45 protein-coding genes and 1 tRNA gene (2 of these 46 running past the window's edge) are annotated in these 57,671 nt (G+C 62.7%); 18 read left to right on the forward strand and 28 right to left on the reverse strand.

The features are described 5' to 3' along the window. From BLU15_RS07985 to BLU15_RS07995, 3 genes are all read right to left on the reverse strand, one after another. Positions 1-685, reverse strand: the 5' portion of a protein-coding gene (locus BLU15_RS07985; protein ID WP_090294930.1) for a M48 family metallopeptidase. The gene continues 371 nt to the left of window position 1, outside the view; the window shows 685 of its 1,056 coding nt (coding positions 1-685); it begins with the start codon at positions 683-685; the stop codon falls past the left edge of the window. Then, entirely contained in the window at positions 675-1,766 is a 1,092-nt protein-coding gene (locus BLU15_RS07990) for a YjgN family protein (RefSeq protein ID WP_090294932.1), read from the reverse strand. Before BLU15_RS07990 ends, BLU15_RS07985 begins: the two co-directional genes overlap by 11 nt. 233 nt (positions 1,767-1,999) lie before the next feature. Then, the gene (locus BLU15_RS07995; RefSeq protein WP_034800841.1) at positions 2,000-3,496 is read right to left on the reverse strand and encodes a CoA-acylating methylmalonate-semialdehyde dehydrogenase; all 1,497 of its coding nucleotides are present in this window, start codon (positions 3,494-3,496) and stop codon (positions 2,000-2,002) included. A 128-nt stretch (positions 3,497-3,624) separates the two neighbouring features. Here BLU15_RS07995 and BLU15_RS08000 point away from each other — a divergent pair, with 128 nt between their 5' ends. Then, on the forward strand, positions 3,625-4,506 hold the full coding sequence (locus tag BLU15_RS08000; protein WP_034800840.1) for a LysR family transcriptional regulator: 882 nt from the start codon (positions 3,625-3,627) through the stop codon (positions 4,504-4,506). A 31-nt stretch (positions 4,507-4,537) separates the two neighbouring features. Here BLU15_RS08000 and BLU15_RS08005 read toward each other — a convergent pair whose 3' ends face one another. Continuing rightward, positions 4,538-6,301 (reverse strand): adenylate/guanylate cyclase domain-containing protein, encoded by a 1,764-nt coding sequence (locus tag BLU15_RS08005; protein WP_060584011.1) that lies wholly within the window; start codon positions 6,299-6,301, stop codon positions 4,538-4,540. Positions 6,302-6,549: 248 nt separating this feature from the next. Here BLU15_RS08005 and BLU15_RS08010 point away from each other — a divergent pair, with 248 nt between their 5' ends. Next, positions 6,550-6,750, forward strand: a complete 201-nt coding sequence (locus tag BLU15_RS08010; protein ID WP_060516485.1) for a hypothetical protein — start codon at positions 6,550-6,552, stop codon at positions 6,748-6,750. A gap of 49 nt (positions 6,751-6,799) precedes the next feature. Here BLU15_RS08010 and BLU15_RS08015 read toward each other — a convergent pair. Further along, a tRNA-His gene (locus BLU15_RS08015) sits at positions 6,800-6,876 on the reverse strand. Between the two features lie 189 nt (positions 6,877-7,065). Continuing rightward, complete coding sequence (locus tag BLU15_RS08020; RefSeq protein WP_034800834.1) at positions 7,066-7,515, reverse strand: phasin; 450 nt, start codon at positions 7,513-7,515, stop codon at positions 7,066-7,068. 230 nt (positions 7,516-7,745) lie between these two features. Here BLU15_RS08020 and BLU15_RS08025 point away from each other — a divergent pair, with 230 nt between their 5' ends. Beyond that, positions 7,746-11,444 (forward strand): ATP-binding protein, encoded by a 3,699-nt coding sequence (locus BLU15_RS08025; RefSeq protein ID WP_090294933.1) that lies wholly within the window; start codon positions 7,746-7,748, stop codon positions 11,442-11,444. A 92-nt stretch (positions 11,445-11,536) separates the two neighbouring features. Further along, positions 11,537-13,219, forward strand: coding sequence for an ABC transporter permease (locus tag BLU15_RS08030; protein ID WP_090295126.1), 1,683 nt, complete (start codon positions 11,537-11,539; stop codon positions 13,217-13,219). Positions 13,220-13,506: 287 nt separating this feature from the next. On the opposite strand, the gene BLU15_RS08035 is transcribed toward BLU15_RS08030, so the two are convergent. After that, entirely contained in the window at positions 13,507-15,459 is a 1,953-nt protein-coding gene (locus tag BLU15_RS08035; protein ID WP_090294935.1) for an acetoacetate--CoA ligase, read from the reverse strand. Positions 15,460-15,645: 186 nt separating this feature from the next. Here BLU15_RS08035 and BLU15_RS08040 point away from each other — a divergent pair, with 186 nt between their 5' ends. Beyond that, positions 15,646-17,463 carry an AsmA family protein gene (locus tag BLU15_RS08040; protein ID WP_090294936.1) on the forward strand — a complete coding sequence of 606 codons (1,818 nt, stop codon included), beginning with the start codon at positions 15,646-15,648 and terminating at the stop codon, positions 17,461-17,463. Positions 17,464-17,541: 78 nt separating this feature from the next. Here BLU15_RS08040 and BLU15_RS08045 read toward each other — a convergent pair whose 3' ends face one another. The 4 genes from BLU15_RS08045 to BLU15_RS08060 all read right to left on the reverse strand — a co-directional run bounded on the left by BLU15_RS08045 (position 17,542) and on the right by BLU15_RS08060 (position 21,621). Further along, positions 17,542-18,360 carry an ABC transporter permease subunit gene (locus BLU15_RS08045; RefSeq protein WP_090294938.1) on the reverse strand — a complete coding sequence of 273 codons (819 nt, stop codon included), beginning with the start codon at positions 18,358-18,360 and terminating at the stop codon, positions 17,542-17,544. Between the two features lie 3 nt (positions 18,361-18,363). Continuing rightward, entirely contained in the window at positions 18,364-19,275 is a 912-nt protein-coding gene (locus BLU15_RS08050; RefSeq protein ID WP_034800826.1) for an ABC transporter permease subunit, read from the reverse strand. A gap of 4 nt (positions 19,276-19,279) precedes the next feature. Then, on the reverse strand, positions 19,280-20,422 hold the full coding sequence (locus tag BLU15_RS08055) for an ABC transporter ATP-binding protein (protein ID WP_176960278.1): 1,143 nt from the start codon (positions 20,420-20,422) through the stop codon (positions 19,280-19,282). Between the two features lie 104 nt (positions 20,423-20,526). Continuing rightward, positions 20,527-21,621 (reverse strand): polyamine ABC transporter substrate-binding protein, encoded by a 1,095-nt coding sequence (locus BLU15_RS08060; RefSeq protein WP_034800823.1) that lies wholly within the window; start codon positions 21,619-21,621, stop codon positions 20,527-20,529. Positions 21,622-21,956: 335 nt separating this feature from the next. On the opposite strand from BLU15_RS08060, the gene BLU15_RS08065 reads away from it, so the two are divergent. Next, positions 21,957-22,925 (forward strand): fatty acid desaturase family protein, encoded by a 969-nt coding sequence (locus BLU15_RS08065; protein WP_176960279.1) that lies wholly within the window; start codon positions 21,957-21,959, stop codon positions 22,923-22,925. Here BLU15_RS08065 and BLU15_RS08070 read toward each other — a convergent pair. Then, positions 22,919-24,328: a helix-turn-helix domain-containing protein gene (locus tag BLU15_RS08070; RefSeq protein WP_090294942.1), complete on the reverse strand. Its 1,410-nt coding sequence runs from the start codon at positions 24,326-24,328 to the stop codon at positions 22,919-22,921. The two genes, BLU15_RS08065 and BLU15_RS08070, sit on opposite strands and share 7 nt — an antisense overlap. A gap of 228 nt (positions 24,329-24,556) precedes the next feature. Between BLU15_RS08070 and aceA the strand changes: the two genes are divergently transcribed. The 3 genes from aceA to BLU15_RS08085 all read left to right on the forward strand — a co-directional run bounded on the left by aceA (position 24,557) and on the right by BLU15_RS08085 (position 27,585). Beyond that, positions 24,557-25,846 (forward strand): isocitrate lyase, encoded by a 1,290-nt coding sequence (aceA, locus tag BLU15_RS08075; protein WP_034800818.1) that lies wholly within the window; start codon positions 24,557-24,559, stop codon positions 25,844-25,846. 120 nt (positions 25,847-25,966) lie between these two features. After that, positions 25,967-26,206, forward strand: a complete 240-nt coding sequence (locus tag BLU15_RS08080; RefSeq protein ID WP_034800815.1) for an SMc00767 family acetate metabolism repressor — start codon at positions 25,967-25,969, stop codon at positions 26,204-26,206. Positions 26,207-26,475: 269 nt separating this feature from the next. Then, positions 26,476-27,585 (forward strand): helix-turn-helix transcriptional regulator, encoded by a 1,110-nt coding sequence (locus tag BLU15_RS08085; protein ID WP_060516497.1) that lies wholly within the window; start codon positions 26,476-26,478, stop codon positions 27,583-27,585. Positions 27,586-27,649: 64 nt separating this feature from the next. On the opposite strand, the gene BLU15_RS08090 is transcribed toward BLU15_RS08085, so the two are convergent. Next, positions 27,650-28,531, reverse strand: a complete 882-nt coding sequence (locus BLU15_RS08090; RefSeq protein ID WP_060583999.1) for a LysR family transcriptional regulator — start codon at positions 28,529-28,531, stop codon at positions 27,650-27,652. A gap of 89 nt (positions 28,532-28,620) precedes the next feature. Here BLU15_RS08090 and BLU15_RS08095 point away from each other — a divergent pair, with 89 nt between their 5' ends. Continuing rightward, entirely contained in the window at positions 28,621-28,824 is a 204-nt protein-coding gene (locus tag BLU15_RS08095; protein ID WP_090294944.1) for a hypothetical protein, read from the forward strand. Between the two features lie 90 nt (positions 28,825-28,914). Here the strand turns inward: BLU15_RS08095 and BLU15_RS08100 are convergent, their stop codons facing one another. The 3 genes from BLU15_RS08100 to BLU15_RS08105 all read right to left on the reverse strand — a co-directional run bounded on the left by BLU15_RS08100 (position 28,915) and on the right by BLU15_RS08105 (position 33,361). Then, entirely contained in the window at positions 28,915-31,440 is a 2,526-nt protein-coding gene (locus tag BLU15_RS08100; protein WP_034800805.1) for a methyl-accepting chemotaxis protein, read from the reverse strand. A gap of 354 nt (positions 31,441-31,794) precedes the next feature. After that, positions 31,795-31,941 carry a hypothetical protein gene (locus tag BLU15_RS39480; protein WP_089044690.1) on the reverse strand — a complete coding sequence of 49 codons (147 nt, stop codon included), beginning with the start codon at positions 31,939-31,941 and terminating at the stop codon, positions 31,795-31,797. 235 nt (positions 31,942-32,176) lie between these two features. After that, a complete protein-coding gene (locus BLU15_RS08105) occupies positions 32,177-33,361 on the reverse strand; it encodes a BaiN/RdsA family NAD(P)/FAD-dependent oxidoreductase (RefSeq protein WP_090294945.1) in 1,185 nt (394 codons plus the stop codon). A gap of 123 nt (positions 33,362-33,484) precedes the next feature. Between BLU15_RS08105 and BLU15_RS08110 the strand changes: the two genes are divergently transcribed. The 5 genes from BLU15_RS08110 to edd all read left to right on the forward strand — a co-directional run bounded on the left by BLU15_RS08110 (position 33,485) and on the right by edd (position 40,518). Beyond that, complete coding sequence (locus BLU15_RS08110) at positions 33,485-34,921, forward strand: glutamine synthetase family protein (RefSeq protein WP_034800800.1); 1,437 nt, start codon at positions 33,485-33,487, stop codon at positions 34,919-34,921. A 15-nt stretch (positions 34,922-34,936) separates the two neighbouring features. Then, a complete protein-coding gene (locus BLU15_RS08115; RefSeq protein ID WP_090294947.1) occupies positions 34,937-36,223 on the forward strand; it encodes an NAD(P)/FAD-dependent oxidoreductase in 1,287 nt (428 codons plus the stop codon). Between the two features lie 96 nt (positions 36,224-36,319). Then, entirely contained in the window at positions 36,320-37,795 is a 1,476-nt protein-coding gene (zwf, locus tag BLU15_RS08120; protein ID WP_060516507.1) for a glucose-6-phosphate dehydrogenase, read from the forward strand. A gap of 8 nt (positions 37,796-37,803) precedes the next feature. After that, positions 37,804-38,502: a 6-phosphogluconolactonase gene (pgl, locus tag BLU15_RS08125; protein ID WP_090294949.1), complete on the forward strand. Its 699-nt coding sequence runs from the start codon at positions 37,804-37,806 to the stop codon at positions 38,500-38,502. Between the two features lie 195 nt (positions 38,503-38,697). Next, positions 38,698-40,518: a phosphogluconate dehydratase gene (gene edd, locus BLU15_RS08130; protein WP_034800791.1), complete on the forward strand. Its 1,821-nt coding sequence runs from the start codon at positions 38,698-38,700 to the stop codon at positions 40,516-40,518. Positions 40,519-40,577: 59 nt separating this feature from the next. Here the strand turns inward: edd and BLU15_RS08135 are convergent, their stop codons facing one another. From BLU15_RS08135 to BLU15_RS08165, 7 genes are all read right to left on the reverse strand, one after another. Continuing rightward, the gene (locus BLU15_RS08135; RefSeq protein WP_090294950.1) at positions 40,578-40,943 is read right to left on the reverse strand and encodes a GFA family protein; all 366 of its coding nucleotides are present in this window, start codon (positions 40,941-40,943) and stop codon (positions 40,578-40,580) included. Between the two features lie 77 nt (positions 40,944-41,020). Next, positions 41,021-41,428 carry a hypothetical protein gene (locus BLU15_RS08140; RefSeq protein ID WP_034800789.1) on the reverse strand — a complete coding sequence of 136 codons (408 nt, stop codon included), beginning with the start codon at positions 41,426-41,428 and terminating at the stop codon, positions 41,021-41,023. A gap of 228 nt (positions 41,429-41,656) precedes the next feature. Beyond that, the gene (locus tag BLU15_RS08145) at positions 41,657-42,745 is read right to left on the reverse strand and encodes an ABC transporter ATP-binding protein (protein WP_060516511.1); all 1,089 of its coding nucleotides are present in this window, start codon (positions 42,743-42,745) and stop codon (positions 41,657-41,659) included. A 49-nt stretch (positions 42,746-42,794) separates the two neighbouring features. After that, on the reverse strand, positions 42,795-44,447 hold the full coding sequence (locus BLU15_RS08150; RefSeq protein ID WP_371589640.1) for a beta-galactosidase BglA: 1,653 nt from the start codon (positions 44,445-44,447) through the stop codon (positions 42,795-42,797). Between the two features lie 28 nt (positions 44,448-44,475). After that, on the reverse strand, positions 44,476-45,621 hold the full coding sequence (locus BLU15_RS08155) for a carbohydrate ABC transporter permease (RefSeq protein ID WP_089044685.1): 1,146 nt from the start codon (positions 45,619-45,621) through the stop codon (positions 44,476-44,478). 1 nt (position 45,622) lies between these two features. Next, positions 45,623-46,636 (reverse strand): carbohydrate ABC transporter permease, encoded by a 1,014-nt coding sequence (locus BLU15_RS08160; protein ID WP_060516515.1) that lies wholly within the window; start codon positions 46,634-46,636, stop codon positions 45,623-45,625. Between the two features lie 189 nt (positions 46,637-46,825). After that, complete coding sequence (locus tag BLU15_RS08165) at positions 46,826-48,184, reverse strand: ABC transporter substrate-binding protein (protein WP_090294953.1); 1,359 nt, start codon at positions 48,182-48,184, stop codon at positions 46,826-46,828. 294 nt (positions 48,185-48,478) lie between these two features. On the opposite strand from BLU15_RS08165, the gene BLU15_RS08170 reads away from it, so the two are divergent. Then, positions 48,479-49,510 (forward strand): substrate-binding domain-containing protein, encoded by a 1,032-nt coding sequence (locus tag BLU15_RS08170; protein ID WP_034800775.1) that lies wholly within the window; start codon positions 48,479-48,481, stop codon positions 49,508-49,510. Between the two features lie 48 nt (positions 49,511-49,558). On the opposite strand, the gene folD is transcribed toward BLU15_RS08170, so the two are convergent. After that, a complete protein-coding gene (folD, locus tag BLU15_RS08175) occupies positions 49,559-50,458 on the reverse strand; it encodes a bifunctional methylenetetrahydrofolate dehydrogenase/methenyltetrahydrofolate cyclohydrolase FolD (protein ID WP_034800773.1) in 900 nt (299 codons plus the stop codon). 251 nt (positions 50,459-50,709) lie between these two features. Further along, positions 50,710-52,725, reverse strand: coding sequence for a GumC family protein (locus BLU15_RS08180; RefSeq protein WP_090294955.1), 2,016 nt, complete (start codon positions 52,723-52,725; stop codon positions 50,710-50,712). Between the two features lie 260 nt (positions 52,726-52,985). Between BLU15_RS08180 and BLU15_RS08185 the strand changes: the two genes are divergently transcribed. Then, positions 52,986-54,260 carry a lipopolysaccharide biosynthesis protein gene (locus BLU15_RS08185; protein WP_090294957.1) on the forward strand — a complete coding sequence of 425 codons (1,275 nt, stop codon included), beginning with the start codon at positions 52,986-52,988 and terminating at the stop codon, positions 54,258-54,260. 15 nt (positions 54,261-54,275) lie between these two features. Here the strand turns inward: BLU15_RS08185 and BLU15_RS08190 are convergent, their stop codons facing one another. From BLU15_RS08190 to BLU15_RS08200, 3 genes are read right to left on the reverse strand one after another with little or no spacing between them, the layout of a single operon-like run. Continuing rightward, a complete protein-coding gene (locus tag BLU15_RS08190; RefSeq protein ID WP_060584341.1) occupies positions 54,276-55,154 on the reverse strand; it encodes a DUF6492 family protein in 879 nt (292 codons plus the stop codon). Between the two features lie 11 nt (positions 55,155-55,165). Next, positions 55,166-55,981, reverse strand: coding sequence for a WecB/TagA/CpsF family glycosyltransferase (locus BLU15_RS08195; RefSeq protein WP_244546720.1), 816 nt, complete (start codon positions 55,979-55,981; stop codon positions 55,166-55,168). Next, positions 55,978-57,225 carry a glycosyltransferase family 4 protein gene (locus BLU15_RS08200; protein WP_244546721.1) on the reverse strand — a complete coding sequence of 416 codons (1,248 nt, stop codon included), beginning with the start codon at positions 57,223-57,225 and terminating at the stop codon, positions 55,978-55,980. Before BLU15_RS08200 ends, BLU15_RS08195 begins: the two co-directional genes overlap by 4 nt. Before the next feature lie 140 nt (positions 57,226-57,365). Here BLU15_RS08200 and BLU15_RS08205 point away from each other — a divergent pair, with 140 nt between their 5' ends. After that, positions 57,366-57,671, forward strand: partial view of a glycosyltransferase family 2 protein gene (locus BLU15_RS08205; protein ID WP_090295131.1) — the start only. The gene runs 684 nt beyond the window's last position; the window shows 306 of its 990 coding nt (coding positions 1-306); its start codon is at positions 57,366-57,368; its stop codon lies off the right edge, out of view.

A 57,671-nucleotide genomic window follows, 5' to 3' on the forward strand; every position in this document is an offset into this window, starting at 1 on the left:
CCAGCACGCCAACGATCGTTTCGGTATCGTCCCCGGCAAGTTCGATGAGCTCGTCGGTGACGACCAGCGTGCCATCCGGAAGCGCAAACGCATTTGGTCCGACCACACCGCCCTTGCGGAAATTGAGCGTGTAACCGGCCTCGCCGCGGCCTGATCGGGCGGCGATTGCCTTGAAGCCGTCGCGGATCCTTTCCTGCCGCTCAATCGCCAGCTGCGTTTTGTCGAACAGTGTCTGATCCATCGTCTCCATCGTGCCCTTCGACATCATCTCCGGCACGATCGGCGGGGTCACGAGGACGGCGACCTCAACGAGCGCAGGAACCGCATAGCGATAGATGGCAACGCCGCACAGCACGGTGGCTGCGACGACGGCGATGAGACGTGGACGAAAGCGCTCCCATTCGTGGATGTGGTTGACCCTGCCATTCAGCTTCAGAAAACGATCGACTGCCTCGTTGTCCGGCGTTTCGAACAACGAACCGTCTGCAAATTCGACGCGACGCGGTATCGCTCCGACGCGGTCGGAAATATCGACACTTGCCAAGGTGCCACGGGCAAGTTCGGTGCTCGCATCGTCTACGGCCCTAAGGCTGCCCCCCTCTTCCAACAACCGCGAGGGCACCGACCGGCTGGAACCGGCCGGATGCCACTCGCCACGTGCGATCTCGATGCTGCTAGAAGCCAAAATCGAACCCTTCGAAATCCATGAATTCCGCTCCAACCGCCGACGCTTCCGCTTCGATTTCGCTCATCAGCGTTCCGACGGCGCCAAAGACGGTTACGCCCGTCAGGGCCCATTTGTAACGGGCCATGCGGACAGCCGCCCAAGGTCGCAGCAGGCCCAGCGTCAGGATGGTGACGACGAAGTTCGATATGGCGATCCACGTGTAGCGGCCCCGAGAAAGACCGCTGAGGAACCGATGTTTTCCGTCAAAAACCGTCGCCCCCCAAACGGCGTTGCGCACGGCTGCACTGTAGAACAACGCGATGACTGCGTAGAAAGACATGGACGCCACATATCCTGCGCCCAAGCCTACCCATCCCCACCTCGGATCGTTCAGCGATTGGAGCAAACTTGGCGATGCGCGAAGCGTTCCCATCAAGATCGCGAAGACAACAACGCCAAGAACCAGCGCAAGCCCCACACCCAGGAACATGCCGCGATAGAGCGGGCCGAACGGCGGGTTGGTCTCAAAGGCCCTGCCGCCAAAGCGCAGGTTCGATCCGACGTAGCGCCCAACCCATCGGCTTGCGAGCGGCGTCAGTAGGCCCAAGGTGATAATGGAAAGGAACCCGCCCAGAATGAACGCCTTGAAGGCACCGCCCATCGTGCCGACGAAGTCGAAGCGGACGTTGCGGTAGCTCGTCACCCGTGCGCTGAAGCGCAACCCGCGTGCGGCCAGCCAGGGAACGAAGAAGAGCGAAAGCAACAATAACGCGATGCCGACGATCGGAACGAATGTGAGCAGAAGATTGTAGAGGATCAGATAGCCGAAAACGATCACTCGCCCGATCAGGATCTGCTTGCCCTTGGCATGGTACTCGAAGGTACGGCCGAGCAGAACCGTGTTTCCGTAGAAGTATCGGTTGCGCCGGACCTTTGCCCAGGCGGAATAAATGCCAAGCGTGACGATCGTCAAAAACACGTTGACGATCCAGATGCCGAAATATTCCTTGCCGCTCCCCATGAACGAGAAACGGTGAAAATCGATCGACACGTCGCGTGTCGGCGCTGCTTGAACCGACGTCGCTTCAGCCACGACCATGATGGGCCCCTCCGTCCATCCTTTGTGCATCGGGCGCGCCGCAATGCGCTCCGACAGCACATGATCAAACACAAATCGTCTGGTGCGCCCCCGCCCGCCAGACTGCCGTTGGAGCAGCGATCAATTCACGACCCTTGCCCACGGTTCGCAAGTTAGTTGTGCCGTATCGCCGAATGCAACAAAAAAGGGCCTCCCGAAGGAGGCCCCGAGGCGGGAGGATCTTTATCCCGTAGTTACTTCATCGTCGGCATGACGAACTCGGCACCGTCCTTGATGCCCGAAGGCCAGCGCTCGGTGATGGTCTTGGTGCGGGTCCAGAACTTGATCGAGTCCGGGCCGTGCTGGTTGAGATCGCCGAAGGACGAGGACTTCCAGCCGCCGAAGGAGTGGTAGGCGAGCGGAACCGGGATCGGAACGTTGACGCCGACCATGCCGATGTTGATGCGCGAAGCGAAGTCGCGGGCCGCATCACCGTCGCGGGTGTAGATCGCGACACCGTTGCCATACTCGTGCTTCATCGGCAGGTCGAGGGCTTCCTCGTAGGTCTTGGCGCGGACGACCGAGAGAACCGGTCCGAAGATTTCCGTCTTGTAGATGTCCATGTCCGGCGTGACGTTGTCGAACAGGCAGCCGCCGATGAAGTGGCCCTGCTCATAGCCCTGCAGCTTGAAATCGCGGCCGTCGACGACGAGCTTGGCGCCTTGCTCGACACCGCTGTCGATCAGGCTGCGGATGCGCTGTTCGGCTTCCTTGGTGACGACAGGGCCCATATCGGCCTTCTCGTCGGTGTAGGGGCCGATGCGCAGGCTTTCGACCATCGGGGTCAGCTTGCTGATCAGGCGGTTGGCGGTCTCTTCACCGACCGGGACGGCAACCGAGATCGCCATGCAGCGCTCGCCGGCCGAGCCGTAGCCGGCGCCCATCAGGGCGTTCGCGGCCTGGTCGAGATCGGCGTCGGGCATGATGATCATGTGGTTCTTGGCGCCACCGAAGCACTGGGCGCGCTTGCCGTTCATCGCCGCGGTGCCATAGACGTAGCGGGCGATCGGGGTCGAGCCGACGAAGGAAACGGCAGCGATATCCGGATGCGTCAGGATCGCGTCGACAGCCCCCTTGTCGCCGTTGACGACGTTGAGGATGCCTGCCGGCAGGCCAGCTTCGATCATCAGTTCGGCAAGGCGGATCGGAACGGACGGATCACGCTCGGACGGCTTCAGGATGAAAGCGTTGCCGCAGGCGATGGCCGGGGCGAACATCCACATCGGGATCATGGCCGGGAAGTTGAACGGGGTGATGCCGGCGCCGATGCCGACGGCCTGGCGGATCGAGTACATGTCGATGCCGGGACCGGCACCTTCGGTGAACTCGCTCTTCTGCAGATGCGGAATGCCGATGACGAATTCGCAGACTTCGAGGCCACGGATGAGGTCACCCTTGGCGTCTTCGATCGTCTTGCCATGCTCGCGCGACAGGATCTCGGCGAGCTCGTTCATGTTGGCGTTCAGAAGTTCGACGAACTTCATGAAGACGCGGGCGCGGCGCTGCGGGTTGGTGGCCGCCCACTTCGGCTGTGCTGCCTTGGCGCTTTCGACGGCTGCCGAAAGTTCCGCGTCGCTTGCCAGCGCCACGGTGCCCTGCACTTCGCCGGTTGCCGGGTTGAAGATGTTGCTGACGCGGCCGCTCTTGCCGGCGACGCGCTTGCCATCGATGAAATGACCGAGTTCGTACATGAATGGTTCCTCCAGATCTTGATTGTGGCGGCATGATCGCACTACGATTTCAACAAATCAATTTCCGATATTCAGCAACCGTTGTGCAAAAATTGAAGTCCAACGGTTTTGTATAGGATTGTCGCACTATGAACTGGGACGATGTCAGAATGTTTCTAGCCGTCGCGCGGACCGGACAGATCCTGGCCGCATCCAAGCGGCTCGGCGTCAATCATGCCACGCTCAGCCGTCGGGTGACTGCGCTGGAAGAGGCGATGAAGACACGGTTGCTCGTTCGTCGGCCGAACGGTTGCGAACTGACCGCCGAGGGCGAAATCTTCCTTGCGGCAGCCGAGCGCATGGAAACGGAAATGCTGGCGGCGCAATCGCAGATCGGCCGGATCGACACGGCGATCGCCGGCACGGTGCGCATCGGTGCACCCGACGGTTTCGGTGTTTCTTTCCTCGCGCCCCGGCTCGGCCGGCTGACGGCGCGCTATCCGGAATTGAAACTGCAGCTCGTGCCGGTCCCTCGGTCTTTCTCGCTGTCGCAGCGCGAGGCCGATATCGCGATCACCATCGAACGTCCGGAACAGGGGCGCCTCGTTTCCTCGAAGCTCACCGACTATACGCTCGGCCTCTACGCCTCGGCGGACTATCTCGAAAAGCACGGCACGCCGCAGACGATCGACGATCTCCGGGAGCACCGCCGCATCGGTTACGTCGAGGACCTGATCTTCACGCCGTCGCTGAACTTCTCCGCCGAAATCATGCGCAGCTGGGACGCGTCGTTCGAGATCTCCAGCGCCACCGGCCAGACGGAAGCGGTGCGTTCCAGCGCCGGCATCGGCATTCTGCACAATTACATTGCCCGCCATGCGCCGGAACTAAAACGTATCCTGCCGGAAACGACCATCCGCCGTGCCTACTGGACCACCTATCACGAAAGCGCGCGCGATCTCGTGCGCGTTCGCACCGTCGTCGCCTTCCTGCAGGAACTGGTGACCGCGGAGCACCAGATCTTCATATGAAGCGCTCAAGCGCCTGACGTCGGCGCCGCACCTATAGCGAAATCCCGGCCTCCCGCAGGCCGTCAATCAGCCGCGGAATGACGGCCGGATCCTGGTAAGGCATCGCCCGCTTGAAGTGGTCGATGGAAAAGTCCGGATTGACCTCGAAGACCTCGTGCCAGTAGCGCCGCGCCTCCTCATGGCGTCCGGTGCGGCCATAAAGACAGGCGAGATAGAAGCGCGTCATGTCCGAACGCGGTGCCAAGGCCAGGCGCCGCTTGAAGGCAATCTCGGCTTCGTCGAAACGGCCGAGATTGAGCAGGGTCCGGCCGAGGAAATGCAGCGCCAGGTCGAACTGCGGATCGAGCCGGTGGGCGCGGGTATAGAAGGGCAAGGCCTCCTCGAACTGGCCCAGGAAATCCCTGATCGTGCCGAGCTGCGTGTGACCGCCGGCGGAGTTCGGGTCGAGCTCGATCGTGCGTTGGGCGGCCCGCTCGGCCTCGTCGAAGCGGCGCTTCCAGCAGAGCGCAATCGCGAGCGCGTGGTGGCCGTGGGGCTCGTGCTCGTCGGTCTCGACGGCCTTCTGTGCAAGCTTGAGAGCGCGCTCGATATTGTCGACGGTGCCACCGTTCCACCGGTTGATGTAGTCGGTCATGGCAATGATCGCGAGCGACGCATAGGCCGCGGCAAGCGCCGGGTCGATGGCGATCGCACGTTCGAGCATGCTGCGCGCCTCCGCAGACGATACCGCGTCGAACCGCAGGATCGCCTGACGCGACCGCACGAGCAGATCGTAGGCCTCCGGGTCGACCTTGCCGCGCCCCTCGCGCCGCTCCGTTTCGCCGGCCGTCAGCTTCACCTTGAGCGCCGTCACGATGGTGCGCGTCACCTCGTCCTGAACCTCGAAAATATCCTCGATGCCGCGATCGTAGCGCTCGGCCCAGAGATGGCCCCCGGTGGTGCCGTCGATCATCTGAGCGTTGATGCGAATGCGGTTGGCGGCGCGGCGCACGCTGCCTTCCAGCACATAGCGAACGCCGAGGTCGCGGCTCACCTGGCGGATATCCGCCGACTTGCCCTTATAGGCGAAGGAGGAATTGCGGGCGATGACGAAGAGGCCGGAGACCTTCGAGAGATCGGTGATGATGTCCTCGGTAATGCCGTCGGCGAAATAGCCCTGCTCCGGATCGCCGGACATATTGTCGAACGGCAGCACGGCGATCGACGGCCGGCTCGGAAGCTGCGGTGGCACCTCGGCGGCGACCTTGATGGGCGCGTCGGCATACTCGTCCGGCGACCAGCTCCAGATATGCACCGGCCGCTCGATGTTCTTGACCTCGTGATGGCCGCTGTCGACGAAAATGAGATCGATGCGGCCGTGCACATATTCGTGCACCCCGTCCGAAATCGCCACGCCGCCGGGCCTCGCAAGCGCCTCGATCCGGGCTGCGACATTGACGCCGTCGCCGTAGAGGTCGCTGTCGGCGACCATGATGTCGCCCATGTTGATGCCGACGCGCAGCACGATTTGCTGATCGTGGGGCACGTCCGCATTGGCGGAGATCATCGCCCGCTGCAAGGCAGCCGCACATTCGACCGCGTTGACCGCGCTGGAAAACTCGATCAGCACGCCGTCGCCCGTTCGCTTGAACACCCGGCCCTGGTGGGTTTCGACGAGCGGTTCCAGCACTTCGCTCCAGCGCGCCATGAGTTGCGTATAGGTGGTTTTCTCGTCTCGCTCCATCAGCCGGCTATAGCCAACGACATCAGCAGCCAGGATGGCGGCAAGCCGCCGTGTGATGGATTCTTTGGCCATGGATTGCGACGCCTTACTGGGAATCCTCTTGGCAAAATTTTACCGGCGGATGAGCCCTATGTCCATTCGAACCGGATCCGACCCGCGCCCAAGCGCTAGCCCGAATTGGGTATTGCCGCGACAGGAACCTGGCGCGGTATCCCGACGTTGCCTTCACAGGGAATTGAGCTGCTTGCTCAAGGCGATGGCTGCGAGCACGCCGGTCGCAATCGGCTCGCGCTCCCGTTTCGACAAAGGAGTGTGAAAGGATGCTTGTGTCCATACCGGGCCGGCCGATCCTGCCGGGTGAACTCACCAAGATCGACGATGTCTTCAAGGAAACACTAAGAGAGCGAGAGCTGTCGCGCCAGTCGGCAGAGGCAACGGCGCTCGCCGCCCGGCTGATCGAACTTTATCAGAATGGCGTACAGGATGTGGTGGCGCTCAGAGCCTTGGCCAAGCTGTTCTGACGAAGCAAGGCGCCCCGCAAATCGCGATACCTATCGTATAGGGAAGAAATGGTACGGTTGGTGGGAATCGAACCTACGACCTCAGGTGCCACAAACCTGCGCTCTAACCAACTGAGCTACAACCGCACATAAAGCGACATCAGTCGCTTGGCGGCTCACATACGGAGACTTCCGTCGCTTTGCAAGCCTTAACTTGAGATTATCCTGGAAAAAATCCGGATGGCAAGCCATCCGGATTCTTGGTTTTGGGCGCAGATGGCAGAATTCGGCGACAGCGGTCTGTCGCCATCGTTCAGCCGGCGCGGTCGGTTGACTTTAGACCTTCTTGAAGGACGACATCGCCTTTTCAGCGGCGTCCTTGCCCGGCTTGGTGACGTTTTCGGCAACCTTCTTGGTGGCTTCCTGCATCGACTTCGCCTGCTCGACCGCGAGTTCGGCCTGCTTGCGGACAAAGCTCGTCTGCAGTTCGACGAATTCCGACAGCGACTTCACGCCGAGCAGCGCTTCCATGTGAGACAGCGAGTTTTCGGCATTGGTGCGCAGTGCGTCGATGGCCTTGAGACCGAGTTCGACGGAGCCGGTCTGGGCGCTTTCGAGCGTTGCTTCAACGGTCTTCGTTGCCTCTTCGGCAGCGGTCTTCATCTTGGCATAGGCTTCCTTCGACTGGACGGCACCCTTTTCCGCGAAGTCGCGGAAGCTGTCGGTGAACTTCGCCGGGTCGAAAGAGGAAAGGGAAAATACGTCGTCGGTCTTCTTGGTAGCCATGAAAGCGCTCCTTGGTGTCTGGCCCTCTTCAGAGGCGCCGTTGATTGATGCGCATTATATAAACTACTTGCTTGTGCATTGCAATAAAATTGTGCAGTGCACAAAATCCGGAGAATTAACCTTTCGCGCTGAAAGCCGTGACGAAGCTCCGGCCCTCGCTGGACCCTTGCGGGCCTGCCGGGTATTAATAGAGTGTTAACCCGCAAGCGATCCGTCAATAGGCCCCCTTTATGCCCGCGAGACAGTATCCCTTCATTGATATCGCCGTGCATGCGCGGGTGCGGGAGCATTTTGCCCGCGGCGACGCGGCGATCCTGTTTTCGCGGAACTTTGCGCGCATTCTCTGGGCCAACGACCAGGGCGCGGCCTTTTTCGGCGCCGGGTCGATCTATGATTTCATCGATGCGGGACCGGATCAGGGCGAGCTGTCGCTGCGTCAGCTCAAGGCCGCGGGAGCGCAGCTCGTGCGCGCCGGCGACCGGCGCCAGCTTTCGATCCGGAAGTTCTCGGGTTTCCGCGGCACACCGCTCAATGTGAGCGTGGAGATGATCCGCGTGCGCCCGGACGAGGACGCGGTGCTCTTTACTGCACCGCATTCGGGCACGCCGCTGTCGCTTGAGGATCGTGCTGCGCGCATGATCGCCGGCCTCGACGGCCCGGACACCCACATGGCCGTTCTCGATGGCAACGGCGGCATCATCGCACACTCGCCGGGCTTCATCGATCTCGGCATGTCGGACGAGACGCGCAAGCAGCTCGTCGATACGGTCGGCCGAGACCACGACTGGCTGATCAAGCGCCCAGTCGCAACGCGGAAGGGGCACCTGCCGGCCGCGGTCGGCAAGATCGCCGACGAACCGTCGCTGCATCTGCTCTTTGCTGTCGAGACCATTCTCGGCACGCTCGATCCGGACGAAGAGACCTCGGCGGCGCAAGTGTTGCCGATCCTGCCGCTGGCCGAAGAGCTGGAACCGATCGCCGAGACACCGGCCCCGGAGGCAAAGGATATCGTCGAACCGGCCGAAGCGCCGGTCGAAAGCGCTGCACCAGCCGAAGACGCTGCCCTGGCCGACGCATTCGAACAGGCGGAGTCCGTCGAAGCGGTTGCCGCGCCACAGGACGATGGCGACCTTGAGGACGCAGACGTCCACGTCGCTGCAGGCCAGGTCGCTCTACCGGAGGAACCGGAGGCGCTTGCCGCCGCAGGTGCGGAAACTTCGGCGCAGGGCGTGGAGCCAGCGGAAGATGACGGCGAGCCGGCGCTTGCGGTCGCGACCGACGTGACCGCGACCGACACGCCGGTTGCCGCGGAAATCCCCGTGACGGAAGAGGTCACTCGCGAGGATGAGACGGTAGAGGCGACCGATGCCGGCACCACTGAAACGGAGCAGGCCGACTTCGCCTTCGTGCCCGGCGGCCGTGCGGTACGCTTCGTCTGGAAGATCGACGCCGAAGGCCGCTTCAGCGAGATTTCCGAGGAATTCGCCACCGCCGTCGGCCCGCGTGCCGCCGATGTGATCGGCACCACCTTTAACCACGTGGCAGCACGCTACGACCTCGATCCTGATCAGAAGATCGGCGCGCTGCTGCAGCGCCGCGACACCTGGTCGGGCAAGACGATTTTCTGGCCCGTGCAGGGCACCAGCCTCAAGGTTCCGGTCGACCTGGCGGCCCTGCCCACCTACTCGCGCTCACGCGAATTCGACGGCTTTCGCGGTTTCGGTATCGTGCGCCTTGCCGATGCCGTCGAAGACGAACACGCCAACGGCCTGACGTTCGGCGCCGCAACGGACATGACGGCAGAAGCTGCCGCGGAAGCGACGCCGTCGGAAGACCACGCGCATACTCCAGCGGTCGATCCTGAGACCGTCGGCCCTGAGATCGAGGAGCGGTCCGCCGACGAGGTGCAGGTCGTCGCGCAGAGGTCCTCCGAAACGGAGGCCGAGCCTGTCGCAGCTGCGCAGGATCGTGATGCGCCCCAAGACCAGACCCTCACCTCCAGCGAGGAGGCAGAGGCAGAGCCGAACCATGCAGCCGAAGTTGCCGCAGACGAACAGGTCGCCGCAACTGACGATCTCTTCCAGGGAGAGCGCCCTGCCCTACAGCTCGTCGACAACGCTGAGCCCCCCGTCTCCGACAAGATCGTCGAGCTCGAGAAACATCGCGCGGCGACCGCGCTGACGCGGGGCGAACAGGCGGCGTTCCGCGAGATCGCGCGGCAATTGGGCGAGCATTTTGGCAGGCCGGCGGAAACCGCACCCGCAGAGGAAAGCGACGCAGCGGCCGATGCAAGCACACCCTTCCCGGTAGACGCGCACGAAGCCATCACTTCCTCGACGCCAGCGGCAGAAGAACAGACTGGCGCGGAAGAAACCGGAGAAGAGACCGACGACGGCGCAGCCGAGGACGAACAGGCGAACGTGCATCTCGAGCAGCAAGCGGCAGATATCGGCCTTAGCGGCGAGATCCTCGACAGCCTGCCAATCGGTATGCTCGTGCATCGCGGGGAAGAGCTGCTGCACGCCAATCCGGAATTTCTGCGGCTCACCGCCTATGGCGACCTCGACGACTTTGTCCGGGAAGGCGGCCTTGACGCACTCTTTGCCAATGGCGAAGAGGCGACCGACCAGGAACCCGACGGCACGATGATGCTGATCCGCAGGGACGGTCAGATGCGGCCGGTCATCGCACGGCTGCACACGATCCGCTGGGACGGCCGGAGCGCGCTGATGCTGGCGCTGACGCCGGCAGCCGCGAACGCGCCGTCGACCAAAGCAGACGATGCCATCTCCGGTGACGACGTCGACCGTCTGAAGACGGAAATCGACGAACTCAAGTCCATCCTCGAAACCGCGACAGATGGCGTCGTGATTCTCGGGCATGACGGCGACATCCGCTCGATGAACCGCTCGGCAAGCGCGCTCTTCAACTATGACGAGGGCGAGATCCGCGGCAAACCTTTCGCCGCGCTCTTCGCTCACGAAAGCCAGAAGGCAGTGATCGACTACCTGCACGGGCTTTCCGGCCACGGCGTCGCGAGTGTGCTGAACGACGGACGCGAGGTGATCGGGCGGGAAGCGAATGGCGGCTTCATTCCGCTGTTCATGACCATCGGCCGGCTTTCGGCCTCCAATGGCTTTTGCGCCGTGATCCGCGACATCACCCAGTGGAAACGCACCGAAGAGGAACTCCGGAACGCCAAGCGCGCCGCGGAAACGGCCAATGCCCACAAGACCGAGTTCCTCGCCCGCGTCAGCCACGAGATCCGCACGCCGCTCAACGCGATCATCGGCTTTTCCGACATGATGGCGAGCGAGCATTTCGGCCCGGTCGGTCACCCGCGCTACATCGAATATGCCGGCGACATCGGCCGGTCGGGCCGCCACGTGCTCGATATCGTCAACGATCTGCTCGACATCTCGAAGATCGAAGCAGGCGAAATGGAACTCGATTTCGGCGCCGTCGAGATCAACGACGCGGTCTCGGAAGCCGTGTCGCTCGTCCAGCCGCAGGCCAACAGCCAGCGCGTCATCATCCGCACCTCGCTTTCGGCAGCCGTGCCGAACGTCGTGGCCGACGGCCGGTCGATCAAGCAGATCGCGCTCAACATTCTGGCGAACGCCATCCGTTTCACGCCGTCGGGCGGCCAGATCGTGGTGTCGACCTCCTACGAGGCGAACGGTAGCGTCATGCTGAGGATCCGCGACACCGGCGTCGGCATGACCCGCGGCGAACTGGACCAGGCGATGAAACCGTTCCGGCAGGTGACGACAGGCGCGCGCAAGCGTGGCGACGGCACCGGGCTCGGGCTGCCGCTCACCAAGGCGATGGCGGAGGCGAACCGCGCCCACTTCTCGATCACCTCGGCACCCAACGAGGGAACGCTGGTGGAAATTTCCTTCCCGTCACAACGCGTCTTGGCGAACTGAGGCCGGATGCTATAAGGAAATGTTGACTTGTGGTGGCCAGTTTGCTGGCCGCCCTTGGCCATTTCTTGCCGTCATGCCGCGGAATCGATCGATTGCAGTCCACATCTCAGAGCATCAAGCGCCGCCATGCGCGTGCCGGAACCGGTCTTTCGCATCCCCTGCTGGCGACATGGGCCGGATTGACATCGGTCATCGTGCTGATGCCGATCATCGCGATCGCCTGGCTGGCGATCTCGGGCGGCGGCGGCGACTGGCCGCATCTGATGCAGAACGTCATTCCGCGCGCCACCGGGCGCACGCTGCTCTTGATCTCGCTGACGGGTGCCGTGACCGCCTTCGCCGGCATCCTCACGGCCTGGCTTGTCGCAAGCTGCGAGTTTCCGCTGCGGCGCTTCCTGTCGGCAGCACTGGTGTTGCCGCTTGCAATCCCCGCCTATCTCGCTGCCTATGCGTTCGGCGAGCTTTTCACCTTTACCGGGCCGGTGCAGGGACTGATCCGCGCGATCTTCGGCTTCAAGACGAGCCGTGACTACTGGTTTCCGGATATCCGCTCGCTCGGCGGCGCCGTGCTCGTGCTGAGTTCGGTTCTCTATCCCTATATCTACCTCGCCTGCCGTTCGATGTTCCTGATGCAGGGACGCGCGGCCGCCGACGTCGCCCGCACGCTCGGCGCCGGGCCGCTGAAGGTGTTCTTCCGCATCCAGATCCCGATGGCCCGCCCGGCCATCATGATCGGCCTGACGCTGGTGGCGATGGAAACGCTGAACGACATCGGCGCGGTCGAATTCCTTGGCGTGCAGACGCTGACCTTCTCGATCTTCGACACCTGGCTGAACCGCGGCAGCCTCGCGGGCGCCGCGCAGATCGCCTGCATCATGCTGGTCTTCGTCATCGGCCTGATGATGATCGAGCGGGCCGCACGGCGGCGCCAGCGCTTCTCCAGCCAGAAGACGACGTCCGCCGTCCACGATGCTGCCCGGCTCATACTGTCCGGCTGGAAGAAGTGGGCCGCCATGGTCGCCTGCCTGCTGCCCGTGGTTTCAGGCTTTGCCGTACCCGTGCTGATCCTCGGCAATTATGCGCTCAAGCGCATCGACCAGTTCATCGAGCCGCGGCTGCTCAACGCGCTCTTTCATAGCATCCTCGTCTCAGGTGCGACCGCAACGGTTACCGTTCTGCTCGGTTTCGTGCTCGCCTATGCTGCGCGCACGGGGCATTCTCGGGTGAGCGACATCGCCGGGCGGCTCGCCTCCTTCGGCTATGGCGTGCCCGGCACTGTTCTTGCGATCGGCGTGCTCTTCCCGCTGGCCGCTCTCGACAACATTATCGATGCCGGCATGCGCGATACGTTCGGTATCTCCACCGGGTTGATGATGACCGGCACCGGCTTTGCGATCATCTACGCCTGCAGCGTGCGCTTCCTCACCATGGCCGAGGGCTCGCTCGAAGCGGGTTTCCAGAAGCTTTCGCCGCATCTCGACATGGCGGCGCGCGCGCTCGGCCGGACCGGCGGCCAGACTTTGCGCACCGTGCTTTTGCCGATGATGCGGCCGGCGGTACTGACCGCCGCTCTCCTCGTCTTCATCGAGACGATGAAGGAGCTTTCGGCAACGATCATGCTCAGACCCTTCAACTTCAACACGCTCGCCACGCTCGTCTACGAAGACGCGTCTCGGGCCAAGGTCGAAGACGCTTCGGTCGCCGCGATGATCATCGTCGTCGCCGGCATGATCCCGGTCATCCTCGTGTCGCGGTCGCTCGAACGCCGCTCCTGAGCCCCGTTCAGCAAGGCCTGGCGGGCGAGAAACGCAAAAAAAAGGTGGCTGGGAGGCCACCTCGATAGTTGAATGCTAAACCAACAATCGCTCGAGAAGTAACGACGTCATGTCCGCGACGGCATCTCTGCCGAACGCCGATCCAACATCGATCGGCCTCAAGTTGGCATGACCATGCGCCCCCAATCCTTAACAAGACCTTACCCGCCGGATCCGCAATTTTAGGGATTTTTCAGCAAGTCTGAAGCCTTGGTTAATTCCAATCACGCGAATCCGTTAACGCGCCCTCAATTTTTAAGGGCATCCAGTCCGGCGTAAAGATCAAGCGCCTCGGGGTTGGCGAGCGCCTCCTTGTTCTTCACCGGACGGCCGTGCACGACATCGCGGACCGCGAGTTCGACGATCTTGCCGGACTTCGTGCGCGGGATATCGGCGACCGCGATCACCTTTGCCGGCACGTGGCGCGGCGAGGCGCCGACGCGGATGCGGTTCTTGATCGCCTTCGTCAGGTCGTCGGTCAGGGCGACGCCGGCGGCGAGACGAACGAAGAGAACGACGCGCACGTCGTCTTCCCAGTCCTGCCCGATGCAGAGCGCCTCTGCGACCTCCTCCATCTGCTCGACCTGATTGTAGATCTCTGCCGTGCCGATGCGCACCCCACCGGGATTCAGCGTCGCGTCCGACCGGCCGTGGATGATGATACCGCCGTGTTCGGTCCATTCGGCGAAGTCGCCATGGCACCAGACATTGTCAAAGCGCTCGAAATAGGCGGCGCGATACTTGGCGCCCTCGGGATCGTTCCAGAACATCACCGGCATCGACGGGAATGCCTTGGTGCAAACGAGTTCCCCCTTCTCACCGCGCACCGATTGCCCCTCGTCGTTCCAGACGTCGATCGCCAAGCCAAGACCCGGCCCCTGGATCTCGCCGCGCCAGACGGGCTTCAGCGGGTTGCCGAGGACGAAGCAGGAAACAATGTCGGTCCCGCCCGAGATCGACGCAAGCTGAACGTCAGACTTGATGCCTTCGTAGACGAAGGAGAAGCCTTCCGGCGACAGCGGCGAACCGGTCGAGGTCAACAGCCGAAGGGTGGAAAGATCATGCGTGTTGGCCGGTACGAAGCCGCCCTTGCGCACGGCGTCGATGTACTTCGCCGAGGTGCCGAACACCGCGAACGTCTCGGCTGCGGCATAGTCGAAGAGCACGTTGCCGTCGGGATAGAAGGGCGAGCCGTCGAACAGGCAGAGGGTCGCGCCGACGGCCAATCCGGAAACCAGCCAATTCCACATCATCCAGCCGCAGGTGGTGAAATAGAAGAGCTTTTCGCCGCGGCGAAGGCCGCAGTGGAAACGATGCTCCTTCAGATGCTGCAGCAGCGTGCCACCGGCCGAATGCACGATGCATTTGGGAACGCCCGTCGTGCCCGAGGAAAACAGCACGTAGAGCGGATGGCTGAAGGGCAAGCGTTCGAAGGTCAGGGTTGTTGCCGCAAACGGCGCGATGAAATCGGCAAGGGTTGCGCCACCCTCGATCGAGGCCGCCAGCGCCGCGCTGTCGCCGGCATAGGGAACGATCAGCGCCGGCACGCCAAGGGCCTTGGAGACCGCGCGAACCTTCACATCGACGTCCTGGCCCTTGCCGTTGTACCAATAGCCGTCGCAGGCAATGAACAGCTTCGGCGTAATCTGGCCGAAACGATCGAGGACGCCCTGCTCGCCGAAATCGGGAGAACAGGACGACCAGATCGCGCCGATCGAGGCGGTCGCCAGCATCAACGCGATCGTTTCGGGCATGTTCGGCATCATAGCCGCAACGCGATCGCCGGGGCCGATACCCTGAGCCTTCAGCGCCTGCTGCAGGCGCGACACGAGCGCGCGAAGCTCGTCCCACGACAGGCGATACTCGACCTTGTCTTCACCGCGGAAGACGAGCGCGTCGCCGTCGCCGGTTTCGCGAAGAAGGTTCTCGGCAAAGTTCAGCTTCGCGTCGGGGAAGAAGCGAGCATCGAGCATGCGGTCGCCGTTGACGAGGGCTGTTGCGCCGCGTTCGCCGATGACGCCGCAGTGCTCCCAAACCGCGGTCCAGAAGTCGCCGCGCTCGGCCACCGACCAGGCGTCGAAGGCATCGTAATCCGCAAAGGTTCTGCCGAAGCGTTTGCTGCTCCAGGCGATGAATTCGGCCATGGGGCTATGCGCAAGGATTTCCGGACCTGGAACCCACAACGGCTGCTCTGCGTGCATGCTTTCCTCCACTCCTGCTCCATGCCCTCTATACCATGCTGCATCGCAAAATAAACAGCACCGGAAAGCGCCTCGTCATCGCGTGGACGACATTTACCTGTCTGTTGCCTGTCCGTCGCATTTGATTTCTGAGGACCGAAGGCCTATCCAAGCTCACGTGACCCAAGCGACGGCGACCAGGCGGACATGAGACGTAAATTTCTGCATATGATGCGCGACGTACGCCTGTTGTCGCAGCTGCGGCGCCGCCATTTCCTGTGGCCGGCCGCGATCGGCGTCGGGCTTGCAGCCGGCTACAACGCCGTCCTGCCTCTGGTGATTTCGACGACGAACGTGCGTCCGACCGTGGAGCATATGCTGGACGCCTGGTCCGGCGGAAAGAGCCGAATATCGGGCAATCCCGAGATCAGCTTCTGGCCGGAACCGACTTTGACGCTCCGCTCGGCGACGATCGAAACTACGGATGGATCGTCCCGCAAGCTCGCGCATATCGGCAGCATTACCGCGACGTTCAGCCTGTTTTCAGCGATCGACGGCACACCGGCGCTGGACGATATCCGGCTGATCGAGCCCGTCGTCACGCTCGAGCGGCACACGGACGGCACACTCAACTGGCAGCGGCCGCACTGGCTGAGTACCCCGGACACACAGGCTGCCGAGAAGGATACGCCGTTCGGCGATGTCACCGTCGAAAACGGCCGCCTGCAGATCATCGACCTCGTCACCAACCAGACCCGGGAATTTTCCGGCATATCCGGAACCGTCTCCTGGCCTTCGTTCACCAAGCAGCTCAGCGCCCGGCTTTCGGGAAGCCTTGGCGGACAGACGGTCGCCTGGACGCTCGAATGCAACGAACCGCTGATGCTGCTGACCGGCCACGATGCGGCGCTCAAGACGTCGCTATCCTCGGCGGCGCTCAGTCTCTCGTTCGAAGGCAACGGCAATCTCTCCCCTGCACCGACTGCCGCGGGACGGCTGCAGGTTTCGACGGCCTCGCTGCAGGCCCTTGCCGCCTGGTACAAAGGCAAGGCGGCGGGCGCATTGCCGGACAGCGGCTTCAGCCTCAGCGCCAACGTCACCAGCGGTAAGGCCTCGCTGAAGCTCGACGAGCTTCAACTGACGCTCGGCGGTGCCAACGCGACCGGCATCCTCGACATCTCCACGCCGATCGACGATATCCACCGCGTCGAAGGCACGCTCGCCTTCGACCGCATCGATCTCAATGGGCTGCAGCCGTTCATCGACCCGCTGGAGCCGGACGAACTCACACAACAACTCGGCGACGCGTTCGCGCGCAGCTGGCGTGCCGATGTGCGGCTGTCGGCGCAGGAGGCACTGGTAGGCCCGCTACGGCTCGAAGATCTCGCCGCCGGCGTCATCATCGATCACGGGCGCGCCTCCATCGACGTCGCCGACAGCACCTATGCCAACGGCCGGCTCAGCGGGCGGCTCGCCGCTTCGGAAGAGGGGCTGGCCGGCGGTGGCCGTCTGGAACTGGTGCTGAAGAATGCCGACCTTGCTGCCGCCCTTGCTGACTTCGGTTTCACCGGCCCGGTTCCGACCGGCCGGGGCAATGTCAATCTGGACCTTACGACGGAACACCCGTTCTGGCGCGCGCAGGTGGCCGAGGCTTCCGGCCGCATCAGGCTTTCGCTCGCCAACGGCAACCTCACCGGCTTCGATGCAAATGCCTTTGCGAACCTTGTCCGGGCCGGCGAATTCTTTTCGCTGGCGCAGGCGAGCGATGGCAACTTCGCCTTCCAGACGGCGGATATCGAAGCCAGCTTCGGGGAAGGGTCGGCGCGGCTGAACCGAGCGCTCTTTGCCGGCCAGACCGGCAATCTCTCGGTCAACGGCGTCATTCCCTACCGCAGCGGCAGCCTGGCGCTCGCAGGCACCTACACCGACACATTGAATGCCGGGCAAAGGCTGCGTTTCTTCGTCGGCGGTTCCTGGCCGAATGCAGTGATCTCCCCCCTGTCGGTTCTTGGCGAACCCAACTGAAAACGGCCGGCGTCAGAGACACCAGCCGTCGGTTCGTGGCGGACAAGCCGCGTCACGCTAGTCTCGAATTCGCACCGTTCAGGACTGGGCGAAGGCCGCCCGCTCGTCCCGTTCGCGCTGCGCCTCGCGCTGCTTGGTGACGATCGAGGCAACGACCACCCCGATGGCGACGACACCGATGAGGATGGTGCAGATCGCGTTGATTTCCGGCGTCACGCCCAGCCGCACCTGACTGTAGATCTTCATCGGCAGCGTCGTGGCGCCCGGTCCCGTGGTGAAACTCGAGATCACCAGATCGTCCAGCGACAGCGTGAAGGCGAGAACCCAGCCGGAAAACACCGCGGGCGCGATGACCGGAAGGGTGATCGAGAAGAAGGTCGTGACCGGCGTGGCGCCGAGATCGAGGGCTGCCTCTTCGATCGACCGGTCGAAGCTGAGCAACCGCGACTGCACCACCACGGCAACGAAGCACATGGTGAAGGTGATGTGCGCCAGCGTGATCGTCCAGAAGCCGCGGTCGAGACCGATGGCAACGAACAACAACAGCAGCGACAGGCCGGTGATCACCTCGGGCATGACGAGCGGTGCATAAACCATGCCGGAAAACAGCATGCGGCCACGGAAGCGCGTGTAGCGGACGAGCGCCAAAGCCGCGAGCGTACCGAGCACGGTGGCGAAGGTCGCCGAGATCAGCGCGACGCGAATCGTCACCCAGGCAGCATCGAGCAGCGCCTGGTTATGCAAGAGCTGCGTGTACCACTTGGTCGAAAAGCCCGCCCAGACGGTGACGAGCTTCGATTCGTTGAAGGAGAAGATCACCAGAAGCACGATCGGCAGGTAGAGAAAGCCGAAGCCGAGCACGATCGAGGCGATGTTGAAGCGTGACCAGTTGCCCATGTCCTACCTCCCCTCGCTGTCGGCTTTGGCCTGGGCGTTCTGGAAGTAGACGATCGGCAACACCAGGATCAAAAGCAGGATCGTCGCCACGGCCGAAGAGACCGGCCAGTCGCGGTTGGCGTTGAACTCGTTCCAGAGCGTCTTACCGATCATCAGTGTTTCCGAACCGCCAAGCAGGTCGGGGATAACGAATTCGCCGACGGCTGGGATGAAGACCAGCAGGCAGCCGGCGACGACGCCCGCCAGCGACAGCGGGAATGTCACGCGCCAGAAGGCGGTAAACGGCGTGCAGCCGAGGTCGAGCGCGGCCTCCGTCAGGGTGTGATCCATCTTCTCAAGCGACGAATAGATCGGCAGCACCATGAAGGGCAGATAGGAATAGACGATGCCGATATAGATCGCCCAATTGGTGTTGAGGATGATCAGCGGCTGGTCGATGACGTTGATGCTCATCAGGAACTGGTTGAGCAGCCCCTCGGGTTTGAGGATCGCGATCCAGGCGTAGACGCGGATCAGGAAGCTCGTCCAGAAGGGCAGGATCACCAGCATCAGCAGCGTCGGGCGAATGGTCTTCGGCGCTTTCGCCATACCGTAGGCAACCGGATAGGCGATCAGCAGCGTCAGCACGGTCGAGACGCCCGCGATGATGACGCTCGACACATAGGCGTTGAAGTAGAGGACGTCTTCCGTCAGCCAGACGTAGTTGTCAAAGGAGAATTCCCGCGCCTTTTCAAGGATGCCGGACAGGCCGCCGAAGAGATCGAAGACCGGCGTATAGGGTGGCATGGCCACCGCCGTCTGCGACAGCGAGATGCGGAAGACGATGAAGAAGGGGATCAGGAAGAAGAACAGCAGCCAGGCATAGGGGATGATGATGACGAGGCGGCTGAAGAGGGCGGATGCGACACGGGTCATGGCCTCAATCCTTCAGAACGACGCCGGCGTCTTCGCCGAAGGAAACCCAGACCTCCTGGTCGTAGCCGAGCGGATCCTCGACCGCGCGCACCGCGTTGAGCGACGAGGCCTTGATCACGCGTCCGTCCTTCAGGCGCACGTGGAAGACGGTCATGTCACCGAGATAACCGATGTCCCAGATTTCGCCCTGAACGGTGTTGACGGGCGCGTGCGCCGGCGGCTGGCGGCTGACGCGGATCTTTTCCGGGCGGACGGCGACGGCGGACTTGCCGCCGGCAGCCGGCGTCTCGGGCGATGCCATGCGGATCGGGAAACCGTTGGTGCCCTCAAGGCGCACATAGCCGCCCTCGGCGCCGGAAACAGCGCCCTCGAAAATGTTGACGTCGCCGATGAAGTCCGCGACGAAACGGGAGTTCGGCGCCTCGTAGATTTCGGCAGGCGTCGCCACCTGAATGACCTTGCCGTGGCTCATCACCGCGATGCGGTCGGCCATGGTCATTGCCTCTTCCTGGTCGTGGGTGACGACGACGAAGGTGAGACCGAGTTCCTGCTGCAGATCCATCAGTTCGAATTGGGTCTCCTCGCGCAGCTTCTTATCGAGCGCGCCGAGCGGTTCGTCGAGGAGCAGCACCTTCGGCCGCTTGGCAAGTGAGCGGGCAAGCGCGACACGCTGGCGCTGACCGCCCGAAAGCTGGTGCGGCTTGCGCTGGGAGAACTTTTCGAGCTTCACCAGCTTCAACATCTGGGCGACGCGCTCGGCAATATCCGCCTTCGGCATGCCATCCTGCTTCAGGCCGAAGGCGATGTTCCTCTCCACGTTCATATGCGGGAAGAGCGCGTAGGACTGGAACATCATGTTGACCGGACGCCTGTAGGGCGGAATCCCGGCCAGGCTCTGTCCGTCGAGAATGATCTCGCCCGACGTCGGCTGTTCGAAGCCGGCGAGCATGCGCAGAAGCGTCGACTTTCCGCAGCCGGACGCACCGAGCAGCGCAAAGAACTCGCGCGTATAAATATCCAGCGAAAGGTCGTCGACGGCGGTGAAATCGCCGAACCGCTTGGTCACGTTCTTAAAGGAAATGAATGGCTTGGAAGCGGGATCCGCCCAAGGGGCAAAGGACCGCCGGATACTGCCGAGAGACTTCATCATCTATCCCCGAATGATACAGCCGATGGGCACTCTCGTTTTCCCCGGTGCCCCCTTAAGAAAATTGCCCGGATTTTGAGGTCCGGGCAATTCGTTTTCCGCTCTTACTGGCCGGTTACGACCTTTGTCCAGAGTCGGGTCAATACCCTCTGCTCTTTCGCCTCGAAGGGCGTCACCGTGAACAGTTTCTGCATCACCTCTTCCGTCGGGTAGATGGCGGTATCTTCCATGACGGCCTTGTCGAGGAACTGCTGCGAGGCCTTGTTGCCGTTGGCGTAGAAGACATAGTTCGATGCCTTGGCGACGACCTCGGGCTTCATCATGTAATTGAGGAAGGCGTGCGCCTCCTCGACGTGCGGTGCATCAGCCGGGATCGCAAGCATATCGAACCACATCTGCGCGCCCTGGGACGGGATCGCGTAGTCGACGGTCACACCAGCCTTGGCTTCGGCCGCACGGTCGCGGGCCTGGAAGACGTCGCCGGAAAAGCCGATTGCAAGGCAGATGTCGCCGTTGGCGAGCGCGTTGATGTATTCCGAGGAATGGAACTTGCGCACATTGGGGCGGATGCTCGCCAGCAGCTCAGCCGCCTTTTCGAGATCGGCCGCCTCGTGGCTATCCGGGTTGAGGCCGAGATAGGCGAGCGCCGAAGGCATCACGTCGGTCGGGGAATCGAGGATGTGGATGCCGCAATCCTTGAACTTCGCCGCCAGTTCCGGCTTGAAGATGACGTCCCAGTTGGGCTTCTCGTCCGTGCCGAGGATCGCCTTCATCTTGTCGACATTGTAGCCGATGCCGGTGGTGCCCCACATGTAGTCGATGGCATAGTCGTTGCCCGGATCGTACTTGGCCGTACGCTCCATGATCACGTCCCACATATTGGAAAGGTTCGGCAGCTTCGACTTGTCGAGCTTCTGGAACACGCCCGCGGCGATCTGCCTCTGCAGGAAGGTTGCCGTCGGCACCACCACGTCGTAGCCGGAGCCACCTGCAAGCAGCTTCGTCTCCAGGATCTCGTTGGAATCGAAGACGTCGTAGACGACCTTGATGCCGGTCTCCTTGGTGAAATCTTCCAGAATGCTGCTGTCGATATAGTCCGACCAGTTGTAGACGTTGACCACGCGCTCCTGCGCCGAGGCCAGCATGGTCGAGCCGGCCAGAACGGCTGCCGCCAGGGTTGTGACGATGAGCTTGGACATACAACTCCCCTCTTGGTTTTTTCGTATCGGGCCCGGCACGCCGGGACACCGTCCAATCCGCTTCGTTCAGGCCGGAGGTTAGGCATCTTTCTCGATAACCTCAAGCGCTTTCGTGCCGATAAGAAGCGCCGCCCTGTGGGCTCATCAGTTTCACAAGTCGAAGAAAAACGGGCACTTATGGCGCCTTGCTTTCAGCCTGTCGCCTTCGACCCGGCCGCGGCGGCACCGTTAACCATAGCTTTGCCGCCTCTGTACGGACCGCCATTTACGATTGATTAACCATGATCGCCATGCGATTTTCCCGACAGTTGCGGTTCAGGATCTCAGGTGTCGTCATGGGTGAGCAGATCGTCGGCGGGAAAAGCCGCAGGATCGATCCGAAGCAGTTGAAGCGCCTGTCGGTGCTCGAGCCGCAAAAGGCCCTTGCGGCAATCGCATTCGACTGGGCGATGATCGCAGCAGCCATCGCCGTCAGCGAGTATTTCGGCAATGTCTTCGTCTACCTGATTGCCGTGGTGCTGATCGCCGGACGCATGCATGCGCTCGGCTGCATGATCCACGAGGCGGCGCACTATCGCATCATCCGCAACCGGAAACTCAGCGACTGGATGAGCGACCTGCTGCTCGCATGGCCGGTGCTGGCCACGGTCGATGGCTACCGCCAAAACCATCTCGCCCACCATCAGTACGCCAATAGCGACGAGGATCCGGACTGGACAGCGAAGCTCGGCATGCCGCAATTCACCTTTCCGCAAAAGGTTGCGCGCGGCGTCACGCAATTGCTCGGTTACCTCGTCGCGGTCAATTCGCTGCGCGACATGCTGCATATGGCCAAACGCATGGGCAAGAACGACCGTTCAACGCTGCAGTACAAGCTGCTGCGCGTCGGCTTCTACGTCGCAGCCGCCGCGATCTTCACGCTCTTCGGCATCTGGCGGGAAGTGGCGCTCTACTGGGTGGTGCCGTTCCTCACCTTCTTCTGCCTGTTCCTTTATATACGCAGCGTCGCCGAGCATTTCGGCAGCATGGACTATAGCGACGAACTGACGAGCTCACGCACCGTCTATCCGCACGCCTGGGAGAAGCTGTTCTTCGCGCCCCACAACATCAACTACCACCTGGAGCACCATCTGTATCCCGGTGTGCCGTTCTACAATCTACCGGAGCTGCACGCGGTCCTGATGCGCAACAAGGCCTATGCGGACACGGCCCATATCACCCGCGGCTATACTACCGGGCTACCGGCGGAATGCTTTGCCGCGAATGCGCCGCTTCTGCCCAACCAGCACCCCGTCAGCTACTGAAAATCGAAAACGCTGAGCCCGGTCGCCATCTCATCAAGTCCGAGCGGCCGGGTAACGGGCGGCTCGGCACGCGCCAGGCAGCCCTGGCGCTCGCAGAGCCGACAGCCGGCACCGATTTCGACCGCCGGCAGCAGCACCGAACCGTAGACGGTCTCGTCGGCAAACGAAGCTTCGCAGCCTAGAAGCAGGGCTGTGCGCCGGACGCGCTCGTGGAACGCCGCCTGCGGACCCTCCAGCGTGCGTGCGATGGTCAAGAACGCAGCGCCGTCGGGCATCTCGACACGATCGACCAGAAGCTGGCCCGGCACTGAGAAGGCGGCATGGATGTTGAGCTTGGGACAGCCACCGCCGAACTTTGCCTGAGGGAAGCCCGATGCGCCCGCCCTCCGCAAGCGGTGGCCGGCATTGTCGATCTCCATCAGGAAGAATGGCAGCCCTTGGGCGCCCGGCCGTTGCAGCATGGTCAGCCGGTTGGCCGCCTGTTCGAAGGAGACCTGGAAACGGGCGCGCAGGACATCGATGTCGTACTTCGCCCGTTGTGCGGCGGCTAGGAACGCAGCATAGGGCATCATCAGCGCATGCGCGCCATAGCGCGCCAGCTCGAAGCGAGCGATACGGCGTGCCTCCGCGGTCGAAAGCCGTAACGCCCCAAGCTCGGCCGTGATCGCCTCGTGGCAGGCAATCGACACGGCCTCCATCGCGATCTCGCGCAACTGGTCGTAGGGCGACAGCCGCTCGGAAACGAAGAGACGCATGGAGTGCCTGTCGAAGCGACGGCGCAGGTTCGGCATGGCATGGACCGGCAGGCTGCGCACGACGTGGCCATGCTCCTTCTTCAGCCAGGCCTTGAGCGCGCCGATGAGATCATCACCCGGCGAGAGCGCCTCGTGGAAGGCTTCCGCCGCCGCCTCGATGCCGGCAAAATAATTCGGCCGCCCCTCGAAGGTCTCGCGTACCTCGTCCATCGGCAACCGTGTGCCCGAAAGCGCCTCCATGTGCCCCTGCCCCGCCAGGAGGTCAGCCAAGTCCTTGAGGCGCGCTGCCTGCTCGCGATAGGCGCGATAGAGCTTGACGACGCCGCCGGCAGCATTGGGGGCCGCTTCCGCCACCTCGATCAGCTCCTGCTCTCCCGGCAGCTCGGCCGACAGCAGCGGATCGGCGAAAACCTCGCGCAATTGCGTGAGGCTGCCGCCGGTTTCGCCCTGCAACTCGTCGAGGTCGACCTTGTAGACCGAGGCAAGCTTCAAAAGCAGCTGCACCGTCAGCGGCCGCTGGTTGCGCTCGATCAGATTGAGATAGGACGGCGAGATACCGAGGGCCTCGGCCATGGCCGTCTGCGTCAGCGACAGGCCGTTACGAATGCGCCTGACCCGCGGGCCGGCAAAGATCTTGTTCTCGGCCATTTGTAACTACCTTTACAATCCGCTCAACGCAGGGCGCTTTACATTTTTTACAAATTTACTTCGCCGCCCCGTCAAAGGCAAGACAAGATAACCCTTTTGATCTCTGCAAACCACCGTTTCCAATAGCCGAATACTGCAGCGCAATGTAAGAACTGTCACATGAACTCGAAACACAAGTCGCCATACGACAAAAGTCGAATGGGTGTTTGATTTTGACAGGAGGAAGTAATGACTGATTTTTACAAGCTCGTTCCCAGCGCACCGCAAGGCCGCTTTGATGGCGTCGATCGCCCCTATACCGCAGAGACCGTGAAGCGGCTGCGCGGGTCGGTCGAGATCCGCTATTCGCTGGCCGAAATGGGCGCGAACCGCTTGTGGAAACTCATTCACGAAGACGACTTCGTCAACGCGCTCGGCGCACTTTCGGGCAACCAGGCCATGCAGATGGTGCGCGCCGGCCTGAAGGCGATCTACCTCTCCGGCTGGCAGGTCGCAGCCGATGCCAACACCGCTTCGGCCATGTATCCGGACCAGTCGCTTTATCCGGCCAATGCCGCGCCTGAGCTTGCCAAGCGCATCAATCGCACGCTGCAGCGCGCCGACCAGATCGAGACCTCAGAAGGCAAGGGCCTTTCGGTTGACACCTGGTTCGCACCGATCGTCGCCGATGCCGAAGCCGGTTTCGGCGGCCCGCTCAACGCCTTCGAGATCATGAAGGCCTTCATCGAGGCGGGCGCTGCCGGCGTCCACTACGAGGACCAGCTTGCTTCGGAAAAGAAGTGCGGCCATCTCGGCGGCAAGGTGCTGATCCCGACGGCAGCCCATATCCGCAACCTGAACGCGGCACGGCTTGCCGCCGACGTCATGGGCACGCCGACGCTGGTCATCGCCCGCACCGATGCGGAAGCGGCAAAGTTGCTCACCTCCGACATCGACGAGCGCGATCGCCCCTTCGTCGACTACGATGCCGGCCGCACGGTCGAAGGCTTCTACCAGGTGAAGAACGGGCTTGAGCCCTGCATTGCCCGCGCCATCGCCTATGCGCCGCATTGCGACCTGATCTGGTGTGAGACCTCCAAGCCGGACCTGGAACAGGCCCGCAAGTTCGCAGAGGGCGTGCACAAGGCGCATCCGGGCAAACTGCTCGCCTACAATTGCTCGCCGTCGTTCAACTGGAAAAAGAACCTCGACGACGCGACGATCGCCAAGTTCCAGCGAGAGCTGGGCGCAATGGGCTACAAGTTCCAGTTCATCACGCTTGCCGGCTTCCACCAGCTGAACTTCGGCATGTTCGAACTGGCGCGCGGCTACAAGGCACGGCAGATGGCCGCCTATTCGGAGCTGCAGGAGGCGGAATTCGCCGCCGAGGTCAACGGCTACACCGCGACCAAGCATCAACGCGAAGTCGGCACCGGCTACTTCGACGCCGTCTCGATGGCGATCACCGGCGGCCAGTCCTCGACAACAGCCATGAAGGAATCGACCGAGCACGATCAGTTCCGCCCGGCCGCAGAGTGAAAGCCCGGCGGGAGCGTGGCAATCCCTGCCCGCTGCGCTCCTGCCGACCCCTCGCAAGTGAAATGGATGCGGGCGGAAAACCGCAAGCACCTCCAGCCTCGAACCTCAAGGAGAAGTCCAATGACAGTCCAGACACGCGTCAAGGAACGGGCCGAGGAACAGTCTTCGGCGATGACCCCGGACCAGCAGGCGGCAATCCGCATGGTCGCCAACGACCTGCACCGCCTCAACCAGTCCGTCATGAAGGCCGTCGATGCCGGCGTTTCGGTCGAGCTCGTGCGCTCCGCCCGCCACCACGGCGGCGAAGGCAACTGGGGCGACCTGCTGATCCCGGTTATCGTCACCCAGGGCCGGCCATGATGCTCGCCACAACGCTGTTCGCGGCGATCCTGCTGTCGCCGCTAGTGCTCCGCCGCACAGCTGTGGCCGCGAGCGTGAAAGCAACCAAAAGTTGATTTCACCGAAACCGGTTGAAAGTGGGAGAAATTGGAATAGCCGGCTCTTTGCCGGCTATTCTGCGTTGTCAGGATGGCAGCGCACGCAACGAATGCTTGTCACCGCTATTTCAGGTTGATCGAACCCGTGATGCCTGACTATATTAGGCATACCTGTCTTAGGCAAAGGCACGCATGTATCGCTCGACGAAGCCTGCAGATACCGCCGAACTGACGGAGCTGATCTACGGCGCCGCCTTTGGCGATTGCGGCTGGCAGGATTTTCTCGACCGGCTGACGACGACCATGCCCGATGGATGCTCTGCGCTCCACTATCATGACCTCACAGCGCCAGCGTCGTGCGTGCCCTATGTCTCCGGCTTTACCTCTGATGCCATCGACCAGTTCAACGATCACTTCGCGGCGATCAATCCCTGGATACCGAAATCGGTTCTCGTGCCGGTGGGCCGCGGTCTCTCCGGCGAGCATATCGTCTCGCGCTCGGAGCTGATGAAATCGGAATTCTACAATGACTGGCTGAAGCGCCAGACCGGCAGCGAGACCACCGTCGGCGTGACCATCGTGCGCAGCCCGACGCGGACCCTGCTCGTGTCGACCTGCACCTCGTCGACGAACGCGGAACTCAACCAGCAGGCGGCCGATCAATACACGCTTCTCGCGCCTCACCTGAAGCGCGCCTTCGACTTCCTGCGGCGGCGCGACCTGATGATGGCCGAGCAGCATGAGGGCCGGACCCTGCTCGATACGATCGGCGTCGGCGTGATTTATGTGGGCGGCAATCTGCGCATCCGCTCGATGAACCACAATGCCGAGCGAATGGCGGCGAACGGCTCACCGTTCCGGGTCGCGGTCAACGGCCGCCTGTTCATGGACGAACCGGAAACCAATGCGGCGCTCGAGCTTCTGGCCTCGCCGGTCGGCGCACCGGCACAGCCGCAACTGCGTGTCGTCAGGACCGCGGAGCACGGCGCCTTCCGCATTACCTTGGTGCGGCGAAGCGCCAGCATCTTTACCGAACTTCTCGACGGACCGACTGTGGCGGTTCTGGTCGAGCCTGCGACGTCGCTGCTCGGCGATCTCAGGCACGACCATCTGAAGGACAATTATGGTCTGACCCCCGCCGAAATCCGCATCGCCTGCGGTATCGCCGCCGGCCTGACGCTGAAGGAAATGTCGCAGGCCAACGGCGTCAGCTATGAGACGATCCGGACGCAGCTCAAAAGCATCTACGCCAAGACCCGGGTCAACTCGCAGGCGGCACTCGTCAAGCTGCTGATGCGCTGACCCATATACAGAAAAGACCACGGCGGTAGCGTTCCCAGCAGCAGGGTTCAGTCCTTGCTCCGCCTCAGCTGCGGCGCGGTCGCTTTCCGGCAAAGATGTCCACGTGACTACGCAACAGCCTGGTCATGCGGTCGACAACCGTTCGTATTTCCTTGCGGTGCCGATCCTCATTGTTCATGACGATCCATTGCCGGTGCCGGAGCGCCGGGATCTCCTCGCCGGCGCGCTCCAGCATCGGATCGAGATCGCCGACGAAACAGGGAAGCACCGCACAGCCGGCGCCGGCGCGGGCGAGATCGAGCAGCGAGCGCGGCCGTGTGACCGTGGCGACGATCCGCCCCTCCCAGCCCCCTTTCACCTGCTCGTGCGGCCAGCGCAGATAGGCGGAGATCGCCTCCTCCTCGCCGACGGCCACCCAACGCGCGCTCGCGCCCGACGGCGCGTTCTTTTGACGATAGGCGGCATAGGCGACGTCGCCGACCGGACTCGCCGCCAGATAGGCCTCCTCGGGCTCGAAGGCGCGGATGCCGATATCGGTCTCGCGATAGGCGAGGCTGGCGCGTGTTTCGCCGACCGTGATCGCCAGACTGAAGCCGTCCCTTTCGGTGCAGAGCGCCGGAAAGTTCTCCGCCAGCAGCCAGGCGATCCAGGTACCGACGGTGATGCGGACCGTTACGCCCTCGCCTTCCTGCCGCCAGCTCTCGACCCGGCGCGCCGCCGATTCCATTTCCTGAAGCTGCTCGAACAGCAGTTCACCATCGCCGGTAAGCTGGTAGCCGGTCTGGCTGCGCAGAAACAGCGCGCGGCCCGTGCGCTCCTCGAGTTCCAGCATCCGCCGGCCAACGGTCGCCGGGCTGGAGCCGAGCGCCTGCGCCGCTCCGGTGAGCCCACCAGCGCGCGCCACGCTCATGAAACAGCGATAGATATCCCAATCCATGTCTTTCATCGGTGAAAAACATAGAGCGGTATCCGATGTATGTAAAACTAGTTTTGCTGCATAAAAGAAGTGATGCCCATCAACTAAGGAGCATCACTATGGAAATGATGGCAATGGTCTACATCGCCGACATGGCCCTGAAAACGCGCCGCTGGGACGAGGATTTCGATCCGAAACCGCCCGGCCTTCTACGTCGGGCCTTCACAACACTCGCGGCCGCGGTCACCAAGCGACGCAAGAGCAGCCTCTACGCCGATAAAAAAAGCACCGCGAAGCCCTGCGGCCACGCGGTGCAATGTTAGCCCCTGCCCTTGTTATATCGCACGGCACCGGTTGCCGTACTTTCGGCTGGCGGCGTTGCCTGCCGCCAGCGAAACCGTCTACCGCACGCCTCAGGCCGCCCGGTAGTTGTCGTAGTCTTCCGCCGCCGGCTCCAGCCGGAACTGCTCGACCAGCATCATCAGCGTGTCGGCCTGGTTTGAGAGCGCGCGGCTCGTCGCCGTCGCCTCTTCCACCATCGAAGCGTTCTGCTGCGTCATCTGGTCCATCTGGTTGACTGAGCCGTTGACCTCGTTGAGCGCCACGGCCTGGTCGCGGCTGGCAGTCGCGATCATCTCGACGTGCTGGCTGACCGTGACGATCTGGGCGCTGATCGAGGCCAGCACTTCGCCGGTTTCCTTGACCAGGTGCGAGCCGGCATTGACCTCGTTGGTCGACTTGTTGATCAAGCCCTTGATCTCGCGCGCAGCTTCCGCCGAGCGCTGGGCCAGTTCACGCACTTCCTGGGCGACGACGGCAAAGCCCTTTCCGGCTTCACCCGCCCGTGCCGCCTCGATGCCGGCGTTCAGCGCCAGGAGGTTGGTCTGGAAGGCGATGTCGTCGATCACTTCGATGATTTGCTCGATCTGGCGCGAGGCCTCCTCGATGCGTCCCATGGCGGCGATCGCGTTGGTGACGACGGTCGCCGAGCTATCGGCGCTGCGTTTCGTCTGGATCACCGCATGGTTGGCTTCGCCGGCACGCTCGGCCGAGGAACGGACGGTGACGGTGATCTGGTCGACGGCGGCCGCCGTCTCTTCGAGGGAGGCGGCCTGGGCCTCCGTGCGCTTCGACAGCGAGTCTGCCGCATGGTGCATGCTGGAGCCGCTCTCCTGGATCGCCTGCGCATTGGCGCGGATCTGGGCGAGCGTGTCCTGCAGGCGGATCAGCGAACCGTTGAAGTCCTGGCGAAGCTGTTCGAGGCGACCATGGAACGGCACGTCGATCTGGCGCGACAGGTCGCCCTGGGCCAGGCGGCCGAGGCCAGCGGCAAGCTCGCTGACGGCGAGATCGATCTGGCGATCGAGCTCGCGCTTTTCCTGGTCGTTGCGGCTACGCTCGATTTCGGCGCGGCTGCGCTGCTCCTCGCTTTCCGCTTCGATGCGGACCTTGGAGAGCGCGTTCTCCTTGAACACGCCGAGCGCACGAGCCATGTCGCCGATTTCGTCGCGGCGACCGTCGCCATCGATCGTCGTGTCGAGGCGGCCATCGGCGAGACGACGCATCGCCGCGGTGATCTGACCGATCGGCTTCTTCAGCGTCAGCGTCAGCGCGATGCCGGCCAGAAGCGCGATGACGACGCCGGCAACGGTGGCGGCAACCGAGATCTGGTTCGCCTCGTTGCGCTCGGTCCCGGCGGCAACCTTCTGCTGTTCGGCAAATTCGGTGAGATCGGTCCAGATCTGGTTGATCGATTGTCCGGCGGCGTCGAAGTCCGCGGTGCGCTTGACCGTGATTTCGACAAGCGCTGCGGCATCTTTCTTCATCGCGGTCAGGATCGGCATCAGCGTGTCGGCGATCTTGTCGAAGGATGCGCCGTCGCTTGCGACACCGCGAAGCGTCGCCATGTTCTGCTGAACGGCGAGCGACTTGTCGAGCAGCTTCTGGCGATTGCCCTCGTTCGTCTGCCCCATGAAGGTGGCGGCGGAAATCTGGATATCGGTGATCGACGACGACAGCCTGCGGGTAGCGGTCAGAACCGATTCCGTCGTGACGATCTGTTCGTCGAGTTCGGCGAAAATCCGCGTGGCGTCGCGCATCTTGCCGACGGAAGCCGCTTCCAGGCGGAAGCTCGCAGTGCGGAAGCGGTCGACATATTTGGAAATGCCGGCAAGCGTTTCCGGTCCGGCGGGCGCCTTCAGGATCGAGCCGATCTCGCTCGAAGCCGAGGTGATGGTCTCGGTGAGCGACTTCTCGTCCTTCGGCAGCAGGCGGAAGATGTCACGCTCGGTGCGGCCGATCATCGGGAAGCGTTCCTTGACCGCCTTCAGCTTCTCCTCGACGGTGATCGCCTTGCTCACTTCGGTGCCGAACTCGTTGAAGAAGCGGCTTGCGCGCATCAGCTTTTCGGCTTCGCGCAGCATGGTCTTGGCGGCGTTCTCGCTCTTGCGAACGGCGTATTGCAGGCGGTTCGACTCTTCATTGATCTTGGCGCGCTCGATCAGCAAGGCGTCGAGGTTCGAGCTCATTGCCGTGCGCAAGTCCTGCTCGCCAACGTGCAGCGTCCAAAGGCCGCCAATGCGGGCCTCGATGTCGCTGGTCGCCGCGATCGCCGCCTTCAATTCGTCCTGGCCGTTCTGGCCGGCAACCTGTGCAGCGGTATCGGCGAGCACGTCCTTCTGCGCCGAGATCGTCGACTGCACGGCATCACGTGTTTCTTCGGTTGTCGAATGCAGGAAGGCGTTCATGCCCGCATAGACATCCTTGAAGCCGCTCAAGGTCTGCAACACGCTGTTGGAAATCTCCATGCGTCCCTGAAGCAGGCCGGATGCATAGAGGCCGGTGATACCGACGGCACAGATGCTGACGACGAAGGGCAGGATGAAAAACAGCACCTTCGTCTGGATCTTGAAGCGGGCAAGAATTCTATCGATGAACATGGAAAACACCTTGGCTCGCAGCTCGCATTCGCCTCCCCCGACGGCTCACTACGTCTTCGCACTCAACGACAAGGCGTGAATGTGCGAACGATCGAGAGCCACCCGATGCGCAAACAGGCTGATGTTTTTCGAAAAATCATGCGGCGCACACCGCCAGTCCGTCGGCAATCATTGCGGATCCACGGCGCCACTCCTCGGCAACGTGAACCTGACGAAACTCACATCGTCACACTATCTGTTTTGAACGATTAAAATTTGTATAAGCGCGTTCCGCCCGCGACAGAAAATCCGTAGGCGTGCGCGGACGCGTCAAATGCGCCCGAGAGACGGCCGCTCAGGGCCGATCCCCTGAACTCAGAACCAAAGAGCCGGGAGGGCTGCGAGGGCAGCAACGGCAAAGAATGCAATCAAGGCGAGGCGCGTGAGCACGGCCTTCTGCTGACGGCTTTCATCGGTGCGGGCGATCGCGATGGCGCGGGGACGGCGGCGGATTTGGTTCATGGCATCCTGTCCTTGTCACATTGACCGGCAACGTTCGGTCCGGATGACCCCACATTGCCTGTCACAGTTATATTGCAGCCATGCCGTGGCGGAAGAAAGTCAAAAAATTAGAAACAGTGTTATTTCCGTTTACGCGACAATCCGATCCACCAACTGCCGGCTGTGCCGACAAGGATATAGGTTCGGCGAGATACATTAACAATCACTGAAGCTCGATCCGCCAAAAGCGGGGAGATCAGGCGTCCTGGCCGGCCGCAAAGCCCGATGCCCAGGCCCATTGGAAATTGTAGCCGCCGAGCCATCCGGTCACATCGACGCACTCACCGATAAAATAGAGCCCCGGCACCGCCTTGGCCTGCATCGTCTTGGAGTCGAGCCCGTTGGTATCGACGCCGCCAAGCGTAACTTCGGCCGTCCGGTAGCCTTCCGAACCGGCTGGCTTGATGGTCCAGGCCTGGATCGAGGTAGCAAGCTGATTGATGGCCTTATCCGAGAGGTCGGCAAGCTGGCGCCCGGTCAGCTTTGCGCCGTCGGCGAAAAACTGTGCCAGCCGCCGCGGCAGGATATCGCCGAGCGCCGTCTGCACCGCCTGTTTGCCGTGGGTGCGGCGGATTTCTTTCAGGATCGCGGCAATGTCGATGTCGGGCATCAGCCTGAGCACGATCTCCTGCCCTTCGCGCCAATAGGAGGATATCTGCAGGATCGCAGGGCCGCTCAGGCCGCGATGGGTGATCAGCACCGCCTCGCGGAACGCCGTCTTGCCGGACCGCGCTTCCGCATCTGCGGCAACGCCGGCCAGTTCCCCGATCGCTTCGAGCTGCGCCGGGTCGAGCGTCAGCGGCACGAGACCGGGCCGCGTTTCTATGAGCCCGAGACCGAACTGCTCGGCGATCCGGTAGGCAAGCCCGGTCGCCCCCATCTTCGGGATCGACTTGCCGCCGCTGGCAACGACCAGCGACTGCGCATCGATCGGCCCCTCGCCCGTCATCACGCGAAAACCGGCACCATGGCGCTCGACACTCTCGATCGTCGTTTCGAGGCGAAGATCGGCATGCACGTCACGCATTTCGGAAAGCAGCATCTTGATGATGTCTTTCGCCGAATGGTCGCAGAAGAGTTGGCCGAGGGTCTTTTCGTGCCAGGCTATGCCATGCTTTTCGACAAGAGCCAGGAAATCGCGCGGGGTGTAGCGCGCCAGCGCCGACTTGCAAAAATGCGGGTTGGTCGACAGGAAGTTCTTCGGTCCCGCATGGATGTTCGTGAAATTGCAGCGGCCGCCGCCGGAGATGCGGATCTTTTCGCCCGGCGCCTTGGCATGGTCGAGCACGGCCACGCGGCGGCCGCGCTTGCCCGCCTCGATGGCGCACATCATGCCGGCGGCACCGGCGCCAATGATGACCACATCTGTCTTTTCAGCCACGAAACACTCCGCTCGTTTGTCCTTCCATTCCGGGGGCAAAGCAGAAAGTCAATGATCAAGCCCATCTAGCCAATTGCCAATCTGTGGTTATGATGCGCTATCCGAAGCCAAAACCGGTGATTTATGCCCTCCAAGAGAAGTGCTGCCCAACAAACAACGAAAATCAGCAAAACTTCGAAAATACCTCCCGCCCTCCACTCCCTCCGAGGTGTAAAGACCTGGAAGGAAGCCACGGACTGGCTCAAGATCCGCGGCATCGAAGACGTCGAATGCATCACGCCCGATCTTGCCGGCGTTCCGCGCGGCAAGATGATGCCGACCTCGAAGTTCACCTCCAATACCTCGCTGGCGCTGCCGTCCGCCGTCTATCGCCACACGATCTCGGGCGAATATCCAGACGAAACCGGCCAGTTCCGCTACGATTCCCGCGACAGCGACATCAAGCTCGTGCCCGATCTCTCGACCCTTTCGGTCGTGCCCTGGGAGACCGACCCGACGGCGCAGGTGATCTGCGACATCGTCGGCTCGCAGGGCGAACAGATCAGCTACACGCCGCGCAACGTGCTGAAGCGCGTGGTCGATCTCTACAAGCAGAAAGGCTGGAAGCCGGTCGTAGCACCCGAGATCGAATTCTACCTCGTCGCCACCAATGACGATCCGGATTATCCCCTGCATCCACCGAAAGGCCGCTCCGGTCGCTCGATTCTCGGCGGCCAGGGCTATTCGATCGCCGGCATCAACGAATTCGACGAACTGATCGACGACATCTACCACTTCTCGGAGAAGCAGGGTCTCGAGATCGATACGCTGATCCACGAAGAAGGGCCGGCGCAGCTGGAGATCAACCTACGCCATGGCGATCCGATCGAGCTGGCCGACCAGGTGTTCCTGTTCAAGCGCACCATCCGCGAGGCGGCGCTGAAACACGGCATCTACGCCACCTTCATGGCGAAGCCCATGCAGGGCCAGCCGGGCTCGGCGATGCACATTCACCAGTCGGTGGTCGAGATCAACACCGGCCGCAACCTGTTCTCCAACCCGGACGGTTCCGCATCGAAGGAATTCTTCCACTTCATTGGCGGCATGCAGCACTATGTGCCGCGCACGCTTGTGATGATGGCGCCCTATGTGAACTCCTTCCGCCGACTGACGCCCGACATGTCGGCGCCGGTGAACACCGCCTGGGGCTACGACAACCGCACCACCGCCTTCCGCATCCCGGTGTCGGAGCCGGTCGCCCGGCGTATCGAGAACCGGCTGCCGAGTTCAGATGCCAATCCCTATCTGGCGCTCGCGGCCTCGCTTGCCTGCGGTTATCTCGGCATCATCGAACAGCGCGAACCGACGGCGCCGACCGAGGACACGGCCAACGAGGGCGAGATCGACCTGCCCCGCGGCCTGCTCGAAGCCGTGGCCCTGCTGGAATCGGCACCGTCGCTGGCCGAGGTGCTGAGCCCGGAGTTCATCGCCATCTATGCCGGCGTCAAACGCGGCGAGTTCGAGACCTTCATGCAGGTCATCAGTCCCTGGGAACGCGAATTCCTGCTTCTCAACGTCTGACCTCAGAGGTTCTCCATGTCCTGGCAAAGCCCGATCTCGCCCGGTTATTCCTGGTATGAGGCGACGGTTCCGGATCGACCGGAGTATCCGGCCATGCCGGGATCGCGGAAAGCCAATGTCGCGATCGTGGGCGGCGGCTATACGGGATTGCAGGCGGCTTACAACCTTGCCAAGCAAGGCGTCGACGTCACCCTGATCGACGCCTGCCGCTTCGGCGACGGCGCCTCGGGCCGCAACGGCGGCCAGTTCGGCACCGGGCAACGCGCCTGGGCGGACGACACGGAAGAAAGTCTCGGCCATGAACGGGCGCAGGCACTGTTCGACATGGCCGAGAACGCCAAGCGTTACGTGCTCGATTTCGCGAACGGGAACGGGATCGACATCGAATTCGTGCCAGGCCAGCTCTCGGTCGGGCACAAGCAAAGCCTCGAAAAAGACTATCGCGACCATGCCGAAGCGATGGCGGCGCGCTTCGGCTATCCGCATCTGACTTTCATGGAGCGCGAGGAAACAGCAAGCCGGCTCGGATCGAACCACTACCACTTCGGCATTCGCGATGCCGGCACCGGCCATATCCACCCGATGAAGCTGCTGGTCGGCCTTGCGAAACAGGCAGCGCTTGCCGGCGCCAACCTTTTCGAGCAGACCAAGGCCCTGAAAATCGACCGCCAGGGTGGCGCGATCGTCATTGCCACCGACCGCGGCACCATCACCGCCGACCGCGTTCTCGTCGCCTGCAATGCCTATGTCGGCAACCTGGAGCCGGTGAGCGCCAGCCACGTCATGCCGATCCGTTCCTTCATCGGCGCGACGACGGTGCTTTCGGACCACCCTGATGTCATTCCCGGCGGCGAATCGGTCGACGATTCGCGCTTCGTCGTGCGCTACTTCCGGAAGTCGCGGGATGGGCGGCTTCTGTTCGGCGGCCGCGAAGCCTATACGGCCGATAATCCGCGCGACATCTCCACCCATATCCGCCGGCAGATCAGCGAGATCTACCCGCAGCTCGCCAATGTCGAGATCACCCACGCCTGGGGCGGCTCCGTCGGTATCACCATGCCGCGCACCCCCTTTTGTCGCGAGGTCATGCCGGGCGTCACCTCGATCGGCGGCTATTCCGGCCACGGTGTGATGCTCTCCAACTATTGCGGCAAGCTCTATGCGGACCTGGCGCTCGGCAAGGACACCGAGCTCGACCTCTTGAAGGCTCTGAAAATCCCGGCTTTTCCGGGCGGAACCCGGTTCCGCTCCGCCCTTCTCTTCTTCGCGCTTAGCTGGTACGCATTACGCGACAGGTTTTGAAAAACGCTTGCGGCGGCATTTTATTGCGCCGCACTCTAGCGCCTTTAAATCGATTAGATTATATGTGCCCCTGACCTGAACAGATCGAGATATCCCATGAGCAGCCAGATCATCCCCGTCGAACCATTTGACTATGTGGTGTTCGGGGGCACCGGCGATCTTGCGGAGCGCAAGCTGTTGCCGGCGCTCTATCACCGCCAGTTGGAAGGCCAGATCACCGAGCCGACGCGCATCATCGGCGCCTCGCGCGCGGCACTCAGCCATGAGGACTATCGCAAGTTCGCCGTCGATGCTCTGAAGGAACATCTGAAGGCGGAAGAGTACAAGGAAGAGGAAGTCGCGAAGTTCGCTGCACGCCTGTTCTACGTCTCCGTCGACGCCAAGTCCGACCAGGGTTGGGACTCGCTGAAGAAGATCCTCGAAGAGGGCAAGGAGCGCATCCGCGCCTTCTATCTCGCCGTCGGCCCTGCGATCTTCGGCGACATCTCCGAGCGCATCCGCGATCACAAGCTGATCACCAAGAACACCCGCATCGTCGTCGAAAAGCCGATCGGCCGCGACCTCGCCTCTGCGACCGAACTCAACGACACGATCGGCAAGGTTTTCCGCGAAGAGCAGATCTTCCGCATCGACCACTATCTCGGCAAGGAGACGGTGCAGAACCTGATGGCGCTGCGCTTTGCCAACGCGCTCTACGAGCCGCTGTGGAACTCGGCCCATATCGACCACGTGCAGATCACCGTGTCGGAAGCCGTCGGGCTTGAAAATCGTGCCGGCTACTACGACAAGGCCGGCGCGCTGCGCGACATGGTGCAGAACCACATCCTGCAGCTCGTCTGCTTCGTCGCCATGGAAGCGCCGACCTCGATGGACGCCGAAGCGGTGCGCGACGAGAAGCTGAAGGTTCTGCGCGCGCTGAAGCCGATCACCTCGTCGAATGTCGAGCAGGTGACGGTGCGCGGCCAGTACCGCGCCGGCGCTTCGGCCGGCGGCCCGGTCAAGGGCTACCTCGAAGAACTCGAAGGCGGCGTTTCGAACACCGAGACCTTTGTGGCGATCAAGGCGGAAGTCAGCAACTGGCGCTGGGCCGGCGTGCCTTTCTACATCCGCACCGGCAAGCGCCTTGCCGGCCGCATGTCGGAAATCGTCATCACCTTCAAGCAGATCCCGCATTCGATCTTCGACAACAATGCCGGCCGCATTTCGGCCAACCAACTGGTCATCCGCCTACAGCCGAACGAAGGCGTGAAGCAGTCGCTGATGATCAAGGACCCGGGCCCGGGCGGCATGCGCCTGCGCAGCGTCTCGCTGGACATGAGCTTTGCCGAAGCCTTCGCCGTGCGCAATGCGGACGCCTATGAGCGGCTGCTCTTCGACGTCATCCGCAACAACCAGACGCTGTTCGTGCGCCGCGACGAGGTCGAGGCCGCATGGAAGTGGGTCGATCCGATCCTGAAGGCCTGGGAAGAAACCGGGCAGCAGGTTCAGGGCTACACCGCCGGCACCTGGGGTCCGAGCCAGTCAATTGCGCTGATCGAGCGTGACGGCCGGACCTGGAACGACGCGATATAGGTGCGCCGATGACGTCTAAGCTTCATACATTCGAAAACGGCGCAGCACTGGCGCAAGGCCTTGCCGATGCGGTCAGCAGCGCTCTTGCTGCCGGTGTCGCCGCACGCGGCTCCGCAAGCATCGCCGTCTCCGGCGGCTCCACGCCCAAGGCATTCTTCCAGGCGCTTTCGAAGAAGGACATCGCCTGGGACAAGGTGACGGTGACGCTGGTCGACGAACGCTTCGTGCCGCCGGAAAGCGACCGCTCCAACCACGGCCTCGTGGCGGCCAACCTGCTTCAGGACAAGGCCGCTGCAGCAACTTTCCTGCCGCTCTACCAGGCGGCCCCGACAGCGGAGGCCGCGGCTGATCTCGCAAGCCGGGAAACGGCGAAGATCGGTGCACCGTTCGACGTGGCGATCCTCGGCATGGGAACGGATGGGCACACCGCATCGTTCTTCCCGGGCGGATCGCAGCTCGCGCGCGCCATCGATCCGGCAACGCCGCGCGGCGTGATCACGATGGAAGCCGAGGGTGCAGGCGAAACCCGGCTGACCTTTACTTTTGCCAGCCTTCAGGATGCGCGGCTTCTGGTGCTGCACATCGAAGGCGAGGGCAAGAAGGCGGTTCTCGCCAAGGCTGAAGATGCCGGCGACGAAAAGGACATGCCGATCCGCGCGATGCTGCGCCGCGCCGCGTCGCCGGTGCAGATTTACTGGGCGCCGTAGATCGGAATGATGTTGGGCCGAACCGGCCCGATAGGAACTTTGGAGACACGTTCAGCCGGTGGCGCGCTCCCGTCGGAATGGACAGGTGTTTCTGAGAAACGCCGGGACGCGGCTTGCGCTCTCCCAAGCTCGCCGCGCTCCGGACGATGACTGGATGAAGATGAGGAGTCTGAAGACTCCGGAACAGGATTTGTCATGTCCGCCGATTCCCGCATTGCCTCGATCACGGCTCGCATCGTCGAGCGCTCGAAACCCCACCGCGAGCCCTATCTCGATCGCGTCCGCCGGGCGGCATCGAGCGGTCCGCATCGCAGCGTGCTCGGCTGCGGCAACCTCGCGCATGGATTTGCGGTCTGTTCCCCCGCCGAGAAGGTGGCGCTTGCGGGCGACCGCGTGGCCAATCTCGGCATCATCACCTCCTACAATGACATGCTTTCGGCGCATCAGCCGTTCGAGACCTATCCGGCGCTGATCCGCCAGGCGGCAAGCGAGGCAGGTGGCGTCGCCCAGGTCGCCGGTGGCGTGCCGGCCATGTGCGACGGCGTAACGCAGGGGCAGCCGGGCATGGAGCTCTCGCTGTTTTCCCGCGACCTGATCGCCATGGCGGCCGGCGTCGGCCTGTCGCACAACATGTTTGATTCCACCGTCTATCTCGGCGTCTGCGACAAGATCGTGCCGGGCCTCGTGATCGCAGCGCTCACCTTCGGCCACCTGCCGGCGATCTTCGTGCCCGCCGGACCGATGACCTCGGGCCTGCCGAACGACGAGAAGGCGCGGGTGCGCCAGTTGTTCGCCGAAGGCAAGGTCGGCCGCGACGAACTGCTCGAGGCGGAATCCAAGTCCTACCACGGACCGGGAACCTGCACCTTCTACGGCACCGCCAACTCCAACCAGATGCTGATGGAGATCATGGGCTTCCACCTGCCCGGCGCCTCCTTCATCAATCCGGGCACGCCGCTGCGCGACGCGCTGACCAAGGAAGCCGCCAAGCGGGCGCTGGCGATCACCGCCATGGGCAACGAGTTCACCCCGGCGGGCGAAATGATCGACGAGCGCTCGATCGTCAACGGCGTTGTCGGCCTGCATGCGACCGGCGGCTCGACCAACCACACGATGCACCTCGTCGCCATGGCGCGGGCTGCCGGCATCGTGCTCACCTGGCAGGACATTTCAGAGCTCTCGGACATCGTTCCGCTGCTGGCCCGCGTCTATCCGAACGGGCTCGCCGACGTGAACCACTTCCACGCCGCCGGCGGCATGGGCTTCCTGATCAGCCAGCTGCTTCGCGCCGGCCTGCTGCACGACGACGTGCGCACCGTCGTCGGCCAGGGACTCGACGCCTACAAGATCGACGTCCGGCTTGGCGCCGACGGCAATGTCGAACGCGTGCCGACGCCGAAGGAAAGCGCTGACCCGAAGGTGCTTGCGACCATCGATCAGCCGTTCCAGCATTCGGGCGGCCTGAAAATGCTGACCGGCAATCTCGGCAAGGCCGTCATCAAGATCTCTGCCGTCAAGCCGGACCGTCACATCATCGAGGCGCCTGCCAAGATCTTCCACGACCAGGCCGAGCTCAATGCCGCCTTCAAGGCCGGCAAGCTCGAGGGCGACTTCGTCGCCGTCGTGCGCTTCCAGGGTCCGAAGGCGAACGGCATGCCGGAACTGCACAAGCTGACGACCGTGCTCGGCATTCTGCAGGACCGCGGCCAGCGCGTCGCCATCCTGACGGACGGCCGCATGTCCGGCGCCTCCGGCAAGGTGCCGGCAGCAATCCACGTGACGCCGGAGGCAAAGGACGGCGGCCCGATCGCTCGCATCCAGGAAGGCGATATCGTCCGCATCGACGCTGTTGCCGGAACGATCGAGGTGCTGGTCGAGGACATCGCACTCAAGACACGTGTGCCCGCGCATGCGGATCTTTCGGACAACGACTTCGGCATGGGCCGCGAGCTATTCGCGCCCTTCCGCGCGATCGCGGGTGCGGCTGATCAGGGCGCCAGCGTTCTCTTCCACTGACATAGAAAAGCGCCGCTCCCATTGGGGCGGCGCTTGGTCTTCAAACGATCGTGAAAAGCTCAGGGCAGTGGCCCGGGGAACATGTCGTTGCGCCCGTCATAGCGCTCGATTTCCAGCGTGAAGACATCGACCCCCTCGATGCAGCGCGCATTGATCGAGATCTTGTTATCCGGATAGCCGCTGCGCATGATCGGAGTCGAACAGGTCGGGCAGAAATGGTGCCCCTCGTTGAGGCCGCGCCAGATGTAGCTCGACAGGCGGCGCTTTTCGGTCAAGAGCTTTACCTTTGCGGCATCCACCTTCCAATGCAGGAAGCCGGAGCGCCGGCAGGTGGAGCAGTTGCAGTCGACGAGCCCACCAAGCTCTTCGTCGACTTCGACGGCGATATCGCCGCAATGGCACGAAAGCCGATAGGGTCGCTGCATGGTTCAGGTCCGAATCCGTTGATTGAGACTACAACCATCCATTGAGCGCCGTGGAGCCGTCAAGCCCAGCATGGCACTCAGCGGTAGATGTCGAGCGTCCGGTTGCGGTGGTTCGGATGGCTGCTGTAGACGAAGATACGATTGAGGTCGCGGTCCGTCAGCATGCGCAGGAAGCGCGCCTCGATGACGTTGTTGGCATGCACCCGCTTCAACAGGCAGCCGACCATCTGGATGCGTGCGCTCGGGATATCCAGGTAGAAATTCTGTGGCAGCTGGTACTGCGTGAGGATGCTGATCAGCGCGCCGCTTTTCGAAAGCTTGATGATTTCGCAGCGACGAGAGCTCAGTTGCGTCATGCCCTTCTCAGTGTATTCGATGCGCGCCTCGTTTCGCGTGTCCTCCATCGGGAAGCTGGTCTCTCGATCGTACATGAAGGACTCTTCCTTGTTCAGGAAGTGCTGCAAGACAGGTGCCGCGCCGTTCATCGAAATGCCTTTCCATATCCCCTTTTGATACAGACTAGCGGCAGAGATTTAACAGACGGTTGGTCCGACGACCGGATGAAAAACCGCCCGGCAAAAACCGGGCGGAGCAAGTTCGTGACCAGGAATCTTGGTTACGCAATCCTCAACGCAAAGCCGCTTCGCACGTTTCCTTGGAAGTAGGCCGCAACTCCGGACGGAAAACCGCTTCGCACTTTTCCTGCAATTGCTTCAGACGCGGTAGCTGCGGCCCTCGTCGTTGAAGAGGTGTAGCTTGGCCTTGTCGGCCGTGAAGCGCACCTTGTCGCCGCGGTGAACCGGCAGGATGCCGGGGATCTTGGCGATGATCGGCTCCTTGTCGACGAGACCCTCGATATAGAGCAGGGTCACTTCGCCGAGCGCCTCGACGATCGAGATCGTGCCTTCGAACAGGAAGTCGTCGCCTGTCGAGACCTGCAGGTCTTCCGGGCGAACGCCGAAACTCGCAATCTTGCCGTTCTGCGAGGAGTCGGTCGGGATATCGAGCGTCACGCTCTTGCCGCCGGTCAGCTTCACCGTCGTCTGCGCGCCGGTCGCCGTGATCGTCGAAGGGATGATGTTCATCGCCGGCGAGCCGATGAAGCGCGCGACGAACAGATTGGCCGGACGCTCATAGAGTTCGAGCGGCGGGCCTACCTGCTCGATGTGCCCCTGCGACAGCACGACGATGCGGTCGGCGAGCGTCATTGCCTCCACCTGGTCGTGGGTGACGTAGATCATCGTCGTGCCCGCCATCTGTTCGCTGAGCTTGGCGATCTCGATGCGGGTGGCGACACGAAGGGCCGCGTCGAGGTTCGAGAGCGGCTCGTCGAACAGGAAGACCTTGGGGTCACGGCAGATGGCGCGGCCGATGGCGACGCGCTGTCTCTGCCCGCCGGAGAGCGCCTTCGGCAGACGGTCGAGATACTTGGTCAGCTGCAGGATATCGGCGGCGTTGCGCACGCGACGGTCGATCTCTTCCTTGCTTTCCTTGGCGATCCGCATGCCGAAAGCCATGTTGTCGTAGACGGTCATGTGCGGATAGAGCGCATAGGACTGGAACACCATGGCGATGCCGCGCTTCGACGGGGGCACGGTGTTGACGCGCTCGCCGTCGATGAACATGTCGCCGCCAGTGATCTCCTCGAGACCGGCGATCATGCGCAGAAGCGTCGACTTTCCACAGCCGGACGGGCCGACGAAAACGATGAACTCGCCCTGCTTGATGTCGAGATTGATGCCGTGAATGACATCGACCGCGCCGTAGGACTTGCGGATATCTTTAAGCAGCAGACCCGTCATTGCACCCTCCTCTTCGGTTCTTCCCGTCTATCTCTGTTGTCATCTGCCTTCACACCAGCCGCGCGAAGTAGGCGCCCCAGGCCGGCAGATGCACCGTTCCGTTCTTGACCTCGGACACGAAGCCGTGCCCTTCCAATGCAGCCACCGGCTCGTTCGGCAGCGTGGCCGCAGCCGGCACGCCGCTCATGTTGAACAGGCAGAAAAGCTTCTCGTTGCCGTGGCTGCGCACGAAAGCAAGCACCGAGCCGTCCGTGCTCAGGAACTCGATCTCGCCCTTGGCAAACGCCGGATACGCCTTGCGGAAATGCAGGAAGCGACGGTAGTGCTCGAGCACCGAGGCCGGATCGCCCTGCTGCGCCGACACGGCGCGCTTGAGGTGTTCCGCCGGCACCGGCAGCCAGGGTTTTGCGCTGCCGAAGCCGCCATTGACCGTGGCACCGTCCCAGACCATCGGTGTGCGGCAACCGTCGCGACCCTTGAAATCCGGCCAGAACTGGATGCCATAGGGATCCTTCAGGTCTTCATAGGCAAGCTCGGCTTCCGACAGCGCCAGTTCCTCGCCCTGATAGATGCAGACCGAGCCGCGCAGCGACATCAGAAGGCTCGCAAGCAGTTTCGCATGAGCGTCGCGATCGGCAACGCCCGCTCCCCAGCGGCTGACATGGCGCACGACGTCATGGTTCGAGAAGGCCCAGCAGGCCCAACCTTCTGGCGCCGCCTTCTGGAAGTTTCGGAGAACCTCGGCGACCGTCGCCGGTGTCAGCGGATCCGGCGCCAAGAATTCGAAGGCGTAGCACATCTGCATCTTGTCGCCGCCGGAGGTATATTCGCCGGCGATCTCCAGACCGCGCTGGCTGTCGCCGACTTCGCCGACCGCAGCGATCGCCGGGAACTCGTCCATAACGGCGCGGAAGCGCTTCAGGAACTCGAGGTTCTCCGGCTGGTTCTTGTCGTAGAGATGTTCCTGATAGTTGTAGGGGTTGACCGCCGGTGCGGTCTGGGCGTTACGGCGCTCCGGCGCCAGCGCCGGATTGTCGCGCAGCTGCTTGTCGTGGAAATAGAAGTTGATGGTGTCGAGGCGGAAGCCGTCGACGCCGCGCTCCAGCCAGAAACGCTCGACGGCCAGCAGTGCATCCTGCACTTCCGGATTGTGCAGGTTGAGGTCCGGCTGCGAGGTCAGGAAGTTGTGCATGTAATATTGCAGGCGCGTCGGATCCCACGCCCAGGCCGAGCCGCCGAAGATCGACAGCCAGTTGTTGGGCGGGGTGCCGTCCGGCCTGGAATCAGCCCAGACGTACCAATCAGCCTTCGCGTTCGTCCGGCTCGACCGACTTTCGACGAACCAGGGATGCTGGTCCGACGTGTGCGAGAGAACAAGGTCGATCATCACCCGGATGCCAAGGCGGTGCGCCTCGGCTATGACCGCGTCGAAGTCGGCAAGGCTGCCGAAGATCGGGTCGACATCGCTATAGTTGGAGACGTCATAACCGAAGTCCTTCATCGGCGAGGTGAAGAACGGCGAAATCCAGATTGCGTCGGCACCGAGGGCGGCAATATGCGGCAAGCGGGTAACGATGCCCTTGAGGTCACCGATGCCGTCGCCGTTGGAGTCCTGGTAGGAGCGCGGATAGATCTGGTAGATCACCGCGCCGCGCCACCAATCCCGATCGGCCTGCAAAGTGGAAGTGCTCATTTCGGTCATGCTCATTGTCGTCGAAAGTCCTCAGATGTCAGCCGCCCTTGACCGAGCCCGCCAGCAGGCCGCGCACGAGATAGCGCTGCAGGCTGAAGAAGACGATCAGCGGAACGATGATGGTAATGAAGGCGGAGGCCGTCAGGATCTCCCAGTTGCCGCCGCGTGAACCGAGCAAGTTGACGAGCCGGCCGGTCAGGACCAGTTCGTCGGGCCCCGCGCCCAGGAACACGATGGCGACCAGCAGGTCGTTCCAGGTCCACAGGAACTGGAAGATCGCGAAGGAAGCGAGCGCCGGGAAGGACAGAGGCAGGATGATCTTGACGAAGATATCGAAATCGCTGGCGCCATCGACGCGGGCGGATTCCATGATTTCGCGCGGCAGGCCGGCCATGTAGTTGCGAAGCAGATAGATCGCCAGCGGCAGGCCGAAACCGGTATGGGCGAGCCAAATGCCGACATAGGTCTTGGCCGGCACGCCAAAGAAGGCGCCGACGCCGTTATAGAGCTTCAAGAGCGGGATCAGCGACATCTGCAGCGGCACGACGAGGAGGCCGACGACCACGGCGATCAGGATCGCACGGCCCGGAAACGGCATCCAGGCAAGCGCATAGGCCGCGAAGGCGGCGATCATGATCGGGATGATGGTCGCTGGCACGGCGACCGTCAGCGAATTGATGAAGGAGCGGCCGATGCCTTCGGCGCTCAGGACTTCGACATAGTTGTCGAAGGTAAAGCGCGGCGGCGATGATGCGGTGACGAAGACGCGCTGGCCGCGCGATCCTTCCATCTTCTTGTCGGAAACGATCTCGAAGTTGCCGTCGGCCTGAACGGTCAGTTTCTCGCCGTCGTTGAGCTCGGCGGTTTCGCCGGCCTTGAACGCAGTCGGCTCACGGCTGTTGAAGCCGAAGGCGGAGATCTGGCCCGGCTGACCTTCGAGCAGATTGCCGGAGATCACGAACTTGCCGTCGCGCTCCACCTGGCTTTCGGGGCCGGGCGCTCTCACGACGGTGTTCTGCGACGAAGTCGAAAGGGAAGTCCACCAGCCGGAAACGGCGAGCTGGTCCTTGTCGCGCAGCGACGAGATCAGAAGGCCTGCGGTCGGCAGCGTCCACAGTGCGACGATCAGAAAGACCGAGAGGTGGACGACCCACATGAGGGGAGAACGTGTCGCTGGATTCATCTCAGTGCCCCTTCATTTCCTTGGCCGCATTGCGGATGTTCCAGACCATGATCGGAATGACGAGGATCATGATGACGACGGCGATCGCAGCCCCGCGGCCGAAGTCGCCGCCACCGCGGAACATCCAGTCGAACATGAGGTTGGCGAGCACCTGGCTCTGCCACTGGCCATTGGTCATCGCGAGCACGATATCGAAGACCTTCAGCACCAGGATGGTGATGGTCGTCCAGACGACGGCGATCGTGCCCCAGATCTGCGGTACCATGATCTTGAAGAAGATCTGCCAGCCATTGGCGCCGTCGATGACGGCGGCCTCGATCGTTTCCTCCGGAATGCCGCGAAGGGCTGCCGACAGGATGACCATGGCAAAACCCGTCTGGATCCAGACGAGGATCGCCATCAGGAAGAAGTTGTTCCAGAAGGGCAGCGTGATCCAGGCCTGCGGGGCGCCGCCGAAAGCAACGACGATGGCATTCAGCAGGCCGATCTGTTCTGCACCCTCGGGGCGGAAATCATAGATGAACTTCCAGATGACCGCGGCACCGACAAACGAGATCGCCATCGGCATGAAGATCAGGGTCTTGGCGATATTGCCCCACCAGATCCGGTCGGTGAGCGCCGCGATGACGAGACCGAAGAAGGTCGAGAGCGCCGGGACGACGAGCAGCCAGAGGAAGTTGTTGTAAATCGACTGGCGGAATTCGCCGTCGTTGACCATCCAGGCATAGTTGCTGACGCCGACGAAATTCTGACCCGCGCGGTCGTGGAAACTGTACCAGAGCGACATGATCACCGGGTAGATGAGGTAGGTCGCCAGAGCAAAGAGCGCGGGTGCGAGGAACAGCCACGGGCGGATGGCATTGGTGATGCGCAGGTTTCGCGAGGCGACCACACCTGATTTTCCCTTGGACGGGAAGATCAGGTCGAGAACAAGGCTGGTTCCCCAGAAATAGGCAGCGCAGCCGAGCACCCCGGCCAGCATGAACCCCGCAGCAGCGGCTAGCTGATAAAACATGACATGTCCCTCCCCTTGGGTGCACGTCCCCGTGCAGGGCTGGCGATTGTCGCCGTTCTCATTGGGGCGCGCGGCCTCTCAAGGGTTGGGGGCGGAAACGCACGGAGACCGCAACGCTTTTCCTCGTCCCGCCCTGGCAGCGAACCCGGGTCGGCAACGGGCGGCATTGCTGCCGCCCGTCATCTGTTGTTACTTGATGGCGTCCCAGGCCTTCTGCACGCCGTCCGCGACGTCGGCCGACGACTTGCCGCCGACGAAATCGACCATGCCGGTCCAGAACGCACCGGCGCCAATCTTGCCAGGCATCAGGTCCGAACCGTCGAAGCGGAAGGTGGTGGCGTTCAGAAGAATCTCGCCCTGCTTCTTCAGCGGCGGGTTGCCGTAGGTGTCGACATTGACGCTCTTGTAGGGCGTCAGGAAGCTCGTCTGCGCCATCCAGACTTCATGGGCGATCGGGGTCTTCAGGAACTCGATGAAGGCGCGTGCAGCCGGCGTGTCCTTGGTGATCATCGCCAGCGTGCCGGCGCCGAGCACCGGATTGCCGAGATCCTTCTTGCTCTCGTAAGGCGGCATGTAGAAGAAGTCGGCATCCTCGCCGATCTTCGTGCCCTCGGGGAAGAAGGACGGGATGAACGACGCCTGGTGGTGCAGGTAGCACTTCGGCGGCGAGGCAAAGAGGCCCTTCGGGCTGTCGCGGAAGTCGGTCGAGGCAACCGCTGCTGCACCGCCATCGACGAACTTGTCGTTCTTGGCGAACCAACCGAACTCGTCGATCGCACCGACGACGGCTGGATCGGTGAACGGGATCTCGTTCTTCACCCACTTGTCGTAGACGTCGGCTGGCTGCGTACGCAGCATCATGTCTTCCACCCAGTCGGTGGCCGGCCAGCCGGTGGCACCACCGGAGCCAAGGCCGATGCACCAGGGCTTGCCGCCATCGGCGGCGATCTTCTCTGTCAGCGCCTTCAGCTCTTCCATGGTCTTCGGCACTTCGTAGCCGGCGTCCTCGAAGTTCTCCGGCGAGTACCACACGAGCGACTTCACGTCGATCTTGTAGGGGAACGCAAAGAGCGCAGCATTGCCGTCCTTGCCCTTGTAGGTCGACAGATCGACCCAGGACTGACCGGCGGCATAGTTGTCGAGCAGCCACTTCTGGGTTTCGTCGCCGAGCGGCGTCAGGTAGCCCTTGGAGGCGAGATCGGCGATCAGACCCGGCTGCGGGAGGATCGAGATTTCGGAGGGGCTGCCGGCCTGGGTGTCGATGACGATCTGCTGCTCGTAGTTTTCAGACGAGGAGTACTTGATCTCGGCGCCCGTCGCTTCGGTGAAGTAGGCATAGACGCTCTTGAACAGCGCCTCGTCTTCGCCGCGCCAGGGGCCGAAGATCGTCAGCGTCTGGCCCTTAAGGTCGTGGCCCTTCTTGAACTCCTCGAAGCTCGCCCAGTTGAACTTCGTATCTTCGCCCGGCTTGAATTTGAGGTCGGCGGCGCCGGCTGCACCTGCAATCAGGGCAAAGGCGGCCACGCCCAACAGCAATGATCTCTTCACGTTCTTCTCCTCCCAAAGATGAACCCGGATCCCGCCGGGCAGACGACAATGCGCGAAAAATTCAAAGCGCTTTGAGTTCGCTAACAAACCATTGCGACACGCGCGGAGTCAAGAGCTTTCCCATCGCTGTTCTCCATGCGACGTATTTGTGCCCTGCGGTAACGTTTTGCACCGCGCAATAGTTGAATTCCGCTTTGTTGCTCGAAAAACGGATGCTACACAAACCGGAGGGCGCTGGGGCCAAACACCAAAAATCATATGGGTATCCAAAGCGCTTTGAGAGGAATCCCGACCATGGCGGTCAATCTCAAGCAATTGGCGGAGCTGCTCGGCCTGTCACAGACGACGGTCAGCCGGGCGCTGAACGGCTATCCGGAAGTCAACGCCGAAACCCGTCAGCGCGTGCTGCAGGCCGTGCGTGAGACCGGCTACAGGCCGAACCGCGCAGCGCAGCGATTGGCCACCGGCAAGGCCTATTCGATCGGCATGGTCATGCCGATCGCGCCCGGCATCGATTCCGACGTACATTTCGGCGAGTTTCTGGCAGGGCTGGCGGAAGAGGCGGTCAAGCACGACTTCCACTTCGTGCTCAATCCGAGCGCGCCGGAGGACGAGGAGGTGACCTTCCGGCGCCTGGCGGCCAGCGGCAATGTCGATGCGCTTTTCCTCGCCTATATGCGCGCCAACGACCCGCGCATCGCCATGTTGAAATCGCTCTCGATCCCCTTCGTCGTGCACGGCCGGTCGATTGGCGAAAGCCGCGACTATCCGTTCCTCGACATCGACAATACGAGTGCCTTCTACGACGCGACACGGCTGCTTATACAGCTCGGACACCAGCGGATTGCGCTGATCAACGGGCCGGAATATCTGGCTTTTTCCATTCGCCGGAAAAAAGGCATGCTGCGGGCGCTCGCCGAACACGGCCTTTCGCTCGACGAGGCGCTTGTCCAGCATTCGCTGATGACCGACGAGCACGGCTACCGCAGCATGCAGCCCTTCCTGCAGCACGCGCAGCCGCCGACGGCGGTGCTCTGTTCAAGTACGGTGCTGGCGCTTGGCGCTGTCAGGGCGATCAACCAGGCGGGCTTGAAAATCGGCGAAGACATTTCGCTGATCGCCCATGACGACGTCTTGCCGATGCTGAAGCCCGAAAATTTCAGCATCCCGCTGACAACGACACGCTCGTCGCTGCGGGCCGCCGGGGCGCGTATCGCCACACGGCTGATCGGCGGCATCCTGAAGCGCGGCGACTATCCGGAGCAGGAACTCTGGCGCGCCGAACTCATCGTGCGCGCCTCGACCGGACCTGCCCCGCAAAAATGAAAACGCGCCGCAATCGCGACGCGTCTCATCATCCCATATGAGCCAGGATCAGAAGCGCGGCGGCTTGCGGCCGGCCTTGCGATAGGCGGCAATCACGGTGTTGGCCATCAGCATGGCGATGGTCATCGGTCCGACGCCACCCGGCACCGGCGTGATCACGCCTGCAACCTCGGCGGCTTCCGCAAAGGCGACGTCGCCGACGAGTTTGGACTTGCCCTCCCCCTTCTCCGGCGCTGGTACGCGGTTGATACCGACGTCGATGACCGTCGCGCCCGGCTTCACCCAGTCGGCCTTCACCATTTCGGGGCGTCCGACGGCGGCAACGAGGATATCGGCGTTGCGGCAGACGGCGGCCAGATCCTTGGTGCGCGAATGGGCGGTCGTCACCGTCGCGTTGGCGGCAAGCAGCAGCGCTGACATCGGCTTGCCGAACAGGTTCGAGCGACCGATGACGACAGCGTTCAGACCGGAGAGATCGTCGCCATGGGTCTGGCGCACGAAGACCATGGCGCCGGCCGGCGTGCAGGAGACGAGACCGCCTTCGAGATCGCCGGTCGCAAGCTTGCCGGCATTGACGACGTGCAGGCCGTCGACGTCTTTTTCGGGCAGGATCGACTGAATGATCGGCTCGGAATTCAGATGTTTCGGCAGCGGAAGCTGCACGAGGATGCCGTGGATAGAGGGATCGGCGTTGAGTTTAGCCACGAGTGCAGCGAGCTCTTCCTGGGTCGTTGCCTCGGCCAAGGTGTGCTGGACCGACAGGAAACCGCACTCCTTGGCCATCTTGCTCTTGGAAGAAACATAAGCGTGGCTTGCCGGATCGTCGCCGACGATCACGACCGCGAGACCTGCGCGAACACCCGCATCCGTTTCGAGCGCACGGGTCGCGGCCTTCACGCTTTCGATCACCGAAGCGGCGACCTTCTTGCCATCAATCACAGTCGTCACGGCATGTTCCTCCTGGCTTCCTGTTCACGCGGCATACTCTAGTTCGCCTCAGAGAAGGCGATGGCCTCAACGCGCCCTATGCTGTCCCAAACGCATAAATGCAAGAGGCGACAACGAGGTTGGCTGCCGTTTCGAGTGCCCCGATGATATTTCCTCTCAAGACTGAGAGGTGCACGTGGTTTCGCCGAAAGCCGTGAGGTCTCAGCCTCACAAGACGTTCGCGAATGAAGCGTGCCTCTCCGCCCGTCGTATCAACGGCGCGCGAGCTTCTGGCGGGAATAGTGCTCGACGCGAGACCTCAGCGCGCGAAGGCCTTCCTGGACCTTGGCGATGTCGGCGTCATCCTCGTCTACGGTCTGCGGCACAGGCTGAGCCGTGACCGGACCCGCCGTTGCGCTCCTGCGAGCAACGGCATAGGCAGCGTTCAGCGATTGTGCATGGTGCGCAGCCGGACTGAACTGCGGCGGCAGCTCGAGCTTGGCCGAAGCCGGATCAGGCTGCGGCTGCTGGCGCCGTGTGGGCTCGGGGCCGCCATCGGGTTCCGGCGGCTCGGGCGCCTCATCGTCCTCGGCCTTCCGGGTTGCGGGAAACAATCCGTTCAAGCTGCGATAGATGCCGAGCAGCACGCCGAGGCCGAGGCCGGCAAAGAAACCCGCCATGGTGGCGGCGATCAGGATGATCTTGCGGGAGGGCCCTTTTGCCTGCAGCGCCGGCTCGGCCTTGGAGATCACCCGGATGTTCTTCGCGGTCAGCTTTTCCTCTTCGCGCGTCTCGCCGGCGCGCTTCAGGAAGGATTCGTAGATCTCGCGGGTCGCCGCCGCTTTTCGCTGCAGCTCGCGCAACTCGACGAATTCGGCGGAGGAATCGATCTGGCGCGCCTTCTGGACGGCAAGCTGCTGCACGAGGTCCTGTTCCGTTCGCTGGGCGCGGTCAAGCTCGGTCCCCGCCGCAGCCGCGATGCGGCGCAACTCGTTGGCGATCTCCGAGCGCGACGACTCGAGTGCCTGCTGAACGGCGATGCGTTGCGGATGGCGGGGCCCGAGGCTCGCATCAAGGGCGCTCAGTTGCGCCCTGGTCGCCGCGTATTGCTTGCGCAGTTCGGAGAGCGCCAGCGAACTGATTTCCTCGGGATAGGCGCCCGTCAGAACATCGGTGAGCTGCACCTTGCCGGACGCCTCGGCCTTGGCTTTCGCCTCGGCGATGCGATTGCGGGCCGCAGCGACCTGATCACTGAGGCTGAGGAGCTGCTTGTCGGCGATCAATTCGCCGCCGGCGCCGACAATGTCGTTGCTCGCCTTGTAATCCTCGACGGCCTTTTCGGCCGCGTCCAGTTCAGCCTTCAGTTCCTTGATACGCGCGTCGAGCGCAACCGTCGTCTTCTGGAAGAAGCCGGATTGCGCGGCGGTCTCCTCGCCGAGGAACGTGTCCACCAATCGGTTGGCAATCAGTGCCGACTTCTCGGGATCCCTGGTCTTCGCCTCAATGGTGACGATGAAGGTTTTCGGATCGCGCCAGACCTGAATTGCCTCGCCCAAGGTCTTCAGGACGCGCGCGGACGCGTCGCCACCGGCTCCCTTGCCGGCGAATTCCGGGTCCTTTTCCAGATCGAGACTGGCCGCGACCTTTTCCATAACCGTTCGCGAGCGCAACACTTCGAGCTGGCTGTCGACAATGGCGAGAATGCCTTCGGTTGCGAGCGATTGTTTCGACAGGTCGGAATCCGTCAGCCGCACTTCGCGCGGATCGACGTAGAGCTTGCTTTCGGAAACGAAGACGCTGGGCGTCGACAACGCCAGCAGGACGCCACCGACGGCGCCGAGCGCCGTGGTCGCGAGAATGATCTTGCGGAGCTGCCAGACCGCGCGCACCACGGTCTTGATATCCACGAGCGGGCGGTCACCTGCGGCTCGCCCGTCGGCTGTCACTCCCGGCGCAGCCCCCTCAGGCGGACTATCGGCAAGCCAGCGCGCAAACTTGCCACGCATGCCGCCGAGGCCGGGTTGGTTACGGGCGGCGGGTGCCTTGGCTGTCGGCCGCACCGTTTCGCCGCGCGGGGGCTGACCTTTCGAGTGGTTTTCGCGCCGGGCCGCTGATTGATTGGCTGATCCACCGGAACCGGACAGACGACCGAGCAAGGACGAGCCTGCACCCTGCGGGTCGGCGGTGCGCCTGTCTCGCGCACGCGCGGGGTCGCGCGCGTCCTCTGCTGCAAAATCGAGCAACGATGCACGCGGAACCGGGCGTTTCTCGTCGTCGATGTTGAACATGACTGATCCCGCGGCTGCCGAAACGGCGAATTCCGAATAGTGAAGCCAACCTAAGGAAACATGGAAAACAAATCGTTAATTTCGGCGGGAAGTGACGGCGCGAACGGCGTGATCTCACGCCTTATTAAGCTTTCCCGCCTATGACGGAGAGACGAGCGCAATTCCAGGCGAACGCTTTGCGCGCCCTGCCCTTGGAACTGTGAGATATCAAGGAGATAGAGCGTTTCCATCGGCATCGAGCGGGAAACGCGCTACTGGAAATGTCGGCCGTGCCCCATCGCATCAAAGCGCTTTATCTCCGCCACCGGGCGCTCATCCACGCTTACCTCTCGATGACCGGAGGTTCGGCGGGCCGGCTCGTGCTGTCGCTCGTCTATTTCATCGCCGTTGCCAACACGCTCGCCATCGCCGATTTCGGGTTGTTCGCGACCGCGTCTGCCGCCGGCATCATGATATCGCGCGTGCTTGCCTTCGGCTTCATGTCGCCGCTCTATCGGGTCGCGACCGTAAAGCCGCTGCTTGTCGGCACCTATAGCGCCGGCTTTCTGGTCGGCGCGGTGCTGTCGCTGCCGTTGATCGCAATCATCTGCGCGATCACCTTCCTCGCCCTCTTTTCCCGCGACATGGCTGCCGGCACTTTTGCTGCCTTCATGCTGGCCGAGATCCTCTGCTGGCGCGGGCTGGAGACCGCCGTCATCGTGCTGAACGGTCTCGGTCGCTTCGGGCGCGGCGCCCTCCTCGTGGTGATCGGAACGGCGATCCGCACCGCCGCTGCCGTGCTCCTTGCGTTGCTCCCCTGGAAAACGCTCGAAGCCTGGTCCTACCTCTATCTGCTTGCGAATGCGCTCGGCCTTCTGGTGGCCCTTCTCTGGTTCTACCCGCCTGTCCGGCTGCGCTGGCAGCCACGGCTTTACTTCCGGCGCTGGGCGGATTCGGTGTCGGTCGCCGGCGCCGAGGTGCTGTTCTACATCCAATCGGAGTTCGACAAGATTGCGGTACTCGCCATTGGCGGGCCGGCGGTGTCCGGCCTCTATGCCATCCTGATGCGGCTGGCGGACCTGACGGCGCTGCCGGTGCGGTCATTCAACACCTTGCTCGTCCAGCGCATCATGCGAACGCCCGAGGCGATTGCCCGCTGGCGCGTCCGGCTCTCGATCGAACTCCTGGTGGCGCTTGCGTCCTTTGCCGCCATCGCGGCCATGGCATTCTATCTGTGGGTCTTCCCCGATGGGCTCGGGCGCAACGTGTCGGCAGCCGCGCCGATTGTCGCGATGATCGTGCTCGTGCCCTCGTTCCGCAACCTGATCGAGTACCACTCCGAACTGCTCTACGCGACCGGCCGCACTGTGCGGCGCATGCTGAACCTGTTGATTGCTGGCGTCGTCAAGGTGGGGCTGCTGGTTCTGTTGCTGCAGACGACGGCCGACGTCGCGACCTGGGCGCCGGCGCTCAACGGGATCTTCCTGGTCCTCTACGCGCTCTCGTTCGGACTGACCTATTCGGCGCTCAGAAAGCCGGCTGATCGGGTCATCTGAAGCAAGACAGATGCCTCAGGCCGCGAGTTCGAACACCGCCCGGCGAATATCGTCGAGATCGTGGCCGACGAAGGACTGCACGCCGATGCCGACCTGATGCGGCGCCATGTCCTTCAAGAACGCCCTGAGACCGGAGAGATCCTGCCGGTAGCTGTCTTCGAACCAGAGCACATGACAGAGCGCGGCATCAGAGGGAACATGACCTTCCCCGCCCAGCACCTCGTCGACGAAGCGCCCGTAGATCGTGCATTCGGAGAAGGCGCGGGTGCGGGTCATCGCCCTCACCCAGTTCCGACCGTGCAGCGTCTCGATGTGCTCGAGCAGCTTGCGGCTGGTATCGGTGCGCCACGCGATCAGCGTGTTGATATAGTCGTTGGCCGGCAACGTGTAGGGGCCGATCCCGAGAAGCCTGTCGGAATGGGCGAGCCATTCGAGATGGTTGGAGCGCATTTGCGCATTAATCGCCCCGTCCTTGCGGTAGAGCGTCAACCGCTCTCCCTGCCAGAGGCTGGCGGGATCGAAGGCGCGCAGGAAGACGACATCGGAATCGACGGCAAACATCGCCGCCTCGTCGATGTGGCGCGCGAGCACCAGGCGGCGAAGCTGTTGGGCATGCCAGCCACGCAGCGGCAGGCCAAAGGGGCTGAGCCACAGCTTCCGGCGGCCGCCCGAAAGCGGGTCGGTGACGGGATGCAGCCACCAGGGCAGGAGATCGCGTTCGCTGATAACCTGGCGTCTGGAGCCCTCCAGTTGCCGGAAGAGCTTAACGTCGAAATCGGCAACCAGCAGATAGTGCTTCCAATCGCCCTGAAGCTTGCGGTCCATGCTTTCGCACATCAGCCGGCAGCGCTCGAAGTCATTGGCGTAGGACGCTGTGACAATGGCTGTGCGCATGGTCTGACCGTTCACGATGTTCCCGTCCGAAGGCTGGTGTCGGCGACGTTTTCCCGCGCCCGCCCCGACAGCTTGTGCCAGAGGACGTAAAACAGGAAAAGCGGGTTTCCGAGGACATAGCGACGCCACATGCGCCGCGGCTCGACCGCCAGGCGAAAGAACCATTCCAGCCGCATCCGGCGCAGGAACTTCGGCGCCCGCGGAAACGCCTCGGCGACGAAATCGAAGAGCGCGCCGACGGTAATGACCAGCCGGGCGTCCTGCGGCCCCACATGGGCATCGACCCATTTCTCCTGACCGGGGCTTCCCATCGCCACCAGCAGGATATCAGCGTTCAGCGCCCGGACATCGGCAAGCACTTGCTGGGAGTGGTCACGATCGAAGAACCCGTCGGAAACGGGGAGGAACTCGTGCCATGGCGCGTGCCTGCGAAAATTCTCGGCCGCGCGCGCAAGCACCTTCGCACGGGCGCCGATCATCGCAACGCGCAGCGGCCGGTCGATGAAGGTCAGCAGCGCCGGCACGAAGTCCGTGCCGTTGAGATTGGCCGGGAACATGCTGCCGTAAAAGAGATAGGAAGCGATATCGACGCCGTGACCGTCGGGAAAGACGACCTGGCGGCCGAGGACCTCGCGGTACTCGCCGTCGCGCATCATCAGGTTGGCATTGTTGGCGTTGAGGAAGGCGAGCGTTGTTTGCCCGCCCGGGCGCGACAGCGCGTCGGCCGCAAAGGCAAAGGCGCTCTCCCAATCGAAATCGACCACCGGCATGCCCAGGATGAGGCGCCTGGACAGGGCGGTGTTCGCGCCGGCGGTCGTCTTGGTCACGACCGCCCCCCGTCATGGACCTTCAGCTCGGGCGGAACCGAGGGTGTCTCGGCCGAGGCACTCGGAGCGAGGCCGGCCAGCACATTGCGCATGACCCGCATCAGCTTCGCCTTCTGGGCGCGATGGAAGACCGAACCGTCAAGGCGTTGGCGGTCGCCGCCGCGCGCGCGGGTGACCTTGTCGACCAACAGGCGCGCGAACTCGGCCGGATCTTCGGCCGCGGCGCAATTCTCAGGAAGCGCCTCGATGCCGCGCAACGACGCCTGCGTCGCCACGGATGGCATGCCAAGCTCAAAGGTCTCGATGCTCTTCAGCTGGACGCCCGTACCGCCCCGGCTGACGAGCGGTATGACGGCACTTTCCGTGACGAAGGCGCGTGCATCAGGAACCCGTCCGACGAAGCGAACACCGGGATGGGAAACCGCCGGTATGCCGTCCATCTGGCCGGCAATCGCGATCGAAAGATCCTGCGGCAGATGCGGTACGACCTCGGCGAGAAACCAGTCGAGCCCCAATCGGTTCGGCCGCCAGCTCCAGGTCCCGATCAAGCCGAGGTCCTGCTGGAGCTCGGCTGCTTCTGTCGGCACTACTGCCGCATCCCAACCGGTGACCAGAGGCAGCACGAAGGCCCGGTCGCTGACGGCGCGGCCGAAGCCGAAGCGATCGGCCTCCGCAAACGTCCAGACGGCCACCGCATTCTGCGCCAGTTGCTGCTCGTAGCGTTCGAGATACTGCGCCTCGCGCCGGAAAAGAAAGCGTTCGACCGTACCCTTGGCCCGCTCGGCACTCTCAAAGGCAGAATCCGCCTCGACATTGTGCGCGACATAGATCGACGGATGGGGGCGGAAAACCTGCTGGAAAGCGGCCGGCAGTTGCACCGAGTTGAGCACGAGACCGTCGAACGGAGCGAGGCTCTCGAGGATCGACTGAATCCGGCTCGACGACACCACCAGCATCTTGCCGGATGAGACGGTCGTGCGGTTGAGGAAGGCCGTCGCGAGCCAGCTCAACTTCTGCCACGTTCCAACCTTGGCATTGGTGACTTCCAGCTCGCCGAGAAAATGCATATCGCAATCGGGCGCGGGCACGCGTCCCGGCTGGAGAAAACCAATGACGCTGACGCGGTGACCGAGCGCGCGCAGACCGTCGAGCACAGCCCGGTTGGCAATGTCGAAACCGGACGCCGGATTGGCGACGGGAACGAGCGAAGAGACCAGGACCAGATGCATTTTGCCACGCGTCATGAATGGAACTGCGGCCTTCATTAGCAGCATGGGGTGAAGGAGCGCTTAAAGACCCCTTTCAAAATATGCCGCCAGGGTTCAGCATCTGTTTAGGAAGATTTGCTGTATTGCGACACAATTTTGCTTTTACAGGTTTCGCCATGACGACGACCGGCCAGGACATTTCCGTCTACTTCCGGACAGAGCTGGAAGACGCCGGCGACATCGAACTCGTCGTCGTGCTGCCGACGTTCCGTCGGCCGGACCATGTCGTCAAGACGCTGAAAACCATTGTTTCCCAAAGGCCTGACATCTCCTACGCCACGGTCGTCGTCGAAAACGATGCCGACGGGCTGGCCGGGGCTGCGGCGGCAAAAGACTTCTTCCTGGGACATCCTTCGGATTCTGTCGTGATCGTCGCGCATCAGCGCGGAAACTGCCACGCCTACAATGCCGGCTGGGCGACG

This window comes from Ensifer sp. YR511 (assembly GCF_900103045.1).
GTDB lineage: Bacteria > Pseudomonadota > Alphaproteobacteria > Rhizobiales > Rhizobiaceae > Ensifer > Ensifer adhaerens.

What these genes read in the sequence shown, in the direction of transcription:
- BLU15_RS39480 (WP_089044690.1), bottom strand. Translation starts at nt 31,941, where the DNA reads ATGAACCAAATCCGCCGCCGTCCCCGCGCCATCGCGATCGCCCGCACC.
- BLU15_RS08060 (WP_034800823.1), bottom strand. Translation starts at nt 21,621, where the DNA reads ATGTCCAAGCTCATCGTCACAACCCTGGCGGCAGCCGTTCTGGCCGGC.
- BLU15_RS08180 (WP_090294955.1), bottom strand. Translation starts at nt 52,725, where the DNA reads ATGTTCAACATCGACGACGAGAAACGCCCGGTTCCGCGTGCATCGTTG.
- BLU15_RS08100 (WP_034800805.1), bottom strand. Translation starts at nt 31,440, where the DNA reads ATGTTCATCGATAGAATTCTTGCCCGCTTCAAGATCCAGACGAAGGTG.
- BLU15_RS08080 (WP_034800815.1), top strand. Translation starts at nt 25,967, where the DNA reads ATGACAGTCCAGACACGCGTCAAGGAACGGGCCGAGGAACAGTCTTCG.
- BLU15_RS07995 (WP_034800841.1), bottom strand. Translation starts at nt 3,496, where the DNA reads ATGTACGAACTCGGTCATTTCATCGATGGCAAGCGCGTCGCCGGCAAG.
- BLU15_RS08190 (WP_060584341.1), bottom strand. Translation starts at nt 55,154, where the DNA reads ATGCGCACAGCCATTGTCACAGCGTCCTACGCCAATGACTTCGAGCGC.
- BLU15_RS08090 (WP_060583999.1), bottom strand. Translation starts at nt 28,531, where the DNA reads ATGAAAGACATGGATTGGGATATCTATCGCTGTTTCATGAGCGTGGCG.
- BLU15_RS08070 (WP_090294942.1), bottom strand. Translation starts at nt 24,328, where the DNA reads ATGGCCGAGAACAAGATCTTTGCCGGCCCGCGGGTCAGGCGCATTCGT.
- BLU15_RS08055 (WP_176960278.1), bottom strand. Translation starts at nt 20,422, where the DNA reads ATGAAGTCTCTCGGCAGTATCCGGCGGTCCTTTGCCCCTTGGGCGGAT.
- BLU15_RS08160 (WP_060516515.1), bottom strand. Translation starts at nt 46,636, where the DNA reads ATGTTTTATCAGCTAGCCGCTGCTGCGGGGTTCATGCTGGCCGGGGTG.
- BLU15_RS08010 (WP_060516485.1), top strand. Translation starts at nt 6,550, where the DNA reads ATGCTTGTGTCCATACCGGGCCGGCCGATCCTGCCGGGTGAACTCACC.
- BLU15_RS08040 (WP_090294936.1), top strand. Translation starts at nt 15,646, where the DNA reads ATGAGACGTAAATTTCTGCATATGATGCGCGACGTACGCCTGTTGTCG.
- BLU15_RS08035 (WP_090294935.1), bottom strand. Translation starts at nt 15,459, where the DNA reads ATGCACGCAGAGCAGCCGTTGTGGGTTCCAGGTCCGGAAATCCTTGCG.
- BLU15_RS08025 (WP_090294933.1), top strand. Translation starts at nt 7,746, where the DNA reads ATGCCCGCGAGACAGTATCCCTTCATTGATATCGCCGTGCATGCGCGG.
- zwf (WP_060516507.1), top strand. Translation starts at nt 36,320, where the DNA reads ATGAGCAGCCAGATCATCCCCGTCGAACCATTTGACTATGTGGTGTTC.
- BLU15_RS08065 (WP_176960279.1), top strand. Translation starts at nt 21,957, where the DNA reads ATGGGTGAGCAGATCGTCGGCGGGAAAAGCCGCAGGATCGATCCGAAG.
- BLU15_RS08000 (WP_034800840.1), top strand. Translation starts at nt 3,625, where the DNA reads ATGAACTGGGACGATGTCAGAATGTTTCTAGCCGTCGCGCGGACCGGA.
- BLU15_RS08020 (WP_034800834.1), bottom strand. Translation starts at nt 7,515, where the DNA reads ATGGCTACCAAGAAGACCGACGACGTATTTTCCCTTTCCTCTTTCGAC.
- BLU15_RS08095 (WP_090294944.1), top strand. Translation starts at nt 28,621, where the DNA reads ATGGAAATGATGGCAATGGTCTACATCGCCGACATGGCCCTGAAAACG.
- BLU15_RS08145 (WP_060516511.1), bottom strand. Translation starts at nt 42,745, where the DNA reads ATGACGGGTCTGCTGCTTAAAGATATCCGCAAGTCCTACGGCGCGGTC.
- BLU15_RS08140 (WP_034800789.1), bottom strand. Translation starts at nt 41,428, where the DNA reads ATGAACGGCGCGGCACCTGTCTTGCAGCACTTCCTGAACAAGGAAGAG.
- BLU15_RS08115 (WP_090294947.1), top strand. Translation starts at nt 34,937, where the DNA reads ATGTCCTGGCAAAGCCCGATCTCGCCCGGTTATTCCTGGTATGAGGCG.
- BLU15_RS07990 (WP_090294932.1), bottom strand. Translation starts at nt 1,766, where the DNA reads ATGGTCGTGGCTGAAGCGACGTCGGTTCAAGCAGCGCCGACACGCGAC.
- BLU15_RS08005 (WP_060584011.1), bottom strand. Translation starts at nt 6,301, where the DNA reads ATGGCCAAAGAATCCATCACACGGCGGCTTGCCGCCATCCTGGCTGCT.
- BLU15_RS08170 (WP_034800775.1), top strand. Translation starts at nt 48,479, where the DNA reads ATGGCGGTCAATCTCAAGCAATTGGCGGAGCTGCTCGGCCTGTCACAG.
- pgl (WP_090294949.1), top strand. Translation starts at nt 37,804, where the DNA reads ATGACGTCTAAGCTTCATACATTCGAAAACGGCGCAGCACTGGCGCAA.
- edd (WP_034800791.1), top strand. Translation starts at nt 38,698, where the DNA reads ATGTCCGCCGATTCCCGCATTGCCTCGATCACGGCTCGCATCGTCGAG.
- BLU15_RS08045 (WP_090294938.1), bottom strand. Translation starts at nt 18,360, where the DNA reads ATGGGCAACTGGTCACGCTTCAACATCGCCTCGATCGTGCTCGGCTTC.
- BLU15_RS08150 (WP_371589640.1), bottom strand. Translation starts at nt 44,447, where the DNA reads ATGACCGAAATGAGCACTTCCACTTTGCAGGCCGATCGGGATTGGTGG.
- BLU15_RS08110 (WP_034800800.1), top strand. Translation starts at nt 33,485, where the DNA reads ATGCCCTCCAAGAGAAGTGCTGCCCAACAAACAACGAAAATCAGCAAA.
- BLU15_RS08200 (WP_244546721.1), bottom strand. Translation starts at nt 57,225, where the DNA reads ATGACGCGTGGCAAAATGCATCTGGTCCTGGTCTCTTCGCTCGTTCCC.
- BLU15_RS08135 (WP_090294950.1), bottom strand. Translation starts at nt 40,943, where the DNA reads ATGCAGCGACCCTATCGGCTTTCGTGCCATTGCGGCGATATCGCCGTC.
- aceA (WP_034800818.1), top strand. Translation starts at nt 24,557, where the DNA reads ATGACTGATTTTTACAAGCTCGTTCCCAGCGCACCGCAAGGCCGCTTT.
- BLU15_RS08185 (WP_090294957.1), top strand. Translation starts at nt 52,986, where the DNA reads ATGTCGGCCGTGCCCCATCGCATCAAAGCGCTTTATCTCCGCCACCGG.
- BLU15_RS08155 (WP_089044685.1), bottom strand. Translation starts at nt 45,621, where the DNA reads ATGAATCCAGCGACACGTTCTCCCCTCATGTGGGTCGTCCACCTCTCG.
- BLU15_RS08085 (WP_060516497.1), top strand. Translation starts at nt 26,476, where the DNA reads ATGTATCGCTCGACGAAGCCTGCAGATACCGCCGAACTGACGGAGCTG.
- BLU15_RS08050 (WP_034800826.1), bottom strand. Translation starts at nt 19,275, where the DNA reads ATGACCCGTGTCGCATCCGCCCTCTTCAGCCGCCTCGTCATCATCATC.